This is a genomic window from Tenebrionibacter intestinalis, from assembly GCF_016632365.1.
GTDB classification, from domain to species: Bacteria; Pseudomonadota; Gammaproteobacteria; order Enterobacterales; family Enterobacteriaceae; genus Tenebrionibacter; species Tenebrionibacter intestinalis.
Genome location: NZ_JAEPBH010000028.1, coordinates 1 through 57,671 on the forward strand (window position 1 = coordinate 1; position 57,671 = coordinate 57,671).

Sequence of the window (57,671 nt, forward strand, 5' to 3'; positions counted from 1 at the left end):
TGAGCATCCATGCCCGCCCTGAACTCCGGGCACACTATATGTTATGTCAACGACACAACCTCGCGAATAAAATCAGACGATCTATTTCGCTATTCGAATCAGAAACATACCATTAACAGTTAAGGGATAGCTCATCACCGGTACTTAAGTCCAGGTAATAAGCCGAATGTCCATGTAGCTATTATCCTCATGATTTTATAGACTATCTCTCCGACAGCATCGTTTGCGGCAGTTAAGCATCCCCCTCCGATTCATCAATATAAATTTATGGTCAGGCAATGAAAAAAGAAGCCGTTACGAGCAAGAACGGATCAGGATCAGAAGAAACGCGCGAGGCGGAATTCGGCTTCTATGAGTTTTTCGCCGGTGGCGGCATGGCCCGGGCCGGCTTAGGAAAAAAATGGCGATGTCTGTTCGCCAACGATATGGATCCGATAAAAACGGCGAGTTATATCGAAAATTGGGGATCCGAACATTTTGATGGCCGCGATGTACGTGAAATAAAACCAGACGATTTAACAGGATCCGCAGATTTAGTCTGGGCCTCATTCCCCTGTCAGGATTTGTCTCTGGCTGGTAATGGACTTGGGATCGGCGAAATCGGCGCTAGTGAGGATGAAACCACGCGTTCCGGCGCAATATGGCCTTTTCTTTATCTAGTAGACAAACTTAAAGAGGGAAATCGGAAGCCGCCGATACTGATTCTTGAAAATGTCCTTGGGCTGCTGACATTGGATCAGGGACGGCATTTCGCTGCGATATGTCGTCAGTTAAGTAAAATGGGCTATCGCTATGGCGCAATGATCATCGATGCAAAGCTCTTTTTGCCTCAATCCAGACCCCGCGTGTTTATTGTTGCGATTAGCCGTCAGTTCTCCGTTCCTGCATCTTTACTTTCAAAAGAACCTCTAACGCAATGGCATTCTTCTTCGCTTCTTCGCGCCTGCGAAGCGCTTCCAGCGGAGACGCTCGGCGACTGGATCTGGTGGACGCCCGGCGATGCGCCGGGTTCGAGAACAAAGGAGCTTACCGACCTTATTGATTGTGAAGATCAAAACACATTATGGCACTCTGCCGATGAAACCCAAAGACTGATCGATATGATGGCTCCGGCGCATCTGACACGTTTGGCGAAGGCGCGGGAATCAGGAGAAACGACAATAGGCAGTCTTTATCTTCGCATGCGCAGAGAAAAAGGCGTTAACCGGCAACGAGCAGAAATCACGTTTTCTCCTGTTATCGGTTGTCTGAGAACGCCGAAAGGCGGCGCATCCCGCGCCCGTATTATTGTCGCCGATAAAGGCGAGGTAAAAACGCGCCTGCTGTCGGTTAAAGAAGCGGCGGCATTGATGGGGCTGCCGGAAGATTTTATCCTTCCGACCGCGTATCAATCAGCGTTTAAGATCATTGGCGACGGACTTGCCGTTCCTTCCGTCCGTTTTCTGGCCGAGCGCATACTAGAGCCTCTGGCGGCATCGGTCCGAAACGACAGCCATCAGACGGAGAACAGATAAGCATGAACTGGACGCTGCCCGTAACACCTGATGGTTGGGAAAGTAAGCTAGTCGATTATTTTCTCCGTTTCGGTGCCGACGGCGACGCACAGGATATTCGTTGGTTTGAAGTGACGCCGTCGACGCTCTCGGCGGCATTCGCAGGAAGCGGCGTCGGTGCGGATGAAATAGAAGAAGCATTTCGGACCTGTATGTCGAACATACCGGATCTGCCTCAGCGCCTTGAAAGCGGCATGATGGAAAGATCCAATGACAAATCGCCCGGATATTTCACTTATCTTGTCATGACGCTACTTATCAGCAGTCAATTCGATGCCCAAGAAGGACACAATAACTTTCGCCTGAAGTTACAGAACTGGCTGCGGACCGGACATAGCTATCAGAATCTGGCGGGCGTTAACGCCATGTGGGAAGCGCTGGCCGGTTGGCTTGAACGACGAGTTCAGAAAGGAGAACCTTATCGCCGACTGTGCCTACCGGAGATCCCCCCAAGCTGGAGCCATATCGGATATACCCTGCGTCTGGCTTTTCCCGGGAAAGCGGATGTGTGCTTGATGCGCCGTGTTCTTACGAGTCATCCGCAAACCATTTCCAGTCCACGGCTGTTGATCAGCTATTTTCAGGTCGCTATCCAGAAAGAGAACGCCTCTCACGCTCATGCGCTGAAACAGGCGTTTAGCGAGTTTAAAGACGCTTGGTTTTCAGGACGCAGAGCGTTTGCCGACATGCCTTTCTGGCGTTTGCGACAGAGGGCTATAGCGTTGATCTCCGATGTTGAGACGCGTAAGGCGTTCATCGATATGCGCGTCGATTTCGACGGTTCGCGATGTTACTTCAGCGCCGCAAGCGAGAATGACGAAAGCGTTTTCGCCCCTTCGTTGTCTGACGCGTTATTATCGGCTTCTGCGGGAAATAGCTATAATTTGGGCATCGCCACGCAGAGCGGCCTGCTTTTTTTCCATCAAGTCGGCCATGGATACTGGAGAGCTATAGCCGCTCCCGATGCGTTTTCTTTCAAATTTCACATCGCGTTATCCTGTAAATACGCTGCGCGCGCGAGCCAATATTTTGACGATGCGCTCACAGAAAACGACTGGATTCTGACGTCGCGTCCGCAGAGTCGTCATGCGGCGATGGAAATATTTCGTGCGCTGAAAACATCATCAACTACGCTGGATGAACAGATCTCCCGCTTACAGCTTTCCGGTGGCATCCGAGTGCCGGGCGGGTGGCTGGGACTACCCGCTTTTCTACCAACCGTACATTCAGACACGCAAAATTACAGAATTTACTCGCCTCAGGGAAACGGCGCGAAAGTTAGCGTCAGGGAAGAAGATGGACGCTTGACGTCATCAATGCCTCTTAACGGCGTGTTTATTATCGAACCTGAGCTGGAAATCGGCGAGAAAACGCCGCCATGGCGACAACGGGCGCGTTTTTTCGAGCGCGCCGTTCCTCGTCCTGCGCAGGAAGATAGCGCCAGATATCGCCTCGAACCTCTTACCGATTGGAAGACGTCTCCCCTGACAACGCCGGCATTCCACATTGAGCTCCCTCTGACGACAGAAAATAACGATGAACGTCTCGAACATCTCCTTGAAGCGATTTACGCAAGCGGCACCAGCGGATGGGAGGAAATCGAATTGGTCGCGCTTCTGGAACGCGCTGCAGACAGCGTCAATGTGTGGCATTTGATTCGCTGTTTGCATGACGCAGGTCTGATAGAACCGCGCTTACGCCAAGGCTGGAAAGGTCGAGTATGGACGTTAGTCAAACCTTCGCTGTTTCGTATCCGCAATGGGGATAACAGCATGATTGTCGTGGAAGGCGCTACCTGCGCCAGCCTTATGGATGATTTTCAAAAAGCGGTCTCCGGGCTGGGCGGAAAATGCTTTCGTCGCAGCGGCGTAAGCGTCTGGTCTCCTCCCATATGCGGCGCGGAGATCGATGATCCTGTCGAGTTGTCCCGAGTTATGGAATGGCCGCTTATTGATACATCGTCAACGCCTGATATGACGCCGCTCGCGTTAACCTCGACCTGTCGTACCGCCGAATTCCACCTTCAAGCGGCAGTGTGGGACTGGCGTTCAGGGCGTTTCTCTCCGCATGCGGCCTCCGATAACGCCTCGACGCTTTTAACGCGCCATGTCCATCCGGGCGGGCGCGATCATGACGTATACAAGGTTGTTTCCCGGCGCAAAATGGCGTTTTTCTTATCCCGAACCGCCGCGATTATCGCCGCGAATGTGAGTGCGCGCCGCCCGACATTCAGACGCGTCGGGAATCATCGCTTTATTTGCCTTGTCGACGATTGTGGTTTGCCTGACGCGCTGGCGATGGGATTACGACGCAGCGTGCTCAGAAACGGCGGCCCAACGGAAGCCGGATACGCTTATCCTATCGACGACGTCGCTTTCCGTTGGCTGAATCGACTGCTTCCCGGATGCTTCGCTCCATTCCCGCCGGATGACGGCGATGACGCAAATCGTTTAGTTGCAGCAGCGCGCCATTCCGGCGGGAAAACGCGCCTGCGGTGGCAAAACGGACGTCTGGCGTTATAGGCTGAAAAATAAGGAAAAGAATAATGAAAGATCTTCCCTGGTATATTGGCCGATACGATCGACGAAACGATCGGTTCTCGTATTTTAAAGTCGTCGCTCAGCAAACGGAAAATGGTTGGCACGCAATCGACAACCCTAAAAAAATGTTTCCTCGTACAGGTGAAGTCGAACTTACCGGATTCGACGCGTCTCAGCTTCGTCCAAACGACTGGATCGTCTTTCAGGTAGATACTAATACGCGCAGCAAATTGACGAGAGCGAAACATCCTCGCCGTATTTATCCTTATTATGATTTATCCTCGGCGCAGTCTCTTCAGAAAGCTCGCCATCGTCTGAGCCTGGAAGGCATCGAAACGTGCGGCGAACCGGGGCAATGGACTATTCGCTTCGAGGCGGGCGGAGTCATTCTGGCAAACCTGACAGAGTCGAAACCAGGTTTTTTTATTTTGTCACGGAATCAGTACGTTGCCGAATATGCATTTAATAACAGCGGAATCATCTCCGTATCCGGTCTGTCTGAAAATAACAAAATATTTTATATGCCGGACGCAGATGCCTCGCCCACGCGACGCCATGACTGGACACCTGACAAACATTACATTGACAATGCCGTTCAGCTTATCGCCGGAACCGACTCGTCAACGCAGATCGCTTCATGGCTTCGCAAGCATGTCGACGAGCAAAACGGAAAATTGAAATCCGGCGTCGACGATCTGTTGGCTGCCGCTCAGATTCTCCGATCCGGAGAGTTGGCGAAAAAAATAGAAGAAGAGGACGCGCTGGCCCGGGAACTCGCCCAAGCGGTGTTGAATGACGAGCGTATCGCCGCTCAGCTTGAACGCCAGATACAAAGCATCGCGGAAGAAGAACGGGACAGGTTGCGTGCCGAACAACAAAAAGCGCTCAACGAAGCTTTTTGCGCCGAGCATCTGCGCCGTAGCGAAGCGATTGAAGCGGAAATGACGGTCTTTCAGACGGAGAGAAAAAGCGAGATCGAACAGCAAATCGCGCAATTACGTTTGGACGAAGAAGAAAAATTACAAAAGGAATTCGAAGAAAAGCAGTTAAGCATAGAAAAAACGTTAAAACATGAAAAAGACGCTCTCGAAAGCGAAATCAACCGGCTGAAAAACGCCGCCGCAGATTTATGCCGTCAAAACGAAAGTCAGCGCCGGACGTTGTCTTCTCTGGAGATCAAACGCGAAGCGTCTTCAGGCGCGCTTCGGGAAGTTGAAGAGCGCGTTGCGCTGGCGCGGATCGAACTTGAGAAAATCAATGCCGCTATTGCTGAAAAAGCGCGTCGAATGGCGCATTCGGCGATCCCTGCGATATGTCTTCCCGCCGAAGCTAAAACAGTTTCCCACGCAGAACTGGGCCGTATCATCAGTGAAAACAAACTACTGACGCACGAAGGAAAAATACTGATGGAGCAATTCCTGGCGTTGACGCTTGCCGGCGAATGCCCGTTGCTCTACGGCTCTGAAACACAGGACTTCCTGGCTATCGCCGCGTCGCTTATTTCTTCAGGACGCGCTATCCGACAAATTGCCGATCCGACGATAATTTCCTATGAGGATCTGTGGATCCGCGCAGGAAATAATCTGGCGACGCCGCTTTATCAAGGATTGTTATTAAGCGACGCCCATCGTCCCCGAACAATTCTTGCCGTCATCGAACGTGTCGAATGCTCCGCCGCGCGTTTCTGGCTGCCTGCTCTGAAAGAGGGGTTGCGTAATGGCGATCTGCCCCGACGATTCCTGGTGTGCGGCACAATTACGAATGAAGATAACGAGGAAGCGGAAAAGATAAAGGAGGAACATCTTTTTCTGCCGGTGGAAAACATTGTCGTTCGAAATGCGATTACGCGCGCGCCGCTTTATCTCTCCGCCAGACATCATAGCGAACTAACGCCCGAAGCCGCGCCGCCAGAATCGCTTGCGGAAAAACTTGCCATTGCGGATGAAATGTCGGGCGATCGTCTGAACGTGGTAAATACGTTGCGGGCGACGAAAGCGGCGCTGGAGGTCGGGTTGGCCGTCGACGAAGACAAAACGGCGCATCAAAAGCGATTAGTCGATTTATTCGCAAATTTGCAAAATAGCGAAATCTGCGCTCCATAAATTACAGGAGAAGGAAATCATGTTAGATCCGATTGGCGGCTTTCGCCGTATTCAGGATTTCTTTATATCATATATTGAAACCAGTTTCCGAATTGCCGATCCGTTCGTCGCGGCGTCAAGGCGCGAATTGCTGAACAGCAGCGGAGAGTTCGCCGCAGAGCCCTATATTGAACCCGTTTTACGGTATGAGTCTTCGGATAAAACTCTTGAAGATTTGGCCGATATGGAAAACGGTCCGTTAAAGAGCTTATCGCAGGAAGGCCGAAAAGCGTTCGTCGAACTAGCGTTATCCGGTTTGTTTGATTCAAAATCCGGCGACGCGTCTTGGCGGCGTCGGTCAGTCCATGCGCCTTATATTCATCAGGTGAAAATGCTGGAACGAGGCATTCGTGCCGGTCGCCCTGGCATAGTGACATCCGGGACGGGATCGGGAAAAACGGAAAGCTTTATGTTGCCCATACTGGCCGCATTATCGAATGAGGCGATCGGTTGGCCCGCTCCCCGCGACAGTTACCTGCAAAATCGCTGGTGGCATAACGCGGAAGCGAACTGGGTTTCTCGTCGTAAAGGAGAAAAACGCCCGGCAGCAATCAGAGCGTTAGTGCTTTATCCGATGAACGCTTTAGTTGAAGATCAAATGGCGCGTTTGCGCAAAACGCTGGATTCCGATGAAGCGCGACAGACGATGGAACATCGTTTCGCCGGAAACCGCATCTTCTTCGGACAATATACCAGCGCCACGCCGGTTACCGGTTATGCCAGCCATCCTCGCCTTTCCGGCGATCGTACGGAGAAAAGCCGCCGCGCCCGCAACCTTGAAAAATTACGTAAGGCGTTGAACCGAATCGATTGCGATCAACAGGCCGCTCGCGCATTCGACAAGGAAAAAGAAAAATCGTCGGAGAAGACCCGATATATCTTTCCTTCAACAGACGGCGGCGAGATGGTTACTCGTTGGGATATGCAGGCCGCTCCGCCTGACGTACTCGTCACCAACGCTTCCATGCTGGGAGCGATGCTTTCGCGAGAAGTCGAAGACGCTATTTTCGACATGACGCGCGAATGGCTTATGAGTAATGAAGACGCTTACTTCTATCTGGTATTCGATGAATTACATTTAATGCGCGGCTCCGCAGGAACGGAAACCGCAATGTTGATTAAGTCGCTAATCATTCGACTAGGACTCGACGATCCGAAGCACCGCTATAAGCTGCGTTTGCTGGCGTCTTCCGCGTCTTTGCCGATGGAAGGCGCGGATGGAGAACAATCGAGAAAGTATCTACGCGATCTCTTCGCTCCCTTCGGCACTTGTCGCGATCCCCGGGATGAGGGCAGCGACTCTCCGGAATTCTGGCGTAACTGCGTCGTTGAGGGTACCCCCTTCATACCTGAACCAGAAAGTAAAGTTGACGCGCGGCCTTTTGCCGCCCTGATGCGGATGGCGCTTACAGGTCAAGGCGACGTTGTCCGCCGCTTAAAGATGACAGACGAGTTTGAGCGAGCTTTAGTTAACGCTTTTCAGGCTCTTGGCGTAAAAGAGCGAAATAGCCGTCAAGGCGTTAAGTTGGCGGCGGAAACCGCAGCCGCGTTATTAACCAACGCCTGCATTGAAAAAAAAGGCGACAAGCCGCGCGCCACGTCTCCCAAGCATATCATCGACAAAATTTTTCTGGCGGAAAGCCTGGATGGAGAGAAGGAATCTGAACTCGCGTTACGCGGATTAATGTTGTTACGCGCGCTTCCGGATTCCGTACTTGACTGCGATAAACCTGACGCCGCTACGCCGGCTTTTCGCGCGCATACGTTCGTCAGAAATATTGAAGGTTTCTTCGCGTCGGTCTCGCCCGGAGAGCGAAAAGCGAAATTCGCCGATTTTTGCCTAGAACGCGGCCTGTCGCACGCGCCTTCAACCTCACAAGAAAAGCGTGGTCGGCGTTTATTCGAAATGCTTTACTGCGAAGCTTGCGGTGATTTACTGCTTGGTGGTCAGAGGGGACAAAATTGCGGAGGCGCTACGGTAGAACTATTACCCTCGACGACCAATCTTGAAAATCTTCCCGAACGTCCCGGCGCGGAATATTACGATGATATGGCGCTGGATGAGTTTGCGGTTTTCTGGCCTGTTGAAAAAACGCCCGCTCCCAGTGAAAAAGGATGGGATGTATGGCAGAAAGCGACGCTGAATCCTGTTACAGGCATTGTAACTGTAGGGCAAGAAACATCGCAGAAGAACGCAGAGGCGGTTCGCGGACATCTCTATTTTCAGAACCCGCCCCCGGCGAAAAAAGGAGAACCGGTAAAACCGCCTTCCGCGCAACCTTTTTGTTGCCCTAACTGCGGTATCGATTATTCCAGTCGACCGGCAACCAACCGCGCCAGAACGCCCATTCGCGCATTCCGTACCGGCGTGACGAAATCATCTCAACTGGTGGCGACGGAGCTATTCGAATTGCTGCATGCGATCGGCGCTGATGCGAAGAGTATTGTCTTTTCGGATAGCCGACAGGATGCGGCGTCGATGGCGCTGGAAATTGAACGTCTGCACTTACGCGATTTGCGAAGGGAAATACTGGTCGCAGCCGCCAGAGCGATGATCAGCGAGGCGGAAAAAGAATATATTCCAGAAGAAGAATTTAAAGAAAAAAGAGATAAAGCGATACAAGCTGGGGATGATGATGAACTCGACAGGCTATATGAGCTCAAAACAAGGCAAAAAGGTATTGCGAGCCTTTGTAAATTCAGACGGGTAAAAATAGATAGCTTACTAGAGTCAGAAGGAGATTCTATCGGAAGAATATCCTCAGAATTGGCTGGATTGGGAATATCGCCTTACAAATATCGCCCGAGCGCTGATGGAGACGACACAACTGTCTGGCATAACAATTTTGTAAAAGATAAACACATCGTTAAATACCACGAAAAACTTTCCTTGTCTGACAGGTTGGCGATCAAGCAGAGGATAATTGACGATCAATCCGAATTAATAGATGACGTCATTTTCGCCAATACTTTTTTCGCGTTAGAGGAAACGGGTCTGGCGTATCCCTGCGTCTCGGATAACGAGGATACGCCCGAACTCGACGCCTGGTTAAGAGTCTTTGCCGGTGTTTATCGCATAAAAGAAAACAAATATGTCGATCCAGAACAATCCGACGGCTGGTACGTTGGAGAAGATATTAAAAAAGCGAAAGTCAAGCGCGTCGCCAGAGCCGTATTCGGCGACGACAAATATCTGGATAATTTGACGCTAGTCTTAAATCAGTTCGCTGATCGAGAGCATACGGCAGGGCTATTCAATATTGGCAAATTGTTCCTCAAGGTAGCGAAATCAGGCGATCCCTACTGGCAATGCGGCAACTGTGGGCGGATCCACTTACATTTAGGGTTTAAACGTTGTACCCGTTGTGCGGAACCGCTTGATATCACTCCCAAAGATTCTGTTGAAACGCTATGGGAACAGAATTTCCTTGGCAAACGCATTGTACGCGGCGAACGGGACGGCGTTAAGCGATTTCGATTGAACGTTGAAGAATTGACAGGGCAGACTGATGACTTTTCCGATCGACTTCGTAAATTCAAAGGGATTTTCGTCGATAAGATGAGCGAACTTGAAAAACTGGACGCCGAGATCGATATGCTTGCCGTCACCACGACAATGGAGGTTGGCATCGATATCGGTTCGCTTCAGTCGGTTTATCAGGCCAACATGCCGCCTCAGCGTTTCAATTACCAGCAGCGCGTCGGTCGGGCCGGGCGGCGCGGTCAGGCTTATTCTTTTGTCATTACGTTTTGCCGTGGACGGACTCACGACGCCTATTATTTCGCCCATCCTCACGCGATTACAGGCGATCCGCCGCCCCCCCCCTTTTTGGCGGTAGATCACGACGCTATCCCATTAAGGCTTTTGCGTAAAGTCTGGCTCAGAAGCGCCTTTAATCTATTGCGTGAAGAAGATAGCGAGAACGGGATAGATTTTCCTGGCGATAAACTTGTCCCGCCTGACGTTCATGGCGAATATGTTTCTACGCATGATTACTATTATGACGATAACGCGAACTGGGCTGAACGATTGCAGGGTGCGCTGGAAGCGACGCAGAGCATACGCGAACGTTTTATCGAAGCGTCGACGTTCGATCCGGAACAACGCCAGAATCTTCATTCCGCATTGAATGCCAAAAAAATAATCGATGAAATCGCCGAACTGAACGCTTACGCGCCTGACGACAGCGTGGGGCTCGCCCGTTTTCTAGCTGAATGCGGAAAATTGCCGATGTATGGAATGCCGACCCGGGTACGCAATTTGTATCTGGGATTACGTGAGAAAAAAGGTCTGAACAACCAGACTGAATACGAATGGTCGACAATGGATCGCGATCTTGACCTTGCGGTATTCGAGTATGCTCCCGGCTCGGTATTAATTAAGGATAAGAAAAAGCACAAGGTGATCGGCTTCACAGGAAATTATCGGGAACCGCATAACCGGAATAATCGCGTGTCGGATCTCTCTACGGTGGGCTCGTGGCTGGAGTCATCCAGTCATGTCGCATTTTGCCCGGCATGCGGTTCCGCAAAGCTGGAATTGCGTCAACCAGACAATGAAATTCAATGTAAGGATTGCGGCGCGCATATAAATCCTGACGAGTTCAAACTCTACATCACGCCTGCCGCTTTCCGTACGGATTTCGAGCCCAAAGACGATCTGGATAGTTTTACCCGCATGTCTTTAAAGACTACCGCGACAGTATTAAACGAAGAAACTCCGACACACTGTGATCCCTTGATCATACGACGTGGAGAAGTCACTATACTGCGTCTTAACGACGGTCCTATTAATGGAGAAAAAGAAGGAGAACGTTTTACTGTCGACCTCACAAGCGATCAAAAAGCGCCGGTTCCTTTCGTTGCTTACCGCTCGCCGATTAAAGGCGAGCAGGCGATTGATTCTAATTGGTTAAAAGAGCAAGATAATTCACGTTGGCGGCGTAAAGGCGAGAGCAGAAATTTCGGTCTGGTCTCCAGTAAGGAGACTGAATCGCTTCATCTCGAATTAACAAGGTTCGATCCTCGTCTTAATTTGAATATGGTCGCCAGGTATGGCGAGCATATGCACTTGCCTACGCGAGCGGCGGCCATCAGCGCGATTCAGATATTAACGCATAAGGCCGCCCTCTATCTGGATGTCTCGCCTGATGAGTTCGAAACGCTTGAACCTCGATTGCATTTTGGCAAACCTATACTGCAAATCGCAGACGCGTTAATCAATGGCTCAGGATTATGCAGACGTCTTGCCGAACCGGCGGTTGCCGGAAGTTCTCCCTTAATAATCAAATTGCTGCATGAAATTCTGAAAGATGAACGCGGCTGGCCGATGGTTGATTTTCTAAAGAAAGATCATCCAGTCCAATGTCGGACAGCATGTTACAAATGTATACAACGCTACGGAAACCGCCAATATCACGGCTTACTGGACTGGCGTTTAGGAATAGCCTATTTACGCGCCATGGTTATGCCGGAATTCGCATGCGGCCTGAATGTTGAAGACTGGAACCATCCAGAAATGAAAGGATGGAAAGAAAGAGCGTTTGAACTTGCGGAGGATGTCGAGGCGTTACGACCGGGGACTATCAAATTGTTAAAGGAACATTCTTTACCAGTTCTTGAAATAAATGATGGAAAAGATCTTTGGCGCGCGGCTGTTACACATCCCTTATGGCAATGCCGGGACGCTGAACGTGATGCCCTAATTGGTTCTTTTGGATTAGATAATATAGGAGCGCCATTACGATTTATCGACACCTTTGAACTGGAGAGACGGCCACTGCGCGCTTTGGCGAAACTTAATCGAGGTTAAAATTTAGCTTAGCGCTATTGGCCAATGTTCTAATTCAACCGAAGACGCTTTGTATGTGAAGCGTCTTCAATCGACAGTATAGCGAGGTTTTCTGATGGATACAGTAACACCGGCTAAAAGAAGCTTTGTGATGTCCCGAGTTAAAGGGAAAGATACTAAGCCTGAGCTAATCGTCAGACGCCTCGTCTATCATGCCGGATTTCGTTATCGTTTATACGACCCTCGACTGCCTGGCAAGCCCGATTTAGTCTTTTGGGGAAAGCGCAAAGCCATCTTCGTACATGGCTGCTTTTGGCATGGTCATAAGGGATGTTGGCGAAATCGCATGCCAAAATCAAATCAGGAATATTGGTTTACAAAACTGGAAAGAAATAAAACAAGGGACTCCATGAGCTTATCAAAGTTACACGAAATGGGCTGGCGAACGTTGGTAGTTTGGGAATGCGAACTTAAAGAGACGGATATCCTGCTGGAAAAATTGAAAGCGTTTTTAATAGAGGATGCCTAGATAAGAAGCGACATTGTTTTTAACTGCCATATCGCAGGTAGAAAATGGTGGTCATTCTGGTGGTCTTGACAAAACTGGACTTTTAATTTAGCTTAATCTTCAGCCAGTTAATGGCAAAGGCGATCCCAGTCAGAGGAGCCAAATTTCCGTTTTTACGCGCTCAGGCGAATCGCTATATGTTTTTGATTCAAAGAGTTAGCGTAAAGACCCTTCCGATGTGTATCTGTTTATTCTCTGCGCCAGGCAAAATTGGTGGTCTGTTTTAGGATCATTTCAGTTTGTTCCTGAAGTCACCGCCATATATCCCTTTCCGACGTAAAAATCCACAACCGCAAGCCTTCTGATATCTCAGTTATCGCTTCAACCAAAAAGAAACCCGTAACGCATCAGGCGCATATCCGCAGGTTTCGCTTTACTACTGGCGCAGAATATCAACCCCGCGCAGCAAGGTATGGGTATGAGCGAAAATTACTGACGCGGATTTACGGCCACGCGCTGGCGAAGGGGCTTACGGGTTAACAATCTTTTTATTAATTTATGCCCCTTATCCGCCGCATCGGTTTCGATATGTCTAACCTGTATCCGCTAACCAGTTAAAAATCAATAAGACGCAGGTAATCAGCAGAGCGCCTGTTAGCGGCAGCGGCTATAATTAGCAATGCCGAATGGCTGCGCATTCAAAATCGCCTATAACCCTTTCTTCCATACGCCATAACTGCGCTGTCTACATTAATCCCCCTACAATTGCCGAATTTAACAGCAATCGATACACCAGGAAGTATGCGGGCTTTGACAAGCGCAACCAGCCCCGTTAATATGCGCCCCGTTCACACGATTCCTCTGTAGTTCAGTCGGTAGAACGGCGGACTGTTAATCCGTATGTCACTGGTTCGAGTCCAGTCAGAGGAGCCAACTTCTTATTTCTGTGCATCTTAAGATCTCAGTGATTTTTTTGAATCAGTGAGTTAGCGTAGAAATTTGCCCCGATATATACCTGTTTATCTCTTTACAACGGCAAAACGCGTCGCCGCATGCTTCTTTCCGATGCGAAATTACGCAATACCACGCCATTTGATAAACCCTTTAGTATCTGCTTATCAATCCGAACGGCTTACACCTCTGGTATCTCAAATATCGCTTCAACCGAAAAGAATCCCGTATCCGCATCAGGCGCGTCCCTCCGCTGGTTCTCTTTCCAGTGCATGGAATTAATATCCGAAATACCGGAAAATGGCGTCAGGGCGGTACGACGGCAGCGGATTATCCCGCTCGCGCGGGGGAATACGCTAAAACATTTTTAACCCATCAGAAAGCCACCGGCATCCCCTTCTTTTTAAAAACAGATAATTTATTGATTTTTCAAAGGAAGGAAAGACACCAGGCGCAGGCCATCCAGATCTACCGGAATACGTCGGTTGGCGCCATAGGTTTGAAATTCAAACCCTGATTCAGTATTGGTGGCCCATGCCATCACGACATTTCCATCCTCCGCCAGGCGGTCGATATGCGTCCAAATCATAGCGCGCATTCTTGCCGACGTATCGCCAATATAAACGCCAGCGCGCACTTCCAGCAGCCAGACCGCCAGACGCCCTCGCAGGCGCGGCGGTACATTTTCCGTTATCACCACCAGCATACTCATACTGACTGACTCCTGTGCCCTGCCTCCCCGATGCTGACAGGTTCCGGTATCGCCACAGGCTGCGCATCTGCCGGTGGCGCAGGCGGTGAAACACCGCCTGCGGCAAGCACTTCTTCAATAAGAGGGATGAGTTTTGCCAGCGTGTTATGGCTACGAAAAATATCCCGGCAGGCAAGCCTGACCGCTTTATCCGGGCTGACAGGGTTGCTTCGGGCAATTTCAAAGGCCTTAGGGACCACCGTCTCGAATTTAATGATATCCGCAATATCATAAATAAAAGACAACGGTTTACCGGTATGAATAAAACCAATTGCGGGCGCATAGCCTGCGGCCAGCACGGCGGCCTCCGTTACGCCATATAAACATGCCGTCGCAGCGCTGATGCACTGGTTTACCGTATCGCCCTTTTCCCAGTCTTTCGGGTCGTAGCGCCGCCCGTTCCACTTCACGCCATACTGGCGAGCAAGCAGCGTATATGTCGCCCTGACGCGGCTTCCCTCGATCCCCCTGAGTTGTTCCACGGAACGGCGGCTCGGCGCTTCTTCGCCAAAACGCAACGCAAACATTTTACGCACCACCTTCAGACGCAGCTCTTCATCCAGCGCCAGTTTTGCCTGATAAAGCAGTTTATCCGAGCGTGCGCCGCCCGGCTGGCCTGATGCGTAGACCCTAACCCCGGCCTCCCCTACCCAAACCAGCAGCGTCCCGACTGCGGCAGCCAGACGCACTGCCGCATGTGAAACCCGTGTTCCGGGTTCGAGCATAATGCAGGCGACGGACCCAACCGGGATATGGGTGCGTACCCCGGTTTTATCCACCAGCACAAACGCGCCGTCAATAACGTCAATCTGGCCATACTGCAAAAAAATCATGGAGACGCGATCTTTAAGCGGTACCGGATTTAAAGGCAGCCAGGACATTAACGCGCCCTTTTTATCAGCATCAGACCACAGCCCAGCGCTTTACTTTTACCTATGCCGCCAGACAAGGCCAGACTAAACGCCACCGGATCGGTAACCGTCAGTCTGCCGACATAATCCACGCTGCTAAACAACACAGGCTTTTCTCCCGGGCGTCGCACAAAACGGTGCTGCTCATAGGCCCGCACGCCGCTCCACAGGGCCATATCGTCAGGCAATATGGGTTTAAACCCGTGCCGCTCTCCTTGCCTTATCAGCCAGTCGGTCGCCGCCTGCTGCTGCAATGCCTGAATGGCTGTCGCATCCAGCCCCTGCTTTTTCGCCTGAAATTTTGCGTCCATCAGTACGTCGCTGCGCTTTTTCGCACGCGTTATCACCGGGTTGGCACGCAACTGAAAGTCCAACTGCATACCGCGATGTAACTGAAGCTGCCAGGGTTTGGTTTCGACGATAAACAGGTCATGACGCGCCAGCGGCGGTTCGGGAGATAAAAGATAAAAACATTGGTCATTTTCTCTGTGGAACAGAAAATCACGCTGTGTTTTTCCCGGAAAAAGTTGCCACAGCCACTGGTGCGAAACGTAAGGCTGGCACGCTCCCCATTTTTCCAACATTTGCGGCGTCAGCCGCGACAACATCAGGCGTACTCGTGATAAATACATCAGCCTCCCTCCACTGGCAGCGTGCCGACATAACAGACTCGCTCGCCAAACTGCCAGCGCTTGCGGCTTAGCGGATTATCACTGCACATGCGTTGCTCATGCGCAGGAATACTGGTTTCATCCGGATCGTCCCAGTAACACTCCGCACTTGCCTCTACTATCGGCGCTATTGCGTCATCCTTCGGCGCGGGCAACCTCTGCCCTGCCTGGGCCATAACATGGGCCAGCGAACCTGTTGCAAGATAGGGAAAAAGTGGCAGCGACAGCGGGCAGGCCTTGCGCCCCATATAGAGCGGGAAATGCGGTTTTTGTAAGGCGGTTTGCAGCGCCTGTAATGACAGCGGCGCCTGTGGCGTTGCGCGTACGGCCACATGATAGTAGGCATCACCGTAATACTCGCGCAGTGTGACAACCGTCCCTACCTCTTGCGGGGCAAGCAGCAGCTCATCGCGCCGGGTTGCATAGAAGCGTTTTCTGTTTTCCCGCGGCATGCTGACCGTATGATAGTCACGCAGCCTTGTCTGCTGTGAAAAACGTGGGCAAACGGCAAAATAGTAGTGTTGATTAAACGCGTTGAGCCGCTGCTCTTCATCGCGCCGGATACCTACCGCTGCGGCAAGCAACCCAAGCAAAGCCGAGCGCCCCGGCACCGCTGAAGAGTGGCGCATTTCACCTGTCGCCTCCAGGCCCCAGGAAGCCAGCGGCGCATAAAGCTGAAACACCAGATACTGTGTCATGGTTTTGTCCTTTACTGGCGCACAAAATCCAGCAGTGCGGGCAACGGGCCGGTAGCAGCAGACTCAATAGCGCTGGCGCCGCCTTCAACATTCAGCACAAACCGCTTGTCGGCGCAGGCGCCATAGGCATTATCAAACTTGCAGCACTGCTGCTCCAGCGAAGCAATCGCCTGCATAAGCTGATTATCGCCGGCAACGGGCTTTAAAAAGGCCACTGACAGCGAGCGCGGCTGCTGCTCGCCTTTTTCAACCAGGGCATAGGATGCGTAAGCGCGGGAAGCGAAGCTGTTTTGCTTGCCGCCTGGCGATACGGTCATCGCTGTTTGCGTCAGCGCCGCAATCGTGCGTGCGGTCAGCTCTTCATTCCCATCAAGATTTTCCAGCAGCAGGTCGCGGCTGATGCAGATGTAGGTATAAAACAGCGCCGAGGCGAAACCCTGTTCGCCCATGTGTCCCGAACCGGTATCGTTTTCCGCCAGGTTCAGGTCATCCACTGCGGTAAAGAAGTCGTCTTCCACCAACACGGCGCTAACGCCCAGCGCGTGGGCAACCTGGCAGGCCGCCTCCACGTTGTAGTCCGGCTCGGAGGCCAGCATGCGGCCAAACAGCGCCATATCCACGCTGCGCGCCTCTTTTCTAAGCAGGTCTAATTCACTCTCCTGCGGTTCACGCTTCTCCTCAATCAGCGTCGCCACCAGCTTCTCAATTAACGCTTTTTCATGAACGCTGATATTCACCACCTGTTCGATATTGAGGTTGTCGCGCACGTCTTTGGGATTTTTATCGTTTTTGCGTTTACCAAACCGCTCGGCGATTTTTTCCGCCGCGGACAGGGCCAGCTTTTCCGGCACCCCGGCCTTTTTCATAGGCTCATAGACATACTTGCTGCCAATACAGCGGGTGCGAATACCGACATAATCGCCGTCAAGCGCGCAGGAAAAGGTTGGCGATACCCGCCACGCGCGCTTGAGGCTTTGAGACGAAACGCGCAGGCGTTTCACACCGCCCATGAACGCCGTTTTAGGCTGTCCGGTATCATCACGGTTGAGGTTAGAAGGCGCATAAGAGGTTAACAGGTGTAGCTGGATAAATGTCGTCATCATTAAATCCTTTAAAAATGGGAAAACGGGGGGTTAATTACCGGCCTTCATATATTCACTGGCCCAGCGAATACGGTTGCGGGAGAAAGGATCGCTGCACTCAGGCTGATGTTCTTCCCTGGCCTGCCATTCGCGCATCCAAAGAAAAATGCCGTCTGCCAGTGAAACAATATTTACGCCTTCTTTGCCGCGCAGCTTGACTGCGCGAACAAGCTGCCGGCAAAACTCGGCAGGCTCGCGAGTGTCCTGTAAGCGATCGAAACGCAGCGCTGACAGACATGCGCGGCCTTTAATATTTTCACCCAACTGAGCGGCAAAACTGCGCCCTGAAGTATTTTTATCGGCATGAGCGGCCGCACAGACAAAGACCGCCAACGCGAGGCTATCAACGTGATTTAGCGGCATCACGCGTTCCAGCAGCCCCCTGAGCGTGTGATACCCTTCATACACCATGACGCCATAAGGCGCTGCTGCGCGACGCAGCTCGGCTCGCCAGGCACGCCCGTTAATGCGCCTCTGGCCAATATGGGCATCCCTCTCCTGCAGCGCGTTAAACCAGGTGACCAGTATTTTTTTTGTATCATCGGATGTGAATACCCGTTCCCGGGCCGTATCGGTATTAAGCATTCCCTCTCTCCTGCGGCTTTACCGCGAGTTCAGTAAAATCCTTGCGGACCTTCAGCTTCTGATATTCGCCCTCCAGCTTTTTTCTGGCGGCAAGCTGGCGACGCAAAATGGCGCTGTCGTCTTGCGAACCGGATAACACCATGCCATCAAACATCATGAACATATGTTGCAGCAGGTAGGTCGGCCATTGCGCCATACGCCGCGACGTTTCGGGCTGCGCCTGCATGGGATCCTTTATCATGGCCGTTAGCAGCAGGCTGAATTGCGCTTGCGTCCCCTGCCACCAGGTGAGATCCCACATGCTGAAATCGCCAGGGGCATCGCCGCCTGCCGCGAAAAGCGCCGCTTTAAGGTGCTTTTTAAGCAAAGACAGTGCGGAGTTTGCCAGCTCTAGCGCAAGTTTGGCCTGCGCTTTCACTTGCTCTGGCTCATCAGTGATAATCAGCGGCAGCCGGTGTTGATACCAACAGCGCGCCTTGGCGTTATCCATATCAAACCCAAAACACCAAAGGCGTGTTGCCGGCATTTTGCGGCGTTTTGACATCGCCGGGACCACAGCCGCAGGGCGGGTGAGGTTGAATTTATCTTCACTTTGCAGCGACAGCCCCAGCCAGTCTTTGTAACACAGCCCCCCCGGCTGCCCCTTAAGCGCAAGCCAGGGCGCAGCGCTGTCTTTTATGGACTGCCTGTGTGGCGACAGCGGGTGAACCCAGCCCTCATACTGGACGCCGTAGTTTTTCGTGCGTATTTCCCGCAGGCAGGCTTCACTATGCTCCCCGCACAGGTCACAGTTGCCCGCTTGTGTTGCAGAAAAATCGATTTCAATGCGCCTTGGCATCCCCCAGTACGCCTGCAGAGCGTGCGCATTGTCCGGCGTCACGCTGTTGCCTGGCCGCTCGCTGGTGCGGGTTGCGGTAAGCCAGGGGAAAATCAGCGGTAGCTGCGCCTGCTCAACCTGCGGCTGGCCTGACATCACGTTCAGCCAGAGCTTTTTCCACAGCGGCAGGGTGTTATCTTCAGGTACGATAAGCGTCGTCAGCGGGCCGCCGCCGCGCATTCCAACGCGATAGCCTGCGCCGCCGGCGGGTGAATTGGTCTGCACGGTAAAAAGCGCGATAGCCGCGCAGTGCGGGCACATGCGTTGACAGGCGCTGCGCTTAATGAAGTGATCTTTATTGAGCTTGAGCGTATTGCCGCCGGGCGCATCGATTAGCAGCCCGGCAATGGTGCTGTTTTCCCCCTCAAGCGGTTCATGACTTTGCAAAAAAGCGGGCTTCTGCGGGCCAAACTGCATCGCGGGCGCCACCACAGAAAGCGCCTGTCGCCACGCATCCTGCGCCATACCGTCATACCAGACAGCGCGCCATGCCGCTTCATTTTCCGGCCCCGCCGCCGTTTGCAGCAGCCCGATAAGAAACTGCCAGGCGCCGTTTTGAAAATCAGGCCGTGGATACGCCAGATCGAGAATATCCTCATCCCACAGCGCCAGCGGCGATATTTTTTTTTGCTGGCGCGTGGCGGTGACAACCGGCAACCAGCTTTCCGTGATTAAATCCATTTTTACTCCTGTGAAAACCCGCCCCTTCCGAGGCGGGTATTGTTAAGAGCGCCTTATCTGCATAAAAAGGAGGCTCAACGCAAGCACAAGAAACTGATAATCAAAACTCATGACTATTGTCATCAATAATTACTCACAGGTATTGCCGGAACCCTGAGCGCGCCTTAGAATGCAGTTGCTTACACCACTCCTGAGGCCGCGCACATCTCCGATGGAACGGCCTTATGGAGTTCCATCGTTGGACATACAATATACGCATCCGAATACGGGCGCAAACAAATTAATAAGTTAAACATCTTATATTTGCAAAAAAAAGCTTTATAGAACACATAAAGAACCTATAAAATATTTATAGAAAAATCCGGTTTATTGCCTCATCGCAGACATACCGCTATACTTAGCCGCGATAATTTCCCCGCGCGAGCGGGGATGAACCGTTAAAAATCTTTTATAGATTTTTATAAATTATCGAGTTCCCCGCGCAAGCGGGGATAAACCCGGCGCGCTCCCTAACCTTCGTTCCCCACCAGCCCATACTGCGCGCTGTAATAACCGGTATTGCTGGCTTCGCTAACCAGCAACACCTGGGCCGTATGGCGCCGCATCGTGGTTCTGAATGCGGCCAGCGCCTCCTGCGGCGGCAGCGCAAACTGGCGGCTGTGCTTTTTCCACCACGTTTCCCGCACCTGAAGCCGGCTCATCTCCCAGCTAAATTCGCCTTCATCGGCATACGGGCGCAGCCCTGACTCCCCATCCGGGTATGCGAGGAAAACCTCAACGCCCTCCTCGCTCAGGCGCGTTGAAATATCTTTAGCATCATCCCACATATAATCGCTGGCGCTGCGGTCATAACCTCTATCGCGCACAAGTAAATTATTTTTTGCCGCCGCCCGCTGGCTTAACTGCAGCCCCAGCGCCTCATCGGCGTTGCGCTCCAGCCCGGGGGGAACCGGCTCGTCCTCCCCATATACTCCCTCAACCAGCCTGCGAGCGTCGTCTGGCATGCGTATAGCGCTCAGTTCGCGCAAAAGGCGCTGCGTGCGCCACAGGCAGACGTGATCGGCATAAACATAACCGGTGCCGCGCAGCGCTTCCCCCAGCCAGCCGGGGTGCGGCTCGGGCTGCCATTCTGGCGCAAGCACATGCAGAACCGGTTGCGCCCGGTCATCTGCCTGCGGTGGCGGGTTGTCACCGGGCAACGGTATTTTGAGGTCGCCTCTGGCAGTGCGAATATGGCGCTGTAGACGCCCCGCGCGCTGAATCAGTAAATCGACGGGGGCCAGATCGGTCAGCATATTATCAACGTCAATATCCAGGCTCTGCTCTATAACCTGGGTCGCGATAAGTACTTTCCCTCTACGCAACTGCGCGCTTGAGGCCTTACCAAACTGATGCAGCGCCTGGTTTTCAATATTCAGGCGGTCGGCAAACGCAAAGCGACTGTGGAACAACAGCAGATTATCGGCGGGTATCACCCCCTCATCCAGCAGCCGACGGTAGACGGCAATCGCGTCATCAACGGTGTTACGTATCCAGCAAACGCTCTCGCCTGCCGCCGCTGCCCGGTAAATCAGCGCAATGCCTTCATCCACACAGCTAAACCAGCCCACGCTAACGTGGCGCGCCACTGCTTTACGGGTATCAAGCTTTTTTTCTTCTAAAGCCGCGGACGTCAGGCGGGTAAACCAGGGGTAGCCTGCCTGTGGGCTGGGCTGCGGTTGTACAAATCCGGCCCCTGCGGCAAACGCGGCAAGCAGCCTTTCGCGCAGCGCATAGTGCAGCGTAGCGCTGAGAATAATGACGCTGCCGCCCTGCGCCGCATGGAAAAAAAGCAGCCCTTCGAGTAACCGCACCATGTAGCCGTCGTAGGCGTGAACCTCATCAAGCAGCAAAATTTTATCGCGCATCCCGAGCAGGCGCAGTGACTGATGGCAAAACGGCATTACCGCCATCAGCAGTTGATCGAGCGTTCCAACCCCTACTTCAGCCAGCAGCGCTTTTTTACGCGAGTCGGCAAACCACGCGCTGCATTCGCTGCCCGCGCCCGGCTCATCTGCGGTATAGTGCTCCGGCGCACGCTGCTCGCTGTGCCAGACAGAATCACGAAACTGCATCGACATCTGCCGACCACCGTGCGCCAGCACCAGTGAAGGGCGCTGCCCAATTTCAAAGAGCGCGCGGTAAGCTTCGGCCAGACGCGCATACATCGCATTTGCAGTCGCCATTGTCGGCAGCCCGACATACAGGCCGCGTCCCTTGCCCGCAGACATCATCCTGTGCGCCAGTATCATCGCAGCCTCGGTTTTACCGGCGCCGGTCACATCCTCCAGCACCATAAGCTGTGGACCCGGCGCGCAGATATCCAGCGTCGCGGCATACTGTTGCAGCGGCGTAGGCTGGCGCAGAAACGGGAACATCGGCAAAAAACCGGGGTATTTACTGACCGCCGACGCCGGCGGAATAGCCGAAACGGCGGCCTGCGCGTTATTCAGCGCCTGCGCCCAGTACCCGGCAAGCGCAACGGGGCGGCCAGACCAGGGAAAACGTGTATTGTCAGAACCAAGCCAGTCGGCAAGGGTAACTGCGCCTGCCAGTTGCCAGCTATGCTGTTTAAGCGATTTCTGCCACTCAGCGTCTTTCCAGCATTCGGGCCAGTGGGTAAAGCCAAAAAGTTCGTTTAGCGCGGCGATGAAGGCATGGGCGGCGGCCATGTCCGACGGGTCAAAAGCCAGATGGCCTTCATGTTCTTTTATTTCCGGCGGTATACCGTGATGCCCGGTGCTTATCTGCATCCAGATATCCATAGCATCGAGGTATTCCTGCGCATCTCGCTCACTGCATGCCGGCAGCAGCCCTGTGTCGTCCTCCAGCCACGATTCGCTCAACCTGTGCCAGAGAAAATAGCCCAGCGAATCGTGGCGGCAATAATATTTTTTCCCGGCCAGCGGCGCCACTAACACACCGTTACCGCAGGACGCCAGCCCCTGAAACCCGCGCGCGAACTTGCCAATATCGTGCGTTGCCGCAAGCCAGCTAAACCAGCGTGCGCCCTCTTCGTCGCTAAACCCCAGAGCGATCAGCGTATCGGTAACGCCATATCGATTTTCCTTTACCATCTGGTGAGCACAGGCGGCAACATCAAGACAATGCCATACCAGTAGATGATACTCATCACCATGATGGATTTTACCCGGCCGCGCTTTCCCCCAGTAACGGAAATAACCGGGAATATCATCAGGCCATTGCACAACAAACTTTTCCTTTTGTTTCCGCAAGCTTATTTATGAGTTATACCACCTCTGCAACTATTTAATACACAGCAAATCCGCATAAATATCAATTCTATGACGAAGCGCAAAATTAGCTGTTAAAACAACATATAACACTACCCGTTATTTTCTTATTTACGCCAGAAGAAGATATTAACAAATGATAAAAAAACATAATTTCACTGCAACCAGCTGGCTATATTAACAGAAAATTACCTGTTATAAGATTAAACAGAAGCGTTTTCGTATAATAAAATACGCCGTACCTGATGGCAGGCATAAATACGTTGAGAATTATATTCCTGACATTATTCTGCCAATTCTCCCGGGTCTCTCTTCTGTTCTCTTATGGCGTGACATATGATGGCCTACGCTTTCTGAAACGCTGCAAGGAGAGGATTATGCCCCACACCACCACGACCGGCCTTACTCCCAAAGAGGCCATTGACCGGCTGGAAAAGCAGTATCAGAGTGCCGTCATCGCCCTGCGTGAGGCCATTTCCCGCTTTATTGCTCACGGTGAACTGCCGCAGGAAGACAGGCGCGCCGCCGGATTATTTGTCTACCCGGAGCTGCGCGTAAGCTGGGACGGCGAAGCGCACAGCGCGCCGCGAACCCGCGCATGGGGGCGTTTTACCCATCCCGGCAGCTACGCTACAACCATCACACGCCCGGCGCTGTTTCGTCGCTATCTGGAAGAGCAGCTTACTATTCTTACCCATGACTACGGCGCAAAGATTTCCGTTGCGCCGTCTGCACACGAAATTCCCTATCCCTATGTGATTGATGGTTCCAGCCTGTCTCTGGACAGATCAATAAGCGCCGGGCTGGCGCGCCATTTTCCAACAACCGAACTGGCGCTAATTGGCGACGAAACCGCAGACGGGCTGTTCCAGCCGAGCGGGCTTTATCCGCTGTCTCATTTCGATGCCCGACGCATCGATTTTTCGCTGGCGCGTTTGCGTCACTACACCGGCACGCCGCCTGAAAATATTCAGCCATTTGTGCTTTTCACCAACTACACCCGCTATGTGGACGAATTTATCCGCTGGGGGTGTAGCCAAATCCTCGATCCGCACAGCCCTTATATCGCGATGTCCTGCGCCGGCGACAGTTGGATCACGGCCGACACTGAAGCGCCGGAGGAAGAAATCTCCAGCCTGGCGTGGAAAAAACACCAGATGCCGGCCTGGCATCTTATTACTGCCGATGGCCAGGGCATTACGCTCATTAATATTGGTGTTGGCCCGTCCAACGCAAAAACCATTTGCGACCACCTTGCGGTACTGCGCCCTGAAGCGTGGTTGATGATAGGCCACTGCGGCGGTTTACGCGAAAGCCAGGCTATTGGCGATTATGTTCTGGCGCATGCCTATCTGCGTGACGATCACGTCCTTGATTCGGTACTGCCGCCGGATATTCCTATTCCCAGCATCGCAGAAGTGCAGCGTGCGTTGTATGACGCCACTAAAGAAGTCAGCGGCATGCCGGGGGAGGAGGTTAAACAACGGCTGCGTACCGGTACAGTGGTCACCACCGACGATCGCAACTGGGAGTTACGCTACGCCGCCTCGGCGCTACGCTTTAATCTCAGCCGCGCGGTCGCCATTGATATGGAAAGCGCCACCATCGCCGCGCAGGGGTACCGCTTTCGCGTACCTTATGGCACTCTGCTTTGCGTATCAGATAAGCCGTTACACGGAGAAATCAAACTCCCCGGCCAGGCGAACCGCTTTTATGAGGGCGCGATTTCCGAACATTTGCAGATAGGCATTCGCGCCATCGATCTGCTGCGCGCCGAAGGCGAGCGCCTGCACTCGCGCAAATTACGCACGTTTAACGAGCCGCCGTTCCGCTAGCAGCCAGACTTAGCACATAAAAGCGCCAGGACACGCGCGTTTGCGGAATAAATCAGCAAACGCGCTTTTTTTGCTGAACAGCCTTTGACAAGCCAGGCCAGCGCCATTACTATTCGCCCCGTTCACATAATTCCTCTGTAGTTCAGTCGGTAGAACGGCGGACTGTTAATCCGTATGTCACTGGTTCGAGTCCAGTCAGAGGAGCCAGTTTAAGGAAAGCAGACGTTCACAGACGTCTGCTTTCTGCGTTTCCGGCAGTCAGTTATTCCCTTTTCCACGTTCACCCGAAACCATACCCTTTTGCGGGTAAACCGCCTGGTAAGATATTTACCAACAAACGAGGGGCCACCACTTACTAATGCCAAACAGGCCCTTTAATAAGAAAGACAAAAGGACCGATGGCTTCGGTATATTCCCCCTATTCATCTGGCGGTTCAATATCCCGGCAGTTGGCCTACCGTTTCGACGAGTATCTCAACAGGCGTCTGCCCTGCTGTTTTATCGGCTGATATGACGTGACGGTTGCCTGATTAAAGGCTCGCCACCCCATTTAACACAAAAAACCGCGGGCCGGGAAATTTCATTACGCCTGTGGTTTGGGAGAACGTGGATACTTCCACAACCAGCGGCCGCTTACCATTCGCCAGTAAAAAAGCGCGGCGCGGACCATCCAGTCAAGGAACATACCAAGCCACACGCCAATAACGCCCCAGCCAAGCAGCACCCCCAGCGTATAACCGACGACCACGCGACACCCCCACATGCCAAGCATGGATACCCACATGGCAAAGCGCGCGTCACGCGCGCCTTTTAGCCCGGAAGGCAGCACCCAGGAGGCCGCCCAGATGGGCATAAACAAAGCGTTAAGCCAGATGAGCTCTTTCACTACCTGCTTAACTTGCGGATCGTGAGTGTAGAACGATGCCATTAACCCGGCGAACGGCGCGCTCAGCCAGGCAATGGCGGTTAACCCAAGGGTTGAAAGCCAGAACACATGACGCAACTGGCGCTCTGCCTGGCCAGTTTGCCCTTTCCCCAGCCGCCGCCCGACGATAATGGTTGATGCAGAACCGAGCGCGTTGCCCGGCAGGTTAATCAACCCGGCGATAGAGAAAGCGATAAAGTTACCGGCAATAACGCTGGTTCCCATGCCCGCCACAAACATTTGCGTCAGCAGTTTACCGCCGTTAAACAGCACCGACTCGACGCTTGCCGGAATGCCAATACCTAATACTTCATACAAGATATTGAAATTAAGCGGCCTGAAATAGCTGCGCAGAGAGATACGCAGCGATTTGTAACCCTTCATCAGCACCCACAAAATGCCGATAGCGCCAATATAGCGTGAGAAGGTAACGCCCAGCCCGGCGCCAGCAAACCCCAGCCCCGGCCAGGAAAAGACGCCATAGATCAATATGCTGCTAATAATGATATTAAGGATATTCATACCGCCGTTAATCAGCAGCGGAATACGGGTATTTCCCGCACCGCGCAGCGCGCCGCTGCCAATAAGCGCGATGGCCGCCGCCGGATAGCTCCAGGCGGTCAGTTCCAGATAGTTCAGCGCCAGCGTTTTCACCTCCGGCGAAGCCGCGCCAGCAATAAAATCCACTATATCCTTACCAACTGTGTGAATCAGCACTGCCAGCAGTATCGCCACCAGCGTCATTAACACCAGCGACTGGCGAGTGGCTGCCCGCGCCCGTTTGCCTTGTCTTCTGCCAAGGCTAAAGGCCACCACCACCGTAGTGCCAAGGTCTACTGCGGCGAAGAAGGCCATGATCACCATATTAAAACTGTCGGCCATGCCCACACCCGCCATTGCCTCTTTACCCAGCCAGCTTACCAGGAACGTGCTCAGCACGCCCATCAGCATAACGCAGGTATTTTCCAGAAAAATAGGCACGGCCAACGGCGTGATTTCACGCCAGAACAGAGTTCGGTAGCTTTTACGACGCGGATACCAGGGGGTGCGCTCCACCGCCTGGCGCACTGTGGCATAGAGTTTCAAACGCAACCTGCTTGAGAAAGTGAAACAACTTTTCAATCATGGGCCACAACAGCTTAACGTGCAAAGCGTTTTTGCGACAAAATAATTTATGTCAGGCGCTGTACAATTAAGCAAACAGAACGCCCTGGGCGGCCACAACGTTTGACAAAATATTTTTCGCCGCTAAGATAAGCCTCCACACCACGATTCCTCTGTAGTTCAGTCGGTAGAACGGCGGACTGTTAATCCGTATGTCACTGGTTCGAGTCCAGTCAGAGGAGCCATTTTCAAGAAAGCAGACGTTCACTAACGTCTGCTTTCTGCATTTCTATCAATTGGTTATCCCCTCTCAGTCGTTCACCCTCGTTCACTAAAAACCACTCGAAGCCATATCATTTTGATGGTAAAAATGCTGGTAATGCTGGTTCGATTTCCCTTTTACCAACAAATGAGGGGGTGTTTTCATGTCACTGACTGATATTAAAGCAAAAAATGCAAAACCCCTTGAGAAGGAATACAAGCTGACTGATGGCTTTGGTATGTTCCTTCGTGTTACCCCTAAAGGTTCGAAATACTGGCAAATGGCCTACCGTTTCGAAGGAAAGCAAAAACTTTTCTCTATCGGTGTTTACCCTGCTGTTTCTCTTTCTGACGCAAGACAACGCCGTGACGAGGCCAGAAGGCTTCTGGCTCAGGGTATTGACCCTAATGCAAAGAAACAGGCAGAGGTTAAAGAGCTTAAAGCCAAACGTGATAATACACGCTCCTTCAGAACAGTAGCAAAAGCGTGGTTCGCCACGAAAACAAAATGGTCTGATGATTATGGTGATGCCGTATGGAAGCGCCTTGAAACTTATGTCTTCCCGGTAATCGGTGACAAAGATGTTGCCGAACTGGATACGGGTGATCTGCTGGTTCCGGTGAAAAAGGTGGAGGCTCTTGGTTATCTTGAAGTCGCCATGCGCATTCAACAATACATTACGGCGATCCTGCGTCATGCCGTCCAGCAAAAGCTGATACGCCATAACCCAGCCTATGATATGGAAGGTGCAGTTCAGAAACCACAAACTGAACACCGCCCTGCACTTGAGCTGGAAGAAATACCCCAGCTACTGAACAAAATTGCCGAATACAAAGGCCGCAGGTTAACCATACTGGCAATACAGCTCAATCTGATGATTTTCATTCGTTCCAGTGAGCTGCGTTTCGCTCGCTGGTCAGAAATTGATTTCAAAAGTAAGTTATGGGTGATACCCGAACAGCGTGAAGCGATTGAAAACGTCAAACATTCAACTCGTGGGGCTAAAATGAAGCGTAAGCACTTCGTTCCCCTTTGTAAGCAGGCCATGAAGATACTCAAAGAGATCCGACAACTGACTTATGAAGAAGGTCAAGATGATGGGTTAATCTTTACTGGCTGTTATGACTCGTTTAAACCCATGAGTGAAAACACCATCAACAAAGCCCTGCGTAATATGGGATATAACACGAAGCAGGACATCTGTGGACACGGTTTCCGAACACTGGCCTGTAGTGCCTTAATTGAGTCCGGGCTATGGTCAGAAGACGCTGTAGAGCTTCAGATGAGCCATAAGGAAAGCAACAGTGTCCGGGCAGCTTATACCCACAAGGCTAAACACCTTGATCAACGCCGTCTGATGCTTCAGTGGTGGGCTGATTTCCTTGATGCTAACAGTAACGATATGGTCAGACCGTTTGAGTTTGCTTCAAATAAATAAAGGGAAAGGCCGTTCGCGGCCTTTCAACTTCATGCTTAATTACAGTCTATGCTGAATATGATACTGAATCTTTCTCTATCGCTAAACCAGCGATTTTTTCCAGCATTATTTCCCAGAGTGCGTATTTTCTTTTGTGCTCAATAAACAGAGATTTTAAATACTCTTCTGTTGAAGGGATTTTTTCAGTCCATGCAATATCTTTACTGTAATCAATGCTTTTTTTCATATCAGATGCCGCATAGGTGTAGTATTTACTCTGAGAACGACTGATACTGTCCTCTGCCAGCACTCTACGGAGCAGAGTTGCAGAACATGCATAACCATGCCTGTAAAGCTCACTCGATAAGGTACGAACAAAAGAACCGCGTAATAAAGACATCATCTCTGCGATTTCATTTTCACTCGCATTCATGACTTCAGAATCAAGTTTTCCATAACTATCTGTCCCGGACAAGAAAAGAATAACAAACGAAAAGCCTTTTTTCTTTGCTATGCCAGAGAACAAATCCAGTGAGTCATTATTTTTCTCTACCCGATTATAGATATTATAAAAAATAACATCACACCTGTTCTTAAATCCGTCTATACAAATTGTTTTTGCCTGCTGAATCTCGCCTTCTTCAATCAACGCCAGAGCCAACACCTCAGTCCATTTATCACGAAGCCCTGCCTGATCAACTGATTTATCTTCTTTGATTTTATTGAGAACCTGAATGGCTTCCTCAGTGCACAGTTCATCAACCAGCAACTCAGCAAACTTAATGATGTATTCTGGCTGGTTCAGTTTTCTTTTCTCAAAGCATTGCCTGATGAAATCAACATCCCTGATATACAGACTTAACTCAACAGCATCATTAACATCACCTGTCTTAAGAAGACTTTCCCTTAAAGCACGAATAACATTGTATCCCAGCTCTTTTTTATACTTATCAAAAATATCAAAGTTAAAATACACATCACCTTTAAGTACGGAAAGTATTTTATCCGCTATAACATCAATGCTTTTGTCTTTTTGTAGGGACAGGGATTTTAACCATATTTCGAGAGCACCATTATAATAGTCCATCCATGATCCATCTGATGTATCAGCAATTTCGCTGACTTTATCAAATGAGAGCAGTAAATCATGGCAAAACGCCTCGGTTTTTTCAGGCAGCGTTGACACCGTCTTTTCAAGTGGAAATATGACATTCCTGTATAGCCCCTCAAAAAAAACCGCTGCTTCATAATAATCATGAAAGCGTTTTGTTTTAATTATCCTTTTGTATTCAGCCTCAGCCTTTTTCAGTGATTCTTCTGGAGTTAACAGATATTTATTAATAAGAAAGGATTTTGCCTGACTATTATCCTCTGCAATATCACAAATTATTTGCATGAGTTGATCGGCAGGCATTTCCTTGAGTAAAGAAAGTTGTTTCTTGTTCAGTTTAGCCATCATCACATCCTGATAATGTTTGGTAGACGCAGAAAAGCTAATTGTACTAACACGAGGACAGAACATTCAATAAAAGCATTAACATAATGATTTAAAAAGAAATCTGTAGGACGCTGTTCATTGATGAAATGCACTATTTACCGTAAAATATCCCCCATCAAACAGTAACCTGATAAAGATACGTGGCATGGTCAATGAACAAACGACCAATGCAATCAGGAAAATTCTCAAAATGATCACTTAGAGCCTGTCTCAACAGAATCGTGAAACATTCTCCAAGTGATGCTTTACTGTATCTGGGTGCAATAGATGAGGTCACAAACACAATACCCAGCAAATGAAAAAGGCTTTTATTGACTTCCCTGTAATAAAGAAACTCTCATTTTCAGGGAAAAGTCAGTAGATTAAAAGCCTCCACTTCCAATACATCTATAATAAATAGATGATTATTGTAATTTGGTTAGATCAATATCGTGTCCACTTTGTAAGACTTTACATAACACTTTAATGATATTATTGATCGCCTGATCGTCACTTTTTAACAATAAACTGGACAGTGCTTGGTGTGAACCAAGTGCCTGTATAATTGCAGATTTAACTGCTGTTGGTAAATTCCCTTTTAAAATGATTTCTTCACTGTTGTTTTCAACCTGAGCCATGACCACATCATTTTTTCGTAAAATTGTAGCCAAATGATTAATATAAATAACTTGTTCAGCTTTTGTGGATACATCACCAAAAGCAGCTGAGATCATGTCTATGACATCTTTAAGGTAGTTTAATTGTGTTGGTGCTTTCTCACCTGTAGCCTTTGGGATAATAGGTTCTAAAGGTGAAATATCTGGTGTATCAGGACCGTCATCTTGCCCATTCAATTTCTTTTTGAATATACCATACCCAGTAAGTACTAAACCGGAAATATCAACTTCTTTAGTCGGCAATCCATTTAATCGTTTCGAAACTAATTTACTGAATGCTGCTAAGTTTTCTAGTTCAGGGTCACCAAAATCTATGAGTTGCGCAACATAGCTATAGATACGTGCAAATTTTCCAAGATTGTTCTTAAAATCTGTATGGGCCAGTAGTTCCGAGCTAAGTTGTTTACGCTCAAATTCAGCTTGTTCTGCGCCTTGTGTGTTACCTTGTGCTGTTGCTTGATTGAAAGCATTTTCCTGTATTTCAATGGCTTCATTCAGCATTTTGAGCTTATGGTTATACAATCGAACCACACGATCTGTTGCTTTAAATAAATCGGGATGTTTGTTACCATCAAAACTATCGTTAGCGATTTCTCGAATCGTTTTAAATCGTGCTACTTTAAATTGTTCTAAATCTTCTTCGGTATAAAGATTCGAATCATCTAAACTATCTTTAATGGTATAAACCACATTTGGGTCTTGAACCTCAAGGATTTCAGCACCGTTATCATATTTCTTAAAGCACTCAACTATCCAATCAGGGTCATTCACAAAGTCTATAATATAGATTTGATCTTTACCTGTTGTTGTGCGATTTAGGCGTGATAAGGTTTGTACAACTTCAACTTCATTACCAATCTTCTTATCAAGATACATGGCACATAGTTTTGGTTGGTCAAAGCCGGTTTGAAACTTATTTGCAACAACCATTAAACGATATTCAGGACGATCAAAAGTAATGCGTAAGTCACTATTCGGAATATCAGCATTCATATTCGCTTCGGTAAACTCAGCATCTTCTTCAAATGCAAAGATGCCCCCCTCACTGACCGAACCATCATCATCATGGCTTAATTGCTTGCCTGTGAGTTTACCTGAAAATGCTACTAAAACGCGGTATTCGCTATAGTCAGGGTTTTTCTCTATATAGTTTTCCAATGCTATTTTATAACGAGCGGCTGCAGGTCTTGAGCTTGTTACGATCATCGCTTTTGCTTGACCATTGAGTAAGTTTGCTACGTTATAGTGAAAATGCTCAACAATGAATTTTACTTTTTGTGTGACATTAGTAGCGTGTAAGTTCATCCATTTTGCAAGAGCTTTTTTAGCAGACCGACCATCAACTCGTTTGTCATTATGAACTGCATCACCACCTAATTTATAGGCAGTTGTGTAAGGTACATAACCTTTCAGCACATCAAGAATAAATCCTTCCTCAATGGCTTGCCGTTGTGTATATTTGTGGAATGAATCAGGAACAGTTTCACCCTCTTTCAACGTCCCAAATAGCATTTTAGTAGAATGTTTTGGCGTAGCAGTAAAGGCAAAGTGGCTAATACTTTTTGATTGAACTCTTGATTTTTGAATCTGCTCAAGCAATTCTTCAACCGTAAGATTTGCCATATCTTCACTTGATTTTAAAGCAAGTGTAGCTTGTAATTTTGACGCTGTAGAGCCTGTTTGTGAAGTATGTGCTTCATCAATCACAATGCCATAGTTACGATCACTCAAACTCGTATGCGTTAAAATAGCTTCCATGACATGAGGGAATGTTTGAATCGTTACAATGATGATGGGCTTATTGCTAAGTAGGGCATCTTCAAGCTGTTTGCTTTTCGATTTCCCTGAGTTTTCTTTATCATCACGATTGATGGCTGCGATCAATCCTTTTTGATGATCAATCTGTTGAATGGCATCTTGTAGTTGTGCATCAAGTACCGTTCTGTCTGTAACGACGATAATGGAGTTATAAAACGGTGTTCCATCATCTTCACGCAACCGAATGAGCGAATGACACAACCAAGAAATTGTTGAAGTTTTACCTGACCCTGCACTATGTTCACAGAGGTAGTTTGTTCCAACACCATTTTTGCTAAGGTCTTTTACAATCTCGGTAACTGCATCAAATTGGTGATAACGTGGGAACATTAAGCGTTCTTGTACCGACCAATTGCCATAAAGGTCAACTTTGTTTTTCTTCTCGATATATACAAAATGATGAAAGATATTGAGCCAATGATTACGCTCTAAAATATATTTCCAAAAGTAGTCAATCGGATAAACTTCGCCTTTACTTGGGTCAGCACTTGGATTGCCTTCATGACCATTGTTTCCTTTGTTAAAAGGTAAAAAGAACGTATTCGCACCATCTAAAGCAGTCGTCATGTAAATTTCAGATTCACATACGGCAAAATGTACAATCGCACCACGTTTAGGTGTGAGTAATGGTTCTTTACGTTTGGTTTTAGGGTCTATCGGCTGACGATCATTTCTATATTGGTCTATCGCATCCTCAATGCTTTGGTTAAATTCAGTTTTGATTTCAACCGTTGCCATTGGCAAGCCATTGATAAAGAATACAAGGTCTAAAATGCCTGAATCTTTTGATGGATGGTATTTGAGCTGTGGTACAACACGTAGGATATTGGCATTGTACTTAGCAATCGTAGTCTGATTACGCTGATCTTCGGGTGCGCTTTCACTTAAATCAATTGTTCCTGCACCAGCAATGTTAAAACCATTACGAAATACAGTAATTGTGCCTTTTTTATTGAGTTCGGTGTCTAGGCGATCTAGCAACACTTTCTCGGTGTTTGCACCATTAATCGCACTTAACTTTTCCCACTTTTCGGGCTGAGTTGCCTTAATCCATGTGATTAAATCTTCGGGATAGAGGGCATAGTCAATGTGATAATTTTTACTTTGACCAACCACCCAATCATTAAGTTTAAGCTGTTCTACGATATAGCTTTCAAGATGCTTCTCGTAATGGGCTTTATCATCCAAAATACTCATATTCATGCGACTAACTCCCGAACATCAATCTTGCCAGTAACAGCGTGAGATATAATCGAAGCACGGTATTCTTTAAGTTTTTCGATTAGGGCTTGCTGTTTGGAAATAAGATCATTGAATTTGACATTTTCAAACTCCAAAAAATCAACAATCTTTTTTTGGTCGGGAAGGTTAGGCAAAGATACTAATATATCACCCATTTTTTGTTGGTTTAAAATAGCAAGTGTAGATGCACTAGCCATATTTTTTACATATTGATTACATGCAAACAAATAATAAATTAAAAAAATTAGCTCTGCCTTGTTTTTATTAGGCAATAAATAATTTATTTGCTGATTAGAAGATGCCTTATCTGTTATATATCCAACCTTTCCAAGAGTAGCGCCAATACCAATCAATAATAATGAATTTTCAGGTATTATTTTAAGATCATTACCTACAACAGCTTGAGGATTAACTTTTTTTTGCGAATTTCTTAAATGAAAATCCCCTTTAAAATCACTAGGAGTAAACCAATCAATATAATCAGCATCATAATCAACAGTAGGTAAGTAAATTGATGGTGTTCCCCCTGTGTTTATGCCCTTTGTGATCCAACGTAATTTTACAACTTCCCAATGACTAGGCACATCCCCCAACCATTCCACACCGCTATCTTTCATCGGTGCATTCGGGTCTAAACCTTTGGTAACAGCATGAGAAATCACCGATTTACGCTGTTCTTCCAAAAGTTCGATTAACTTTTCTTGCTTGGCAATCAAGGTGTCAATTTTTTGGGTTTCTTGGTCGAGGAAGGAAACTATTTTTTGTTGCTCATTAATAGTTGGCAATAATAAATTAATGTGAATAAACGACTCACTTTCCAAGTCCCATTGATTCACCCTAATACCTTTGGAATAGTTTTTATAACTTTGAATATAATAGGCTGAGCGTATTAAAAAATGAATATATTTAGAATGATAATCTTTCTTAGGTGTGTAAATATAATAAGCCGGGCTTACGATTCCTTGTATTTCAGATATTGCAATCGAGCCTTGCCATGCTTTCATCTTGTTAATCACAAGGTCATTAGGACGCACAAGTTGGTACGGCGTTAAATCTTCCGATGCTCTATTATGGTTGTCATCACGACTATCTTTAGGAATAACTCCATAATCACGATAAACAGAAAGTAACCTTTCATCAGGTTGATTTGTTCTTTTAACTCGCTTAAATAAACTCCAAATAGGTTTTTGTTCCCAATCACTAGGCACATCCCCCAACCATTCCACACCGCTATTTTTATAACTTGGATATTCTTTAAATTGCATGATTAAATTCCCCCAAGTAATTGAGCGACTTCTGCGGATAACTCTTTAATTTCAGCCATGATTTCATTCGGGTGGCGTGGTTGTTCAAACACATAGAAATAACGGTTAAAGTTAATTTCATAACCGACTACGCCTACTTGGTTATCTTTGCTATCGGTATAACTTGTATCAATCACCGCATCAGGAGCATGAGGTAATACCTCTTTTTCCATATAGGCTTGAATATCTTGTTTCAGTGGGATGTTTTCATAATCGGTTAGGTCGCTATCCATCTGCACATCACCATTAATCGTGACTGTATCAGCATCGGGATTTTGTACGCCAAAAGCCGAAATCAAGGCGTTTTTCAAAGCCTTGCTGACTTTGCTTAATGGTAGGTTTTTCAAGAATGATGTTTCAAACCAAGTATAATCTTTACTTTCACCGAACTGTTTTTCGATATAAGACGATACAGCATTTTGATCGGATTCAGCTAACTTGCCGAACTCTTTTGAGTCTTTAAATGTATTCAGTTTTTCAGCATCAAAAACAAGGTCAATGCGTAAAGGGCGTAACACTTTTACTCGACGGTAGCCAAAGTCGGTATAGTCAAAAATCTTACTGATTGGGCTTTCTTGGAAGTCGGCATAAATACGTGTGATTTCATCAATCGAGTTTTGATCAACAAATTTACGCTTGTTACCCTCATTTTTACGCATGGATGCCCCCATGCCTGTTGCATCAATGAGTTGAACTTTGCCTTTACGGTGTTCAGGCTTACGGTTTGAGATCAACCAAATGTATGTACCAATACCTGTACGGAAGAAAATATCCGTTGGCAAAGCAACAATCGCTTCAAGATAATCACTTTCTAAAATGAAGCGCCTGATTTCTGATTCACCAGACCCTGCACCACCGTTAAACAGTGGTGAACCTGATAATACAATCGCACCACGACCACCACCATTTTCAGGCTTTTCTAGCTTGGAAATCAGGTTTTGTAAGAACAACATTGAACCATCACTTGCTTTTGGCAAGCCAGCACCAAAACGCCCGGTGAATCCTTTTTCGCTATATTCTTGTTGTACTTTGGCAGCATCTTTCGCCCATGACATCCCGAAAGGTGGGTTAGAGCATTGGTAATGGAAATGCTGACCTGAATAATGGTCTTGGCTTAATGTGCTACCTAATTTTATGTTTTGTGATAAATCACGGCTTGGGTCTGATTCTAGTTTTTTTAATAACATTGAACCCAATGCAACGGCATGTGTTTCAGGTTGTAGTTCTTGACCATAAGGGACGAGTACAGGGGCAACATTGTAGCGATCTTTGTAGCCCTCAACATAATTCATCATATCGGTTAAGAACCCCGATGTTCCACAAGTTTGATCGTATATAGTACGGATCAACCCCTGTTTTTGTTCAAATAATTCATTGTCTGGTTCAAGCAATAAAGTCGCAGCCAAATGCACAATGTCACGAGGAGTCATAAAGTCCTCTGACCCTGTACCCACTTCCGCACCAAAACGAGCGATCAAATGTTCATAGACATTACTCATGGTACGATCAGGTACAACGCTTGGATGTAAATCAATCGCTGAAAAATTGTTACAGATACGCAATAGCAAATTAGCTTTGGCTAATTTATTGATTGTGCTTGAAAAATCAAACTGTTCAAAGATTACACGCACATTATCAGAAAAGTTAGCAATGTAGTCTTCAAGATTGGCTTTGGTTTTTGTGCCACCTAGATTCGATAAATTATAGTTAGAGGTGTTATAGAATGGATTACCACTGACATTTTTAAGAATGTCATCCATTGCCATGCCTTTATCTTTAAATTGCTCATTGGCATCAATGACAGCTTGCTTGGTAGGTTCTAATACGCACTCCAAACGTCTTAGAACAGTTAATGGTAAAATGATTTTTCCAAATTCGGTATGTGGGAAGTCACCCCAGAGATCATCGGCATTCTTCCAAATGAAACTTGCTAATGTTGATTCCGTATTGTTCGGTGTAGTCGTCATTTTAGTTTTTCATGGTTGTTTTACAATTAGTTAAATTGTAAACAGCAAATCAATGTTTTTCAACAAGAAAATGAAAAAACAAAACAACAAGAAAGGCGAGTTTTGACACTCTTAAACACTCAGAAAATGGAAGTTAGATGTTCATTATGGAAAGGTCGATTGTGTAATAAATAATCGATTTAATGTACATCTATTTAATATCATTGTGTTTACGACTCTAGTGAAAGGATAAGATAAAGGCCATTAAATGGCCTTTTATTTGTGATTACTATTGCCTTTATTTCCCTTAACCCACATGCCGTTAGCAAGAACTTCACTATTGCCATACATTTGAAATGTTATTTCACCATCATGATTTTGTCGTCCGTGGTTAGCAGCAGGTATTGTAACACCATGCTCAAAAAAATTTCATGGAAATGGGATATAAGGTTTTAACCTTTTTTAATTATATACATTAGCACTACGTTTTTTGGTCTGTTTTCTGCTGCTGTTGGCACTTGTCTTGAAGCATCCAACTTCTGAGAAATCCATCTATTTGTTTCCGTGTTATTGGTAAGAGTTAAATTATTACCAAAATCTCTATTTATAACACTGGTATCATAATATGTAGCTCCTGATTGAAGATTTGAAGGTAGACTACTTATTGAGATATCACCATCCAAACCGAAAAATAAACTACCAGTTATGTTCCTTATAGCATCACTTTGCGAAGATAGTATCGCCCTATTTGATTCAGAATCAACGCCAGCACCATGATCCCAAGCTCTGACAAATTGCCCTCGTATGTCTGGAACCACACCAGAAGGATATAGAGTTGCCAATGTTGGGTTTTTGCTCTTATCAAAAGCCTGTCCGTTTAATTCCAACCAGCCAACCGGAGCATTGGATGTTCCCCACATTTTTATTGTTCCGGGCTGTTCTCCAGAAAAATTCCACACACCATTAACACAAGATAAAATCTGACCATCTGCTGTTCGTCCCTGTAATCCATTAGATTGACATTCTTTGCCAACCTCAGCCTGTCCGTTCAATTGAACAAATTCTCCCACCGTAGCGCGTCCAGTGGATTCTAATGTAGCACCTTTGACGTTTTGGGATGATTCTATGTTACCAGATGCTTTTATCGTTCCAATTGTATTTATTGAACCATCATAATTAATATTGACACCAACAGCCCCACTTTGAGGATTTCTAAGTTCAATCTTTCCATTTACTGCGAATACAATACTGGTATAGTCATCTGAGAGCACATCGATTTGTTTCTGACCTGATATTTTTATCTCAAAATCATCACCAACAGCATCTCCTCCTAATCCAATATTATTTCCATAACCATTTTTAGCATAAACCCAATTTCCTGCTGAAATATTACCTCCAGCATCAATTTTTCCAGTAGCCTTAATGTTTCTTGCTTGTAGGTCGCCTGTCGTCGTAATGTTGCCAGTGGCATTGAGCGCATCGACATTGTTGATATTATGCCCATCTAAGTTTAAATCGCCGGTCATGGGCAAGGTTCCATCTCGTCTTAAATAAACAGAATATAAAGCACTATTATAGCCTACACGAAATGCTAATTGTCCAGTGGATGTGATATTATTAAAATTAGCAGACGTTTCTGTCCATTGACCACTATACCCAGAAGCAATAGATGTTGTTTTAGTCATACCGCTATCTATACCAGCGGTTTGCATGGCATTCCCTAATAAATCATAACGTGTTTTACCGCCTTCAATCCATGCCGTCGATGTCGTTATAAGACCATTAATAACAAAGTTAGGTGAAGTTCCATCTCGTTTTAATAGGATTTTATACGAGGATTTATTAGCATTAGTGCCTGTGTAGGTTGAAGGTAGCAAACCTTCGTTAATCAATGTCTGGTAAGTAATTTCACATACTGAACCTGAACAGGTTCTTGGACCCGGATCGGTTCCTGTTCCGGCAGCATTGGATAAGGTTGATAATTTATCATAACGGATATTTATATAGCCATTAACTGCTTCACCGATCTGTTTCATTTGTTGACCGACAGCAGAAGCCATTATACTCTCCTGTTCATTTTTCATATCCTGAAACTTCATAAAAGCCACCATCGTCCCAACACCTAAAACAAGAGTTAATTCTAGTAAAGAGAATCCTTTTTTAATTTTCATTTTCATCGCCATTTTTATATTCACGTATTAATTAATTATCAAATAACAAACAAAAATCAAGATACAGATAAAAACAAATCCCCAGCCATATTAAAATTAAGCTAGAGATTTGTCAGGACGTGAAATATATAAACCTAAAATTATATTTTTATGATTTTATAGATGAAAGAATCTGATTATATAAGATTATGAGCTTTTAAATAAATAGATATATCATCATAAATAGAATGTCAAATCTTTTAATGAAAGTTAACGATAATTATCTGTTGGAACTTTTTCTAAAATACTTGTCAAATAGTTTATATGCATTATCAAGTTTTCCTTCCTTTCATGCTCGCCAGAAATAACATTCCGCTTCTTTTAAATCTTTCTTTATCATCTGGATGTAGGTGAGGTATCTCTAGTAGCATACCTAAAACAAGATCCTTATCCACCGTAAAAATATCACAATCAAGAACCTTGGCAACTTCCGCACCTAAAATTATTTTCTGGCGTGTTTCTATCTGTTTAGACTCTTTCTTAGACTTATGTTGTAAACGATTTAAACGCATCTGAGCAGATGCTAATTGCTGATCCAGTGTCTTTTTTATTCGTGGTTTCTTTCTGGTTTGTTCTTTATCTGAAATATCACTCATTTTCTATCCTCCTATAGTTCCATGATACATATATATTTCTTATATATATGTTAGTCAATGAGGATATTTGAATAATTGGATTATTAATTCTTTTTATACGATGTGAACTTTTCTTTTAATATGTTAAAGCAGTTGATAACATTTTCATGTTCTACTGAAAAATGATCTACACTCCTTTTCAGGAGATCATTGGCAATATCAACGATAAATTTACTTTGTTCACTATGATTATAGACAGTAAATATATCAGCTATCCAGTGATAGCAGCAAAGCGTCAACAAAATACAATAGTCTTGATATTCTTTAATACCTGTTAAAAAAGTATATCCGTTATAATCTACTTGCCTTGTTCTTCTATAATATTGTCTAAGCGTGGGTTTCATTATTATTAAATTGTTTTTAACTATATCATAGTGAATGTCATCCTGAACGTAGTCGTTTTTAAGAAAGAAGTTATTGCTATGAACATATAAAGCATAGGCAATCGTTTCAGTAGAGATTCCATATTTCTCGCATAGAGCCGTTGAGACAACAGGATTGTTTTCTATATGTCTTATAAACTCACTTTCTTTCAAGTTTTTTGTTTTAGTTTTATTCATATATTTCTCACTATTATTATATCCGATTAACGACGGAAGGTTTCTGGTCTTTTCCACTCAAACATTACTGCATGACGTTCTTTGTCTCTTTCTTTTTTTATTTCTTCTGCTCTACGCTGAGAACGGATCTGTTCACGCGCTATACATAATACTTTCCTACGTTCCTCTGATGTTAATTTTTTTCCTTTAACTTTAGTAGCAGCATGAACAGCATCATCAAGAAATCTCTTTTCCGTTAATGACACTCTCTGTAATCTTCCAGCACGGTGTTTTCTTTCGTTTTTTAATTTACATGAAGTATTATCGATAAAATCTTCTGCTACTTGTTTTTTATTGTCCACTACATCCTCCTTGTTTTTTATAATATATTATATCAATACAATTAAAACAAAAAAAACTCAAATTATTTCATGCACTTTATTTAATTTATAGTTGTACTTACCTTTCGTTAGTGCTTTGATGAAATAGCACCTACCTACTAATATTTTTTCACTACTTTTTTAAATTAATTTTTTGTACTAGTAGTACTAGAATTTTATTAGATTAGGTTCTGGGGTTTTAGATGGCGACTTTCAGTCGTAGTAGTTTTCCGAAGGAAAACTTAGTTTTTCTAGAGCTTCGCCTCTCCTAATCCGCGCATGAAAATTTCAAAATAGTTTTAATATTTTTTATTTTTATACCCGTAATAGAACAAGGCGCTTCTCATGCTATGGCTTAGAGTTGCAATACGTTTCCATATTGCGACACCCTCTGCACTCCCATAGTCAACATCATAACTTTAAAAACATTTCTCGTTTTACTAAAGAAATTACACTGCTGTTTTTATAAGCCTTAGATGTGCGCTTCGAGTTGATGTTACGCAGACTCCCCGCTTTGGCATCGACAATAACCTTGAGAATGAATCAAACACTTTCGCTCCTACCTTCTCAGACCCGTACAATCAGGTTTAACGTTATTGCTTTCGAGAACTAAAATGTTTTTGGAAATGGTATTTGAAAAGCTTGTAAAAAGTTGAGATTTAGATTTGACAAATATGAAAAGATTATTTAATACTTTATTATATTTGTAATCACGTTCCGTTTAACTGATTACAAGGCTTCAAAAGTCGGCAAAACTTTTTTAGTCCTTAAAAAGTCAACTTTAAAAGTTGGCTTTTTTTGTATCTTTATTTTATTTACAACACCGCATTTAGATTGTCAAATAAAACTCAAAAAAATATTTTAATAGCACATGATCTATTATCACCTATAAGCAGCATTTGGTGATTGCCACAAACAATAACATCGTCGGAATAGGGCTTCGCACTGTTAATGATGGATTTATAAAAAAAGGTGTTTATAAGAGTCTACACAAAAATGTAACACCACCTGCAAGTAATTACACAACACATAGGTATGCAAACACTAACCTTAAACGTCTAATACTCATCGCGTTACTTATTTTCTCTCATTCATGATTTTAAAATCACTTCTTAATTTCTGACAAGAAATTCACACATTAATCTAATCTAAGTTATCTTTTATCATATTTTTATAAATTTTATCTTTCCCGCCTACGGCGGGAGACTAATTTAACTACTTTTGCCCTTACGGGCGCTCTCTAAAACCACAATCATTAAGATTCGTGTAATACCTCAGCCGTTCATCCGATTCTAGCCCTGTAAATTTCACAGACAGTAAAACTAGAGTTATTATTTAGTTATAGGAAAACTTTAAACATTGTCGTTATTTTTAGCTCCGTTAGGAGATATAAAAATAAAGCAATGCCCACCTATACGCTCACTTCGTGAGCGTGTGGGGTCTACCGACGGTTGCCTGCCGCAGGCTAACACCGTTTCCTTCGGAAACAAGGTCAACGTCAACACCAGAGTTTTTCTTGCGAAAAACTAAAACCAGCATAGTCGCATTGGATATTTATATTTTGGTTTGATATTTAAATTTATATTGGGGTTATTTTTATTGTATGGCTATTTTTCATCTTGATTTTAAAATTGTGAAACGTTCAGAAGGTAGATCTTCCGTTGCGAAGGCTGCTTATCATGCTCGTACACGTATAACAGATGAAAGAACAGGTGATACCTATGATTATAGCCGCCGTAATGATTTATACGGGCATTTCATATTAGCTCCCGCTAATGCACCAGAACACATCGTAAAAGATTCTACAGCATTGTGGAATGAAGTGGAAAAAGTTGAGCGACAGAACAATGGTCAAACATCCCGTTATTTCGATGTTGCTATTCCTGCCGAGTTAAACAATGACGACAAGAAAAAACTTGTCCTTGAGTATTGCCAGAAAAATTTCGTTGATAAAGGCATGATTGCCGACATCGCTTTTCATGATCTTGATAGTGATAATCCTCATGCTCACGTTATGTTGACCTTAAAAACAATAGGCCCGGAAGGTTTTGGCAAAAAGGAAAGAAGCTGGAACGACAGAAAAATGTCTATTTTTTGGCGTGAATCATGGGCATCTATGGCTAACAGCTTCCTCGCTGCTGCTGGTTCATCAGAACGTATCGATCATCGTTCTCTCCAAGTCCAGAACGAAGAAGCACTATCCAATGCGGCTATTGCTTTGGATAATGAAGAAAAAGCATTATGGCTTGCTAAAGCGGCTGAAACAAATCGCCCTCCAATGAAGCGTATTCATTGTGGTAAATGGCGTACTAAAGCTGCTAAGGAGCAAAGAGCCAAAGAACAGGCTGTTCGTGATGCTGCTAAACAAGAAGCTGTTGAAGTCTACAAAACATTCAGTGAACTTGACCTTGAAATTGTTGTTGATGTCAGAAGCTTCACCGTGTCTGTTCTTGCTGAACCAGAAGAAATTGTTTTACCAGAAACGCGATCCAGCTCTTCTACAAATGAAGAACAAAGACCTTTACTGGTAGCACCAGCTCCTGATACTCGTTTGCGTGGAGTCAAATCTTACCGTGATAAAACAAAAGTCAGTAAGGTTGTTGCTTGTATTCCGCCATCAATCAGTATTTCTGATTCTGGTACAAATACTATTCTGAAAACATCCACCTCTCAAAACCCAAACAGGGCATCCAGAAGCGCCCCTGACCATGAAAGAAAGGATAAGACTACTCCACGTCAGGATAATATTTTCAAACGTTTCACAACTCTTGTCATAGATTTCTTCAAAGAAAAATTTGTATGGGCTAGATCAAGCAGAGTTAAGCATGATCCTGTCAGTACAGAACATGATAAACGTATTACTGAAAACTTTGTCTTTGATGAAGTATTAGGTCATCATGTTTCTCGTGCTGAATATGAGAAACAAGCTAAGTTTAACAGTGATACTTACAAACCAACACCTGATGAGATTCGACGTTTCCCAAGCCGTCCTAAGCACGAACGAGTCAATGCAGATAATAACATGGATTTTATACCGACTGTTTCAACAATAAATGATAAAAATCATACTCCTCGTTTAAGGCCACCTACACGCCGTGGCCTAGATAAACTATAGAATAACTTATATTGCTGTTATGCAATTAGTAACACAATTTTGTTTATTCATATTAATAAGATCGCATCTGCATAATCATTTAATAGCCTCTATATATTTTATAAAATCATTTTCCCATCCTTTTATTCTGATTGTTTTAGGGTGAGGCGCTCTAATCGTATGTTCTGGGAGGTCTGGATGGTATAATCTTACGAAATGTTTTTCTGGCAATCCATTTATGTTTTCAAACATTAAATCTTCATATAAAGACGTTAGTCGATGATCATATTTATGATTTGTGAAGAAAACACATATATCAGGAGTAAGAATATTAATTTCCTCCTTTAATATATAATCAAACGATGATATATCTCTAGCTAGCTCGGTATAATCTGGTGATCCGCAATCAACATCAAACCGATTCAGATTTGACCATGCAATTGCATATGGTTCAATACTAAGCGCTCGCTCTACTTTCCTTATGATATTCCAGAATGGACTGCTATAATATGATACGCCAAAATCGAACTCCTCATATGTTTCAAGCTGTTCATTAATATCGGGAGAGTTGCACCATCCATAGGTTTCCTGTCCAATAACCATCAATTTATTATGCTGATGAAAATAATTTTTTAGCTTTAAAAGGAGGGGGCCATGTAAGTTATTATCTGAATGTTTCTCACGGTAATTATTTAATGCGTTAATGTTGTTGACATATAGCATATTAAGTCTTTTATTCATATTCTTTCCATTTTTAACTAATATCATAATAACATAAATAGTTATCATGGTATTATTCGATTTGTAGAAAGTCAACCTCTGTTTATAATAGGGTTATTATTTTTTATTTCATCATGGTTACAATAATCACATTCATTTATACTGCTAAAATAATATGAGCATGTATTTTTAAAACATTCTTCCTGAAAATTCCATCTACTACTTACACACGGCTATGCCCTAATACTGAATCAATTATTTCGTTTTAGCGTATAACTTAAATGGTAAATTTAAATTATCTAGTTTCGTTATAGATCATTTCCTTATGATAATTGATAATGATCACATCTTGAAATATAGCATGTTATTTACAACCTATGATATTTGATCTTAAACGTATAATAAAACTATATTTTCAGCAGCAGCGCTTAGTGATTATTCCAAACAATCACTAAGCTTAGATATAAATGCAAGAGAGGAAACTAATGCAATAAAAGGTAAAACTGCCTCCTAAAGCATCTATGATTAGTTGTTCTCATCTTCACTAACTGAATAATGAAGAAAAAAAATGCTCTCAGGCCAGTTATAGCTAAAAAAAGCACCGACTTCCGGGAGTTAAAGTCCCGAATCCCGGTACTTAAGTTGATAGCTATTTTTCAAATAAACATGTAAAAACATTCTTATATAATTCAGTATTGAAAGCTTCAAAATACCATTGAACGTTATTTTGAAAGACCATTTAAATTTGACACTTTGAACCAATCCCTTAAAATAAAATATATACACATTTCACTCAAAAATAAGAGGAGTCAACATGACAGACCATATAAAAAAAGAACCAGAAGATGAAACAATTATTGATAGTGCTAAAATTTACGATGCGCTTAGAAAAAATTATTTTGATAGATGCTTCCTTTCTTCTTACTTAGATGAAAAAATAGATGATAACTTACATCCTTTCAGTGACGAAGCATATAATAAAATGAAGTCCTTGCATGATGAAAGAGATAATCTTAATTTTAAAAACAAAATGAAAGAGATTAAAAGGAATTTATCTACATCACAAAAAAAAAAAAGTCGAAAAAATAATGAAAAACAAAATAAAATAAAATAATTTTTTAAATATCCAGCCATGAAAAACACTTTCTCCGATGAGATAAAGATCATGACTACTTTCTTTATCTGAATATATAGAAGCCTACATTGACTTCTATATCCCATTAAACCTATTAAATATTTTTAACTTCCAATATTCAGAACCTTCCTCTTTCTCTCGAAGATTGGCCTCAAGATTCTTTATGATTAGCGCTTTTACTCCTTGGTTATGTGCTGCCATTACTTTGTTAAAGAGTTCTTTTTCATCTATATCTTCCCGTTTTACTTTTTCTGTTCCATTCACTTTTTTGTAGTAATCGAAATCATCGAATAGATTGTTTATTTGTATTTTAAGTGCCTGTCCCACACACTTTTCATTTTCAATGATCATTACCGCTTCATTATGAAATCCATATGCTATTTCGTATATGAAATCGCAATATAATGATAAGACCGTGCAAATAGCAAAAGACATTGATTCATTTTTTTCGTATAATACCACATCATTCATATCATATTCCTCTTGTAATCGATGTACAGCCCCATTACGGGGCCACATAATCTAAATCAGTGAGTAGATAACAACTCTGCCCATGATTTCTTAATCTATTTTTATTTTGATATTATTTACAATACTCCCATGAATGCCGGACCAGACGTTCCGCTACCTCTTCAAAGTTTACTTCTTCAAGCTTTCCTTCCAGACATTCACATTGGATAATGATGTAAAAATTTTTACTGATATGCTCAATAACATTGCCGATGAAAACACACATAAAATCCGCATCATATACCAAGTATGAGACATTATCAGAGGCCATATCCTGCATAACCTTCCAACTAGCCTCAAACGAACGCTCTGCAATATTATAAAACGTTTCTGTAGATACACTTTTAATTTCAAAAATTTTACTCATGGTTACGCCTCACTATTAAATGATATTTGTTTTCTTTTTTATTTTTTCGCCCCATGAATGAGGCTAAAAATGATTTATTAAATAACCTTTTTATCTTCGTTTGTGATTAACACGTAATGTTATCAACACCACCTCCTTATCAACCATTTTTACTGAATGCCCTTGTTCAAAGTACTCCCATCTGACTACCTTTTTAAAAGATGCGCTTGCATTTTTGATACAATCCTTATAAATACTATCCATGAATGCATCATCCTCCATTAACATCTCTGCTTCATCGGGTCGGACTTCCTTAAGCGTATTCATTTTCATTTCATAAAACAAACCTGCCATATGCATAAATACTTTTTGAGATTCTTTCATCAGTTTTTCACTCATTTCATTACCTCTTATTTTATATTACAGTCTGTTTATTTGCGCTGATTTCTATTCTTTTGTAATAAAGAACATAATCATCACCATTAAAGCATTTAATCAAAAACTCATGATAACTACTTAGTATAGTTTTAACCTCTGGAACTGATATGTATTTAATCTTTATCTCTTCAGCACTTTCAAACCATTCCTGTAGCGTGAGATTAATAATATCCATTATGAATATCTCCCTGTAAAATCCATCCTTCATTTTTTTCAGAAATTCATCATCACTTAGATTAAAGTATAAGTAATGTATTAACTCGTTATAGGTATTTACAACATCAGTAGCAAAGTTTGCTGCCTCAGCATTACTTGCGGATATTTTAACGGGTATTTCATTCCAGCCTAAACATTTTTCGTTCATATTTTCCTCTCTCATTAATAGTTAGTACGATACGCAGAGTAAATAACTCTCAGATTCCTTCTCACCTCATCAAAGAACAGATAATATTCTTTCCCTTTATTATCTTTCATTGATTCAGCAAACTCTTGTTTTGTTCGTTCGATCACTTTTCCAATCACTTCTTCAATATAAAGCCGGTCTTTAAAATGACGCTCATAATCATTTCCCATACAATCAATCATGACCTGAAGATGTTTTCTAAAGTTATTTATTGCCATTTCCATAAATACTTCTGTCTCATCATTCGTAACAGTCACCACACAAGGCAGTACGTTTTTACTTTTCATCTTAACCTCTCATTATTTAATAAACTTTTTTAGATATGATTGCGAGAATCAGAAATGATTTTGTAAATCCATTCATCAATCTCACTTTCAATAAATGCTATAGAGCGCAATCCGGTTTTTACTTGCTTAGGAAATTTACCCGCTCTTATTAAGGTATATATCCACGTTTTACCAAACCCTGTTCTTCTTTTTACTTCTGGCAAACGAATCAGTTTCGGATGTTTATCTGTTTTGTTTTGAACCATATTATCTCCTGTTTTTTTTACGTAATATCTTGGATATTTCGTTTTTTAGTATGTTGTTCGATGGAGATAATTCTAGGATTTTGGCTAGTTCTAAACTAGGGATGTTCACCAACCGTGAGTTTCGCGGAAATTTTGGAGGGATACGCTTTTTAGGGATGTTCGCAGGTTGTGAACATCCCTTGTGTTTACTTTTTGTTTTTATCCGAGGATTTATCGTTAAGTGTTATCACATCAACGATACCCCAATCCTTCAACATATTGTTTTTAATATAGAAATCATTTAAAACCTTGAAGTACTCATCGTTATCAAGATAACTTTTCGCGTAATCATAATCAGTATCTTTGATGTTCTCACTACTTCTGACCCCATTATTACCATGCAGGATGTCAGCTAAAATGGTGAAAGGTATGTTCTTACCTTCGTTGTAGAGCTGTTCCCATGAGATCAAATCCATCAAAGGGATGACTTTGTAATCAAGTATTCTTTCAAAGGTCTTATGACCAAACCTAAATTTTCGTTTCGGGGGTTTAGGCGTTTTCAGGTGCTTTTGCCATAGAGCAATCAGTACTTTCAGATGTTCTGCGAGATCGTCACTGCTGGCTTCTTCCAAGTCAATTTCAATCAGCATCTTGTTAGCAGGGTTCATGCCTCCTTGTTTCAGATACTCAGAGATGTAGTCGGAACTCACTGCAACAGGGTCTGTTTGCTCTGAAGTCTCCAGCCGATACATAGCCCGCCCATAGTTGAACAATTGAACTCTGGTCATTGGTCTTACAGCATAGCTATGCGACAGTCTGTGATTGTCTGAAATCCAGTCTGATTTAAGTATCACATCACCACATCGGATTGTGGCATCATGGTATATCGCTTGCATTTGATTATCTTTGCCTGCTGTTTCCCATTGTTGTCTTGTTTTGTAAGCCAACATCCGTCTTTCAAGCTCTGCATAGATTTGTTCTAAGGTGAGGTCTTTCAGGCCATCATATCGGCGTACATCAAACCAAGATAACGCTGCCCTGATTTCTTCCATTTCCTTTTGTGTAGTCATTGTTCTACCGATTGCTTTTGTGTTTCCTAAACGTTAGCCCATTCAACATGATAGAGAAAGTGGAAAAGAGGAGCGGGTTTTCAAAATGGTGTGAGCACAGTAAGTGACCTTGAAGGTCAGTGCTTTCACCTTGACTAAACATGATTTATTTAATAAAAAATAACCAATTGTTTTTCATCATTTATTTTAACAAAAATAACGACAACATCATGTTGATAATGAAAGAAAATTTAGATACGTATAGTCAGATGATTATGACAACAACCAATTGTTTTTAATTGACATTTTTACCACAAGAGAACAATAATGATGGTAAATATGTTGGTAAAAATATGGCTATATTTAACAAAGGCAGTAATAACAGGAGATGTAGATGAAGTTCGAGTCCAGTCAGAGGAGCCATATTTGAAAAGCCTGCTTTCGAAGCAGGCTTTTTGCTTTTCTACGTCCTGGCGTTAACTCAAAATAGCATCCAGCCTGGCAGGCACTTCATTTACAACAGCGGCTGGTATGCGTGGCATCAGCGGCGTGCGACGTAAGCGCCCGGAAAATGTCAACGTTCATACAGCTCGTGGCGGGCAGTACTGTTCAGCAGATTATCAGGATCTACTGAGCTGCATGGAAGCATGAATGTAAAAGGTTGCTGCTACAATAATGCCTGTGTGGAAAGCTTCTTCCACTCACTGAAGCTCGAATGCAACCACGCTGAGCGCTTTATCAGCCGGGAGATAATGCGCACGACGGTGTTTAATTATATTGAGTGCGATTACAACCGGTGGCGTCGGCACAGCGCCTGTGGCGGACTCAGTCCGGAGCAGTTTGAAAACCAGAATCTCGCTTAGGGTTGTGTCCACATTACATAGATAAGATCATTTTACGCCACCGGCAATACTTCATTCTTCTCTGCCGCCCGGGCTGAGCAGCCTGCGGGTCTTAACAACAGCCGTTCCATACCGGAATGGCTCAGATTGTTGACAAAGAAGGAAAAAACGTTTTTTTTGTGGTGGTAAGCAGGCGAAAATCAATACGTTGATTTTCCTTATTTTTATTGTATTTCATCCATCTTGTCTGCGACAGGATGGGGTTTGTCAGCAGTATCAGCCATTCCATACCGGAATGGCTATTATTAAGTTTATTCATTTTCAGAATAAAATATACCGGTATATGATGTTCTCATTGTTACATGAGCGATTAGATAGATGAAACTTTTTTTAATAACTGGCCTGCAACTTATTATTTATATTGTTATCTTTATTATTGCCGGCCAACTTGTTGATTATTTTTCAATTCCGCTTCCCGCCAATATTATCGGGATGTTACTTTTATTCATCATGATAATAACCGGGCTATTGCCGGTCAAATTTGTAAAGCAGGGCGCCACCTTTCTGCTCTCAGAAATGTTGTTATTTTTTGTTCCGGCAGTCGTTGCTATAATAAATTACTTTGACATCCTTGAAAAAGAGGGAATACGAATTATAGCAGTTATCGCATTAAGCACGATAATTGTTCTGGCGACGACCGCATGGGTTGTTGATAAATTATACAATTATGAACTCAAAAAGGCTGTTAAATGAACAGTTCATATAGTATCCAAATACTGTGTCTCGTTTTAACGTTGCTTGTTTATTTTCTGAATAAACAATTATATCGTCGCTGGCATATTCTACCCTTTATGCCACTGGTGTTTACGCCTGTCATTATGGTTATTTTCGTACTGGTGACTAAAATATCCTGGCAGAATTATTCGGGGGAATCCCACTGGCTTGTCTGGCTGCTGGGGCCTGCAACCGTCGCCTTCGCAGTTCCCGTTTATGAAAATATTCCTATGATACGTCGGCACTGGTTATCCATTTCAGGCGGCGTCGTTACAGCTGTGCTTATTGCGGTAACAACGTCGGTCTGGCTCGCACGTCTGTTTGAACTGCCTGAAAATATTCAGCGAAGCCTGGCGGTACGCTCGGTAACAACGCCCTTCGCGCTGGCGGCTGTAAAATCCTTTAACGGCATACCTGACCTGGCGGCCTTTTTTGTGGTGCTCACCGGCGTATTTGGCGTTGCTGTTGGCGATATTTTATTTATACGGCTGTCAATTCGCCACGGCACCGCAAAAGGGGCTGGTTTTGGGGGAGCATCGCACGGTGCGGGTACGGCGCGCTCCTGGGAACTGGGCGCCGAAGAAGGCGTTGTAGCCAGCCTGGTTATGATGTTTGCCGGAGTGTGTATGGTATTGAGCGCGCCTGTATTGCAATTCATTCTTTTCTAAAGCGCCCGGCTTAACAAAAGCGTTTTTATTAATTTAAGCAACAACACGGAAACGTCATAGCGAAAGCGGGGCAGTCTGGTCAGCGCACACTACGATGTTTCCACGCAGCCCATTGTCCAATCGGTTCACATCTGTTTTAAAACTACCGTTCTCCCGAATGTAGCGACAAAATAAAGCACCGCCATATTTACTGGCCTTAAAAAATACGTTACACACGGACAGCCCCAACATATTGGAATAAGAGAAGCGGCGCCAGGCGCGGTAAGGTTTGCATAACCGCTGATTTTTAACGCCAACGCAGATAAAACGCTCAAGCCTTTTCTATATATAAGCCAGTTCATTAAAATAAAACTGTAAAACCAATCCTGTCACTAAAAGTAATCTTTTGTTTAATAATCACAAAAAACATCGTAAATCAGGATTATGCAAAACCGGATAACACATCTAACGTATAATTTAAATTGCATACGCCATAAAGATTTTTACGCATTAAAAATGAAAACGACCCACGTCTGCGAGCGCCCGACCAGACATCAAAAATGTTGCCTTAACCGGGCTGCATGGCATTTAATCCGCGCTTTGTTTATGGTTGCTTCGCCAGTAAGAGCCGTCTTCAGCGCAATTTTTTTGTCACGTTCATAGCGTCCAGCAGCCGCTGCTCCACCCAGCGATGCACACTGCTGTTAAGCGCTGAGCTGTGTGAGCAAATCCGCAAGCGGTATTCTGGTGTGGGAAAAGGCACAGGGAAAATATCCAGTTCGGCAATATGGCTAAACGTGAGCGCTGCGTGACGCGGCATTGTCAACACCAAATCAGACTTCGCCACAATAAACGGCGTACCCAGCATTGTCGGTAACTGGAGCGCAATCTGGCGCGTTAAACCTTTATGTGCCAGTACGCCATCAATCACACCAGGTTCATCGTGCCAGGGGCGTACCACAATATGGCGGCAGGCCAGGTAGCGCTCGAGCGTAAGCCGCGTACCAATGACAGGATGGCGCATACGCGCCATTACGACATATTCATCCACCAGGCCGTCAACTGCATGAATATCTGCCGGCAGCCTTTCATTTTCTCCCCGTGCGCCCAGTGAAAAATCAATGCGTCCGGCGCGCAAATCATCCAGCGAATCCGCTGTACGTAACTCCATAATATTGATGTGCATTTGCGGCGCTTGCATTTGTAGTCGGCTGATAAAATGCGGCAATAGCGCATAGCCAGTGTAATCGGTCGCCGCGCAGGTAAAAATGTGTCGACTGGTGGGAGGATCGAAATGCTGCGCGCTCGCCAGACAGCCGGACAAAGAGTGAAGCATGGCACTGATGGAGGGGGCCAGGTAGCGGGCAAACGGCGTAGGCCGCATTGTCCCGGCACTGCGCACAAACAGCCGATCGCCCAGCATTCTACGCATCCTTGCCAGCGCGTGACTACAGGCTGGTTGACTTAACGACAGCTCCTGAGCCGCCGCCGTGACGCTGCCGGTTCGTAGCAGCGCATCAAAAACCAACAGTAAATTTAAATCAAAACCTCGCAAAGTACTATGCATATTCGTTCTTCCATGCTGAAAACATTGCAGGTTTACAGCCTAAATCCGGGAGAAATTCTGCGCCAGACAGGCGCAGCGCGTTTGACTGCTGCGCACCGCCTGCCGCGCAGCGTCATTGTACAATGCCTGTCGTGTTAAGCCCCGGACTGCTCATAATGGCAAAACAGCCGTACCGCAAATCGTGTCCTTTAACTTTCTTCACCCTGGCTGATGAGAAGGTCGTCATTTTGCCAACCTGTTTAAGCGTGGCGACGCCAGCGATCTGGTGATGCAGAATAAAAAATTCAAGCCCCTCAATAGCCTGCAATTTATTTAACGATCGGGAAGACAATAAACAGTTCGATACAAATTCGCCCCATCGCCTGTTGTCATACACCGAAAAGAATGCCGTTTACACTTCAGCCACGCGCACCTTAGGAAAATCTACCGTAGCGATATGATAAGATGCGCTTTTTAACCGGGATATTCGTTATGCTGCAAACGCTCAGCCAGTCAACGCTGCCCCCTTTTCTGCCGCAGATAGCCGAGGGTAGAGTGATTACGCAGCCTCATGTGCGCTTTTGTTCAGCCACATTTTCCCGGGAAGGCTACAGCGATGCGCTCTTTTCGCAACTGGGCATTATGCTGCCTCAAAGCCTGCACAGCGCAGTTGAAAAACGTCGCGCCGAATATCTGGCCGGGCGCTGGTGCTGCCACCGGCTATTGGCGGTACAGGGCGTGGCGGGTGACGTAACGCGTGGTTTAGAGGATCGGGCGCCACGCTGGCCTGCGGGTATTTATGGATCGATAAGCCACGCGGACAATCGCGCCATAGCCGCTGCAGTCTATGCGGATAAACCGTGGCGTATCGGTATAGATGTGGAACGCTTCAACCCAAAGGTAATGCAGGATATCGCATCTGAAATCGTAGACGATAAAGAATTGGCATGCCTTCGCCAGCGCCCTGGCGACCTTCTTCTCAGCGTTTTGCTCGCATTCTCGGCAAAAGAAAGTCTTTACAAAGCATTGTGGCCGGAAGTTCGGGCCTTTTTTGGCTTTGATGCCGCAGCCCTGGTCGCCATTAAGGCAGGCATATTTACGCTATCGCTCAGGCGCGCGCTGGCGCCGCGGCTACCTGCCGGACTTTGCTTTAACGGCGTTTGGCGCTATAACGCGCCCTTTATTACTACGCTTATCTGCGCTCCCCTGTAATATGCTGGCGCCCTGCAACCATAATAAGTATCAGGTAACGCCGCCTCAGCCAGCCCGATATCCTTTATGATCTCACGCTACCAGGACGGAATCTGTACGTGTTTCGTCTTCATTCATCTTCGGCCTGTCACCACTCCCGGCGGCGGCGTATTTTCGCTTATACCAGGATATAAAGTCGCCAAAGCGCTGAAGGCGTGTGTTACACCGCAGAAAAGCGTTTTAAGCAGAGAGTAAAAAGGCGGTTTCCTGATGGAACCGCCGCAGTAGTTAAGGGCTGCGCGAACGCGCCCTTTAACCCCTTAACCAACGAGAAAGCCGCACTGCCTGAAGCCTAAAGCAAGCTGAACGGAACCTCTTCTTAATCTTAAGCGATCGGCATTAGCGTGTTTTCACAGGCTTAAGCCCCTTTTGGTTCGCCCATCGTTTTAAGCTTGTCAGAGATTTCGCGGCGCTCTTTCGATAAATCGGCGTTTTTGATGATGTAATCATCAACACGGTCTTCGTAGTCGCTCTTCATACTGGCGATAATTTCCTGAATAGCCTCCACACTCATGCCCGGTTTGATGTAATCACTCAGATTATCCAGCAGCAATACACGCTTTTGGTTATCACGGATCTTTTTCTCTACGTCCTGAATTTCACGCTTGAGCTTGTTTTTACGACGGAACAGACGCACAAACTCCAGTACATTCTGAAAAGACGGTTTGGTATTTTCCATTTTTTCCACCCCTGCTAATTGAGACTCGGATTCGCTTTCAGACAACCGCTGTCGCTGTAGTGTAAAGGATAGCGGCTGTTACTCACATCGGTATCCGCCTGCTTAGGACATTTCACGTATCATAACCCTAAATCACGCTGAATCGAAACAACCTGACGCCAGTCGCCGCTTATTTGCGCAGCGCCCGGGCAATAAGCTGCGACAGCAAGTCCAGTTGCCGCACCAGTTCAAGGCTAAGCCAGGCATAGCCATGAATGGGTGTCGCTTCAGTAATATCCGATTCACGCGCCTGCATCAGCAGACGCAGCTCACCGGCGATAGCGGCCAGCGCCTCGCTATTGCGCTGCACCGGTTTTGGATTTCCATCGTGCAACGCCCGCGCCAGCGCCTCCAGCGTTTGCTGCGTCATCTGTTGAGTTTCGCGCAACGTACGGGCGTTTAGCATTACAAAATGACTTTCGCGCGACGCCCACCACGCATTCATTTGAAGTTCCAGCGTACAGACAATGTTACGGCTTACGGTTTGAATACCTTCAAAAATCGCTTTATGAATATGCGTTTCTTTACTGGCCGGTTCCATCAGCGTGCGCATTTTCACCACTTCACCCAGCATAGCTTGCAGCGGTTTGTCGAGCCGTGGTCGTTCCACAAGGTTTGGCGACAGCGCTGCCTGCTGCAACTGATTAAAAGTGTTCAGGAAATCCGCCAACTTTATACGCCAGAGAATAAACGCGCGCTGTGGCCAGATACTGGTAAACAGCACCGCCAGCAGCGAGCCGAGGATCACATCGCCACTGCGCCAGAGCGCGGTTTTAATATCGCCAGTCGGCGCGCCAACCACGACCGATAGCGTAACGCCAATAAGTAACGCCTGATAAGGTTTTTTCCCAAGCGCCAGATAGCCGCAGATGAAAATACCCGCCGCGCACCAGGCCAGCATAAGCGGCAATGACCACAGCTCCAGCCTGAGCGCCGCCAGCCCCGCTATTGCGCCAAATAGCGTGCCGCCGATACGCTCAAACGCTCGCGGCACGACATTACCAAGAAATGAAATCGGCCCCATCACGACAACCAGGGTAATGAGCGGCCAACTGCCCTCCGGCACGTTCACCAGGCGAACCATAATAAACGTCAACACGAAGGCCGTCGCTACGCGCGCGCCGTGCACCACGCGATAGTGACGATAGAAGCGGATATCCAGGAGAGTTACCGATTTATCAGGACGCATAACCGTTCCCTTTTACGTCACAGCGAAATCGCTATTGTACGCGTTTTGTTTTATCTCGTTGAAATCAAAAAGCTTAATTTGTGGGCTTTTATGGGATTTTTTCCCAATACATTAGGTGTTTTTAAACATTGTTTTCATTTTTTCTGACCAATAATTAGATAAACAGGACTAATTAAACTTTAATTTACAAATGAAAACAAAATCCCCTTTTATGCTAACGCTTGCTGGATTAATTCTTTCTCGCAGCAGCGTTATTTGCCCTTAAAGGAAGCAATATGCGCAAACCACAAAAAACGTTGCCAGGCGTTACGCGCCGACAGGTTCTGACATGGACGGGCGCAGCACTGGCGGCACTGACGCCTGGAACCGGTCAGTCTCAGGCGGTTACGTTGACTGGCGCCACCCCCGGCTGGCGACCTTTTGCCGATAACCCTCCGCAAACCTACTCTTCTCAGGGCTGGTTGTTTTTTACCGAGGCTGAAGCCGCCACCCTTGAAGCTATTGTCGATCGTCTGATTCCGGAAGATGACCTCAGCCCCGGCGGAAAAGCCTGCGGCTGTGCGGTATTTATCGATCGCCAGTTACACGGCTTCTACGGCAATTTTGAACGCCTCTACCGGGAAGGCCCCTTTCGTGAAGGCACGCCGGAACAGGGCGATCAGTCACCTTTAACGCCGCGAGAGCGCTACCGCCTCGGGTTGTCAGGCCTGGATAATTATGTCCGTAAGCAGCATAACAAACGCTTTCACGAGCTAAACGGCGACGAGCAGGATAATGTGTTGCGGGCGCTGGAAAAAGGCGCCATCACCCTTGACGGTATTGATGGCACGCTCTTTTTTGCCCAGGTGCTAAGCAACACCACTGAAGGCTTTTTCGCTGACCCGATTTACGGCGGCAACCGCGATATGGTGTCCTGGAAAATGATTGGTTTTCCCGGCGCACGCTATGACTACCGCGATTTCATCGAGCGCCATAACGAAGATCTTAACCTCACGCCCGTGAGTATCACAGGTAGTGCCGCCTGGATTAAAAAAGGATAAGTATCGTGGTAAAAAAACTTCGTGAAACCGATGTCGTGGTGATTGGCCTCGGCTGGGCAGGCTCCATTATTGCAAAAGAACTGGCTGATGAAGGCCTGGACGTGGTAGGCATTGAGCGCGGGCCGTGGCGCGATACCGCACGTGATTTTAATATCGCCACCGCGCCTGATGAACTGCGCTATGTTCAGCGTCAGGAGCTAATGCTTCGCACGCGCCAGAACACCTGTACGATACGTAATAATCCATCACAGACCGCTCTGCCTATGCGTAGCTGGGGCTCATTTCACCCAGGCAACGGTACCGGCGGCGCAGGCAACCACTGGGCGGGAATCACTTTTCGCTTTCAGCCTGACGAATTTCGCCTGAAAAGTTACCTCACTGAAAAATATGGTGCTATTCCGCAGGAACTGATCCTGCAGGATTGGGGCACAACGTGGGAAGAGATGGAACCGCACTATATGGCGTTTGAACGCATAGCCGGTACGTCAGGCAAAGCAGGCGTACTCAACGGTCAGCGCCAGGAAGGCGGCAATCCGTTTGAAGGCGCGCGCTCCGGCGAATATCCTACTCCCCCGCTTAAACAACCTTACGGGC

Annotated in this window: 43 protein-coding genes, 3 tRNA genes and 1 pseudogene (1 of these 47 running past the window's edge); 18 read left to right on the top strand and 29 right to left on the bottom strand. The window is 45.9% G+C overall.

The genetic code is table 11. The features are described from left to right. Positions 1-278 precede the first annotated feature (278 nt). The 6 genes from JJB97_RS11460 to JJB97_RS11485 all read left to right on the top strand — a co-directional run bounded on the left by JJB97_RS11460 (position 279) and on the right by JJB97_RS11485 (position 13,466). On the top strand, positions 279-1,514 hold the full coding sequence (locus JJB97_RS11460; protein ID WP_238714151.1) for a DNA cytosine methyltransferase: 1,236 nt from the start codon (positions 279-281) through the stop codon (positions 1,512-1,514). Between the two features lie 2 nt (positions 1,515-1,516). Beyond that, positions 1,517-4,075, top strand: a complete 2,559-nt coding sequence (locus JJB97_RS11465; protein ID WP_238714152.1) for a hypothetical protein — start codon at positions 1,517-1,519, stop codon at positions 4,073-4,075. Between the two features lie 23 nt (positions 4,076-4,098). After that, on the top strand, positions 4,099-6,195 hold the full coding sequence (locus JJB97_RS11470) for a coiled-coil domain-containing protein (RefSeq protein WP_238714153.1): 2,097 nt from the start codon (positions 4,099-4,101) through the stop codon (positions 6,193-6,195). 19 nt (positions 6,196-6,214) lie between these two features. Next, the gene (locus JJB97_RS11475) at positions 6,215-12,046 is read left to right on the top strand and encodes a DEAD/DEAH box helicase (RefSeq protein ID WP_238714154.1); all 5,832 of its coding nucleotides are present in this window, start codon (positions 6,215-6,217) and stop codon (positions 12,044-12,046) included. A gap of 94 nt (positions 12,047-12,140) precedes the next feature. Further along, a complete protein-coding gene (locus JJB97_RS11480; protein WP_238714155.1) occupies positions 12,141-12,554 on the top strand; it encodes a very short patch repair endonuclease in 414 nt (137 codons plus the stop codon). A gap of 836 nt (positions 12,555-13,390) precedes the next feature. Further along, a tRNA-Asn gene (locus tag JJB97_RS11485) sits at positions 13,391-13,466 on the top strand. Positions 13,467-13,902: 436 nt separating this feature from the next. On the opposite strand, the gene cas2e is transcribed toward JJB97_RS11485, so the two are convergent. The 8 genes from cas2e to cas3 all read right to left on the bottom strand — a co-directional run bounded on the left by cas2e (position 13,903) and on the right by cas3 (position 23,048). Further along, on the bottom strand, positions 13,903-14,196 hold the full coding sequence (gene cas2e / locus JJB97_RS11495) for a type I-E CRISPR-associated endoribonuclease Cas2e (protein WP_238714156.1): 294 nt from the start codon (positions 14,194-14,196) through the stop codon (positions 13,903-13,905). Beyond that, entirely contained in the window at positions 14,193-15,116 is a 924-nt protein-coding gene (gene cas1e / locus JJB97_RS11500) for a type I-E CRISPR-associated endonuclease Cas1e (protein ID WP_238714157.1), read from the bottom strand. The genes cas2e and cas1e overlap by 4 nt, the downstream gene beginning before the upstream one ends. Continuing rightward, on the bottom strand, positions 15,116-15,778 hold the full coding sequence (gene cas6e, locus JJB97_RS11505; RefSeq protein ID WP_238714158.1) for a type I-E CRISPR-associated protein Cas6/Cse3/CasE: 663 nt from the start codon (positions 15,776-15,778) through the stop codon (positions 15,116-15,118). The genes cas1e and cas6e overlap by 1 nt, the downstream gene beginning before the upstream one ends. Then, on the bottom strand, positions 15,778-16,515 hold the full coding sequence (gene cas5e / locus JJB97_RS11510) for a type I-E CRISPR-associated protein Cas5/CasD (protein ID WP_238714159.1): 738 nt from the start codon (positions 16,513-16,515) through the stop codon (positions 15,778-15,780). The genes cas6e and cas5e overlap by 1 nt, the downstream gene beginning before the upstream one ends. Before the next feature lie 11 nt (positions 16,516-16,526). Further along, the gene (gene cas7e, locus JJB97_RS11515) at positions 16,527-17,615 is read right to left on the bottom strand and encodes a type I-E CRISPR-associated protein Cas7/Cse4/CasC (RefSeq protein ID WP_238714182.1); all 1,089 of its coding nucleotides are present in this window, start codon (positions 17,613-17,615) and stop codon (positions 16,527-16,529) included. Between the two features lie 33 nt (positions 17,616-17,648). Further along, positions 17,649-18,242: a type I-E CRISPR-associated protein Cse2/CasB gene (gene casB / locus JJB97_RS11520; RefSeq protein ID WP_238714160.1), complete on the bottom strand. Its 594-nt coding sequence runs from the start codon at positions 18,240-18,242 to the stop codon at positions 17,649-17,651. Next, the gene (gene casA, locus JJB97_RS11525) at positions 18,235-19,800 is read right to left on the bottom strand and encodes a type I-E CRISPR-associated protein Cse1/CasA (RefSeq protein ID WP_238714161.1); all 1,566 of its coding nucleotides are present in this window, start codon (positions 19,798-19,800) and stop codon (positions 18,235-18,237) included. The genes casB and casA overlap by 8 nt, the downstream gene beginning before the upstream one ends. Before the next feature lie 509 nt (positions 19,801-20,309). Next, positions 20,310-23,048, bottom strand: coding sequence for a CRISPR-associated helicase Cas3' (cas3, locus tag JJB97_RS11530; RefSeq protein ID WP_238714162.1), 2,739 nt, complete (start codon positions 23,046-23,048; stop codon positions 20,310-20,312). Positions 23,049-23,470: 422 nt separating this feature from the next. On the opposite strand from cas3, the gene JJB97_RS11535 reads away from it, so the two are divergent. Together JJB97_RS11535 and JJB97_RS11540 are read left to right on the top strand one after the other, a co-directional pair. Next, entirely contained in the window at positions 23,471-24,928 is a 1,458-nt protein-coding gene (locus tag JJB97_RS11535; protein WP_238714163.1) for an AMP nucleosidase, read from the top strand. Between the two features lie 131 nt (positions 24,929-25,059). After that, positions 25,060-25,135 (top strand) — tRNA-Asn (locus tag JJB97_RS11540). A 376-nt stretch (positions 25,136-25,511) separates the two neighbouring features. Here JJB97_RS11540 and JJB97_RS11545 read toward each other — a convergent pair. Further along, positions 25,512-26,939, bottom strand: coding sequence for an EmmdR/YeeO family multidrug/toxin efflux MATE transporter (locus tag JJB97_RS11545; protein WP_238714164.1), 1,428 nt, complete (start codon positions 26,937-26,939; stop codon positions 25,512-25,514). A 187-nt stretch (positions 26,940-27,126) separates the two neighbouring features. Here JJB97_RS11545 and JJB97_RS11550 point away from each other — a divergent pair. Both JJB97_RS11550 and JJB97_RS11555 read left to right on the top strand, forming a co-directional pair. After that, positions 27,127-27,202: transfer RNA gene (locus JJB97_RS11550), tRNA-Asn, on the top strand. Between the two features lie 180 nt (positions 27,203-27,382). Then, entirely contained in the window at positions 27,383-28,657 is a 1,275-nt protein-coding gene (locus JJB97_RS11555) for a tyrosine-type recombinase/integrase (RefSeq protein WP_049111577.1), read from the top strand. A gap of 46 nt (positions 28,658-28,703) precedes the next feature. Here JJB97_RS11555 and JJB97_RS11560 read toward each other — a convergent pair whose 3' ends face one another. The 8 genes from JJB97_RS11560 to JJB97_RS11595 form a co-directional block, all read right to left on the bottom strand. Then, entirely contained in the window at positions 28,704-30,092 is a 1,389-nt protein-coding gene (locus JJB97_RS11560) for a SpnT protein (protein ID WP_238714183.1), read from the bottom strand. Positions 30,093-30,538: 446 nt separating this feature from the next. Further along, entirely contained in the window at positions 30,539-33,796 is a 3,258-nt protein-coding gene (locus tag JJB97_RS11565) for a type I restriction endonuclease subunit R (RefSeq protein ID WP_317981205.1), read from the bottom strand. Positions 33,797-33,807: 11 nt separating this feature from the next. Beyond that, positions 33,808-35,115, bottom strand: coding sequence for a restriction endonuclease subunit S (locus JJB97_RS11570; protein ID WP_238714166.1), 1,308 nt, complete (start codon positions 35,113-35,115; stop codon positions 33,808-33,810). Between the two features lie 2 nt (positions 35,116-35,117). Beyond that, a complete protein-coding gene (locus JJB97_RS11575) occupies positions 35,118-37,121 on the bottom strand; it encodes a type I restriction-modification system subunit M (protein WP_238714167.1) in 2,004 nt (667 codons plus the stop codon). A gap of 431 nt (positions 37,122-37,552) precedes the next feature. Continuing rightward, the gene (locus JJB97_RS11580; RefSeq protein ID WP_399198475.1) at positions 37,553-39,277 is read right to left on the bottom strand and encodes a tail fiber protein; all 1,725 of its coding nucleotides are present in this window, start codon (positions 39,275-39,277) and stop codon (positions 37,553-37,555) included. A gap of 305 nt (positions 39,278-39,582) precedes the next feature. Beyond that, entirely contained in the window at positions 39,583-39,906 is a 324-nt protein-coding gene (locus JJB97_RS11585; RefSeq protein WP_097360064.1) for a conjugal transfer protein TraD, read from the bottom strand. 83 nt (positions 39,907-39,989) lie between these two features. Further along, positions 39,990-40,505 (bottom strand): hypothetical protein, encoded by a 516-nt coding sequence (locus tag JJB97_RS11590; RefSeq protein ID WP_097360065.1) that lies wholly within the window; start codon positions 40,503-40,505, stop codon positions 39,990-39,992. A gap of 26 nt (positions 40,506-40,531) precedes the next feature. Continuing rightward, the gene (locus JJB97_RS11595) at positions 40,532-40,846 is read right to left on the bottom strand and encodes a hypothetical protein (protein WP_097360066.1); all 315 of its coding nucleotides are present in this window, start codon (positions 40,844-40,846) and stop codon (positions 40,532-40,534) included. A gap of 1,621 nt (positions 40,847-42,467) precedes the next feature. Between JJB97_RS11595 and mobQ the strand changes: the two genes are divergently transcribed. Beyond that, positions 42,468-43,979, top strand: coding sequence for a MobQ family relaxase (mobQ, locus tag JJB97_RS11600; protein ID WP_238714169.1), 1,512 nt, complete (start codon positions 42,468-42,470; stop codon positions 43,977-43,979). A gap of 75 nt (positions 43,980-44,054) precedes the next feature. Here the strand turns inward: mobQ and JJB97_RS11605 are convergent, their stop codons facing one another. Then, a complete protein-coding gene (locus tag JJB97_RS11605) occupies positions 44,055-44,699 on the bottom strand; it encodes a hypothetical protein (RefSeq protein ID WP_097360068.1) in 645 nt (214 codons plus the stop codon). A gap of 793 nt (positions 44,700-45,492) precedes the next feature. Between JJB97_RS11605 and JJB97_RS11610 the strand changes: the two genes are divergently transcribed. Then, positions 45,493-45,792, top strand: coding sequence for a hypothetical protein (locus tag JJB97_RS11610; RefSeq protein ID WP_238714170.1), 300 nt, complete (start codon positions 45,493-45,495; stop codon positions 45,790-45,792). Between the two features lie 96 nt (positions 45,793-45,888). Here JJB97_RS11610 and JJB97_RS11615 read toward each other — a convergent pair whose 3' ends face one another. The 7 genes from JJB97_RS11615 to JJB97_RS11645 all read right to left on the bottom strand — a co-directional run bounded on the left by JJB97_RS11615 (position 45,889) and on the right by JJB97_RS11645 (position 49,091). Beyond that, the gene (locus JJB97_RS11615; protein WP_097360069.1) at positions 45,889-46,284 is read right to left on the bottom strand and encodes a hypothetical protein; all 396 of its coding nucleotides are present in this window, start codon (positions 46,282-46,284) and stop codon (positions 45,889-45,891) included. Between the two features lie 112 nt (positions 46,285-46,396). Further along, complete coding sequence (locus JJB97_RS11620; RefSeq protein WP_049121561.1) at positions 46,397-46,690, bottom strand: hypothetical protein; 294 nt, start codon at positions 46,688-46,690, stop codon at positions 46,397-46,399. A 90-nt stretch (positions 46,691-46,780) separates the two neighbouring features. Continuing rightward, a complete protein-coding gene (locus JJB97_RS11625) occupies positions 46,781-47,068 on the bottom strand; it encodes a hypothetical protein (RefSeq protein WP_001567678.1) in 288 nt (95 codons plus the stop codon). A gap of 16 nt (positions 47,069-47,084) precedes the next feature. Further along, positions 47,085-47,471, bottom strand: a complete 387-nt coding sequence (locus JJB97_RS11630) for a hypothetical protein (protein WP_238714171.1) — start codon at positions 47,469-47,471, stop codon at positions 47,085-47,087. Positions 47,472-47,485: 14 nt separating this feature from the next. Then, the gene (locus tag JJB97_RS11635) at positions 47,486-47,797 is read right to left on the bottom strand and encodes a hypothetical protein (RefSeq protein ID WP_097360070.1); all 312 of its coding nucleotides are present in this window, start codon (positions 47,795-47,797) and stop codon (positions 47,486-47,488) included. A gap of 29 nt (positions 47,798-47,826) precedes the next feature. Further along, a complete protein-coding gene (locus tag JJB97_RS11640; RefSeq protein WP_000250489.1) occupies positions 47,827-48,042 on the bottom strand; it encodes a helix-turn-helix transcriptional regulator in 216 nt (71 codons plus the stop codon). 185 nt (positions 48,043-48,227) lie between these two features. Continuing rightward, the gene (locus tag JJB97_RS11645; protein ID WP_001515479.1) at positions 48,228-49,091 is read right to left on the bottom strand and encodes a DUF6387 family protein; all 864 of its coding nucleotides are present in this window, start codon (positions 49,089-49,091) and stop codon (positions 48,228-48,230) included. Positions 49,092-49,622: 531 nt separating this feature from the next. Between JJB97_RS11645 and JJB97_RS11650 the strand changes: the two are divergent. The 3 genes and pseudogenes from JJB97_RS11650 to JJB97_RS11660 all read left to right on the top strand — a co-directional run. Further along, positions 49,623-49,933 (top strand): annotated as a pseudogene (locus JJB97_RS11650) (IS3 family transposase); the annotation flags it as partial. Positions 49,934-50,290: 357 nt separating this feature from the next. After that, positions 50,291-50,665 (top strand): CidA/LrgA family protein, encoded by a 375-nt coding sequence (locus JJB97_RS11655; RefSeq protein ID WP_238714172.1) that lies wholly within the window; start codon positions 50,291-50,293, stop codon positions 50,663-50,665. Beyond that, the gene (locus JJB97_RS11660) at positions 50,662-51,354 is read left to right on the top strand and encodes an LrgB family protein (protein WP_238714173.1); all 693 of its coding nucleotides are present in this window, start codon (positions 50,662-50,664) and stop codon (positions 51,352-51,354) included. The genes JJB97_RS11655 and JJB97_RS11660 overlap by 4 nt, the downstream gene beginning before the upstream one ends. 613 nt (positions 51,355-51,967) lie before the next feature. Here the strand turns inward: JJB97_RS11660 and JJB97_RS11665 are convergent. Beyond that, on the bottom strand, positions 51,968-52,900 hold the full coding sequence (locus JJB97_RS11665; RefSeq protein ID WP_238714174.1) for a LysR family transcriptional regulator: 933 nt from the start codon (positions 52,898-52,900) through the stop codon (positions 51,968-51,970). A gap of 112 nt (positions 52,901-53,012) precedes the next feature. Then, entirely contained in the window at positions 53,013-53,231 is a 219-nt protein-coding gene (locus JJB97_RS11670) for a hypothetical protein (protein ID WP_238714175.1), read from the bottom strand. Between the two features lie 140 nt (positions 53,232-53,371). Between JJB97_RS11670 and JJB97_RS11675 the strand changes: the two genes are divergently transcribed. After that, positions 53,372-54,091, top strand: a complete 720-nt coding sequence (locus JJB97_RS11675; protein ID WP_238714176.1) for a 4'-phosphopantetheinyl transferase family protein — start codon at positions 53,372-53,374, stop codon at positions 54,089-54,091. 397 nt (positions 54,092-54,488) lie between these two features. Here JJB97_RS11675 and JJB97_RS11680 read toward each other — a convergent pair whose 3' ends face one another. Together JJB97_RS11680 and JJB97_RS11685 are read right to left on the bottom strand one after the other, a co-directional pair. Further along, entirely contained in the window at positions 54,489-54,809 is a 321-nt protein-coding gene (locus tag JJB97_RS11680) for a DUF496 family protein (protein ID WP_238714177.1), read from the bottom strand. A gap of 169 nt (positions 54,810-54,978) precedes the next feature. Further along, a complete protein-coding gene (locus JJB97_RS11685; RefSeq protein ID WP_238714178.1) occupies positions 54,979-56,037 on the bottom strand; it encodes an FUSC family protein in 1,059 nt (352 codons plus the stop codon). Between the two features lie 275 nt (positions 56,038-56,312). On the opposite strand from JJB97_RS11685, the gene JJB97_RS11690 reads away from it, so the two are divergent. Both JJB97_RS11690 and JJB97_RS11695 read left to right on the top strand, forming a co-directional pair. Beyond that, positions 56,313-57,077 carry a gluconate 2-dehydrogenase subunit 3 family protein gene (locus tag JJB97_RS11690; RefSeq protein WP_238714179.1) on the top strand — a complete coding sequence of 255 codons (765 nt, stop codon included), beginning with the start codon at positions 56,313-56,315 and terminating at the stop codon, positions 57,075-57,077. A gap of 5 nt (positions 57,078-57,082) precedes the next feature. Then, positions 57,083-57,671: the start of a GMC family oxidoreductase gene (locus JJB97_RS11695; protein ID WP_238714180.1), read on the top strand. 1,172 nt of this gene lie beyond the right edge of the window; the window shows 589 of its 1,761 coding nt (coding positions 1-589); its start codon is at positions 57,083-57,085; the stop codon falls past the right edge of the window.

Coding starts and splice junctions, on each gene's coding strand:
- casA (WP_238714161.1), bottom strand. CDS start 19,800: ATGGATTTAATCACGGAAAGCTGGTTGCCGGTTGTCACCGCCACGCGC.
- cas7e (WP_238714182.1), bottom strand. CDS start 17,615: ATGACGACATTTATCCAGCTACACCTGTTAACCTCTTATGCGCCTTCT.
- mobQ (WP_238714169.1), top strand. CDS start 42,468: ATGGCTATTTTTCATCTTGATTTTAAAATTGTGAAACGTTCAGAAGGT.
- JJB97_RS11610 (WP_238714170.1), top strand. CDS start 45,493: ATGACAGACCATATAAAAAAAGAACCAGAAGATGAAACAATTATTGAT.
- JJB97_RS11535 (WP_238714163.1), top strand. CDS start 23,471: ATGCCCCACACCACCACGACCGGCCTTACTCCCAAAGAGGCCATTGAC.
- JJB97_RS11605 (WP_097360068.1), bottom strand. CDS start 44,699: ATGAATAAAAGACTTAATATGCTATATGTCAACAACATTAACGCATTA.
- JJB97_RS11615 (WP_097360069.1), bottom strand. CDS start 46,284: ATGAATGATGTGGTATTATACGAAAAAAATGAATCAATGTCTTTTGCT.
- JJB97_RS11685 (WP_238714178.1), bottom strand. CDS start 56,037: ATGCGTCCTGATAAATCGGTAACTCTCCTGGATATCCGCTTCTATCGT.
- JJB97_RS11570 (WP_238714166.1), bottom strand. CDS start 35,115: ATGCAATTTAAAGAATATCCAAGTTATAAAAATAGCGGTGTGGAATGG.
- JJB97_RS11620 (WP_049121561.1), bottom strand. CDS start 46,690: ATGAGTAAAATTTTTGAAATTAAAAGTGTATCTACAGAAACGTTTTAT.
- JJB97_RS11590 (WP_097360065.1), bottom strand. CDS start 40,505: ATGAATAAAACTAAAACAAAAAACTTGAAAGAAAGTGAGTTTATAAGA.
- JJB97_RS11680 (WP_238714177.1), bottom strand. CDS start 54,809: ATGGAAAATACCAAACCGTCTTTTCAGAATGTACTGGAGTTTGTGCGT.
- cas6e (WP_238714158.1), bottom strand. CDS start 15,778: ATGTATTTATCACGAGTACGCCTGATGTTGTCGCGGCTGACGCCGCAA.
- JJB97_RS11460 (WP_238714151.1), top strand. CDS start 279: ATGAAAAAAGAAGCCGTTACGAGCAAGAACGGATCAGGATCAGAAGAA.
- cas1e (WP_238714157.1), bottom strand. CDS start 15,116: ATGTCCTGGCTGCCTTTAAATCCGGTACCGCTTAAAGATCGCGTCTCC.
- JJB97_RS11575 (WP_238714167.1), bottom strand. CDS start 37,121: ATGACGACTACACCGAACAATACGGAATCAACATTAGCAAGTTTCATT.
- JJB97_RS11635 (WP_097360070.1), bottom strand. CDS start 47,797: ATGAAAAGTAAAAACGTACTGCCTTGTGTGGTGACTGTTACGAATGAT.
- JJB97_RS11625 (WP_001567678.1), bottom strand. CDS start 47,068: ATGAGTGAAAAACTGATGAAAGAATCTCAAAAAGTATTTATGCATATG.
- JJB97_RS11470 (WP_238714153.1), top strand. CDS start 4,099: ATGAAAGATCTTCCCTGGTATATTGGCCGATACGATCGACGAAACGAT.
- JJB97_RS11555 (WP_049111577.1), top strand. CDS start 27,383: ATGTCACTGACTGATATTAAAGCAAAAAATGCAAAACCCCTTGAGAAG.
- cas5e (WP_238714159.1), bottom strand. CDS start 16,515: ATGACACAGTATCTGGTGTTTCAGCTTTATGCGCCGCTGGCTTCCTGG.
- JJB97_RS11630 (WP_238714171.1), bottom strand. CDS start 47,471: ATGAACGAAAAATGTTTAGGCTGGAATGAAATACCCGTTAAAATATCC.
- casB (WP_238714160.1), bottom strand. CDS start 18,242: ATGCTTAATACCGATACGGCCCGGGAACGGGTATTCACATCCGATGAT.
- JJB97_RS11665 (WP_238714174.1), bottom strand. CDS start 52,900: ATGCATAGTACTTTGCGAGGTTTTGATTTAAATTTACTGTTGGTTTTT.
- JJB97_RS11690 (WP_238714179.1), top strand. CDS start 56,313: ATGCGCAAACCACAAAAAACGTTGCCAGGCGTTACGCGCCGACAGGTT.
- JJB97_RS11585 (WP_097360064.1), bottom strand. CDS start 39,906: ATGAGTGATATTTCAGATAAAGAACAAACCAGAAAGAAACCACGAATA.
- JJB97_RS11580 (WP_399198475.1), bottom strand. CDS start 39,277: ATGAAAATGAAAATTAAAAAAGGATTCTCTTTACTAGAATTAACTCTT.
- JJB97_RS11465 (WP_238714152.1), top strand. CDS start 1,517: ATGAACTGGACGCTGCCCGTAACACCTGATGGTTGGGAAAGTAAGCTA.
- JJB97_RS11655 (WP_238714172.1), top strand. CDS start 50,291: ATGAAACTTTTTTTAATAACTGGCCTGCAACTTATTATTTATATTGTT.
- cas2e (WP_238714156.1), bottom strand. CDS start 14,196: ATGAGTATGCTGGTGGTGATAACGGAAAATGTACCGCCGCGCCTGCGA.
- JJB97_RS11675 (WP_238714176.1), top strand. CDS start 53,372: ATGCTGCAAACGCTCAGCCAGTCAACGCTGCCCCCTTTTCTGCCGCAG.
- JJB97_RS11640 (WP_000250489.1), bottom strand. CDS start 48,042: ATGGTTCAAAACAAAACAGATAAACATCCGAAACTGATTCGTTTGCCA.
- JJB97_RS11660 (WP_238714173.1), top strand. CDS start 50,662: ATGAACAGTTCATATAGTATCCAAATACTGTGTCTCGTTTTAACGTTG.
- JJB97_RS11645 (WP_001515479.1), bottom strand. CDS start 49,091: ATGACTACACAAAAGGAAATGGAAGAAATCAGGGCAGCGTTATCTTGG.
- JJB97_RS11475 (WP_238714154.1), top strand. CDS start 6,215: ATGTTAGATCCGATTGGCGGCTTTCGCCGTATTCAGGATTTCTTTATA.
- JJB97_RS11560 (WP_238714183.1), bottom strand. CDS start 30,092: ATGGCTAAACTGAACAAGAAACAACTTTCTTTACTCAAGGAAATGCCT.
- JJB97_RS11480 (WP_238714155.1), top strand. CDS start 12,141: ATGGATACAGTAACACCGGCTAAAAGAAGCTTTGTGATGTCCCGAGTT.